The organism is Geoanaerobacter pelophilus, assembly GCF_018476885.1.
Lineage (GTDB): Bacteria > Desulfobacterota > Desulfuromonadia > Geobacterales > DSM-12255 > Geoanaerobacter > Geoanaerobacter pelophilus.
The window spans coordinates 1-57,671 of sequence record NZ_JAHCVJ010000009.1; the positions used below are offsets into that span (position 1 = coordinate 1).

The 57,671-nt window shown below is 55.0% G+C and carries 43 protein-coding genes, 2 pseudogenes and 1 riboswitch (1 of these 46 running past the window's edge); of the genes and pseudogenes, 31 read left to right on the plus strand and 14 right to left on the minus strand.

Translation table 11 applies throughout. From position 1 onward, the window contains the following. The 14 genes and pseudogenes from KI809_RS20565 to KI809_RS17555 all read left to right on the plus strand — a co-directional run. Positions 1-381 (plus strand): annotated as a pseudogene (locus tag KI809_RS20565) (methyl-accepting chemotaxis protein); the annotation flags it as partial. Positions 382-429: 48 nt separating this feature from the next. After that, entirely contained in the window at positions 430-927 is a 498-nt protein-coding gene (locus KI809_RS17495; protein ID WP_214172893.1) for a chemotaxis protein CheW, read from the plus strand. 330 nt (positions 928-1,257) lie between these two features. Continuing rightward, positions 1,258-1,446, plus strand: a complete 189-nt coding sequence (locus tag KI809_RS17500; RefSeq protein ID WP_214172894.1) for a hypothetical protein — start codon at positions 1,258-1,260, stop codon at positions 1,444-1,446. A gap of 286 nt (positions 1,447-1,732) precedes the next feature. After that, positions 1,733-3,241, plus strand: coding sequence for a phosphotransferase (locus KI809_RS17505; protein ID WP_214172895.1), 1,509 nt, complete (start codon positions 1,733-1,735; stop codon positions 3,239-3,241). 23 nt (positions 3,242-3,264) lie between these two features. Then, positions 3,265-4,014: a hypothetical protein gene (locus KI809_RS17510; protein ID WP_214172896.1), complete on the plus strand. Its 750-nt coding sequence runs from the start codon at positions 3,265-3,267 to the stop codon at positions 4,012-4,014. 223 nt (positions 4,015-4,237) lie between these two features. After that, the gene (locus KI809_RS17515; protein WP_214172897.1) at positions 4,238-5,008 is read left to right on the plus strand and encodes a SagB/ThcOx family dehydrogenase; all 771 of its coding nucleotides are present in this window, start codon (positions 4,238-4,240) and stop codon (positions 5,006-5,008) included. Between the two features lie 28 nt (positions 5,009-5,036). Next, positions 5,037-5,477 carry a PPC domain-containing DNA-binding protein gene (locus KI809_RS17520; protein WP_214172898.1) on the plus strand — a complete coding sequence of 147 codons (441 nt, stop codon included), beginning with the start codon at positions 5,037-5,039 and terminating at the stop codon, positions 5,475-5,477. After that, positions 5,474-6,229, plus strand: a complete 756-nt coding sequence (locus KI809_RS17525) for an alpha/beta hydrolase (RefSeq protein ID WP_214172899.1) — start codon at positions 5,474-5,476, stop codon at positions 6,227-6,229. Before KI809_RS17520 ends, KI809_RS17525 begins: the two co-directional genes overlap by 4 nt. Then, positions 6,230-6,508, plus strand: a pseudogene (locus KI809_RS20880) (ATP-binding cassette domain-containing protein); the annotation flags it as partial. 19 nt (positions 6,509-6,527) lie between these two features. Further along, entirely contained in the window at positions 6,528-7,118 is a 591-nt protein-coding gene (locus KI809_RS17535) for a class I SAM-dependent methyltransferase (protein ID WP_214172900.1), read from the plus strand. Continuing rightward, on the plus strand, positions 7,115-7,405 hold the full coding sequence (locus tag KI809_RS17540) for a J domain-containing protein (protein WP_214172901.1): 291 nt from the start codon (positions 7,115-7,117) through the stop codon (positions 7,403-7,405). The genes KI809_RS17535 and KI809_RS17540 overlap by 4 nt, the downstream gene beginning before the upstream one ends. A gap of 497 nt (positions 7,406-7,902) precedes the next feature. Beyond that, positions 7,903-9,123, plus strand: coding sequence for a type IV toxin-antitoxin system AbiEi family antitoxin (locus KI809_RS17545; RefSeq protein WP_214172902.1), 1,221 nt, complete (start codon positions 7,903-7,905; stop codon positions 9,121-9,123). 39 nt (positions 9,124-9,162) lie between these two features. Further along, the gene (locus KI809_RS17550) at positions 9,163-11,670 is read left to right on the plus strand and encodes a site-specific integrase (RefSeq protein WP_214172903.1); all 2,508 of its coding nucleotides are present in this window, start codon (positions 9,163-9,165) and stop codon (positions 11,668-11,670) included. Beyond that, complete coding sequence (locus tag KI809_RS17555) at positions 11,663-15,010, plus strand: site-specific integrase (protein ID WP_214172904.1); 3,348 nt, start codon at positions 11,663-11,665, stop codon at positions 15,008-15,010. The genes KI809_RS17550 and KI809_RS17555 overlap by 8 nt, the downstream gene beginning before the upstream one ends. A gap of 139 nt (positions 15,011-15,149) precedes the next feature. Here the strand turns inward: KI809_RS17555 and KI809_RS17560 are convergent, their stop codons facing one another. From KI809_RS17560 to KI809_RS17585, 6 genes are all read right to left on the minus strand, one after another. Then, a complete protein-coding gene (locus KI809_RS17560; RefSeq protein WP_214172905.1) occupies positions 15,150-15,638 on the minus strand; it encodes a hypothetical protein in 489 nt (162 codons plus the stop codon). A 13-nt stretch (positions 15,639-15,651) separates the two neighbouring features. Next, positions 15,652-16,062 (minus strand): hypothetical protein, encoded by a 411-nt coding sequence (locus KI809_RS17565; protein ID WP_214172906.1) that lies wholly within the window; start codon positions 16,060-16,062, stop codon positions 15,652-15,654. Between the two features lie 81 nt (positions 16,063-16,143). Beyond that, entirely contained in the window at positions 16,144-17,472 is a 1,329-nt protein-coding gene (locus KI809_RS17570) for a type 2 periplasmic-binding domain-containing protein (RefSeq protein ID WP_214172907.1), read from the minus strand. A gap of 75 nt (positions 17,473-17,547) precedes the next feature. Next, complete coding sequence (locus KI809_RS17575; RefSeq protein ID WP_214172908.1) at positions 17,548-18,321, minus strand: VPLPA-CTERM sorting domain-containing protein; 774 nt, start codon at positions 18,319-18,321, stop codon at positions 17,548-17,550. A gap of 75 nt (positions 18,322-18,396) precedes the next feature. After that, a riboswitch (cyclic di-GMP riboswitch) is annotated at positions 18,397-18,475 on the minus strand. Positions 18,476-18,707: 232 nt separating this feature from the next. Continuing rightward, positions 18,708-18,911 carry a hypothetical protein gene (locus KI809_RS17580; protein WP_214173011.1) on the minus strand — a complete coding sequence of 68 codons (204 nt, stop codon included), beginning with the start codon at positions 18,909-18,911 and terminating at the stop codon, positions 18,708-18,710. A gap of 110 nt (positions 18,912-19,021) precedes the next feature. Then, positions 19,022-19,174: a hypothetical protein gene (locus tag KI809_RS17585; protein ID WP_214172909.1), complete on the minus strand. Its 153-nt coding sequence runs from the start codon at positions 19,172-19,174 to the stop codon at positions 19,022-19,024. A 64-nt stretch (positions 19,175-19,238) separates the two neighbouring features. Here KI809_RS17585 and KI809_RS17590 point away from each other — a divergent pair, with 64 nt between their 5' ends. The 12 genes from KI809_RS17590 (at position 19,239) to KI809_RS17645 (ending at position 41,311) form a co-directional block, all read left to right on the plus strand. Continuing rightward, positions 19,239-20,072: a hypothetical protein gene (locus KI809_RS17590; protein ID WP_214172910.1), complete on the plus strand. Its 834-nt coding sequence runs from the start codon at positions 19,239-19,241 to the stop codon at positions 20,070-20,072. Beyond that, positions 20,069-21,730 carry a ShlB/FhaC/HecB family hemolysin secretion/activation protein gene (locus KI809_RS17595; RefSeq protein WP_214172911.1) on the plus strand — a complete coding sequence of 554 codons (1,662 nt, stop codon included), beginning with the start codon at positions 20,069-20,071 and terminating at the stop codon, positions 21,728-21,730. The genes KI809_RS17590 and KI809_RS17595 overlap by 4 nt, the downstream gene beginning before the upstream one ends. A 39-nt stretch (positions 21,731-21,769) precedes the next feature. Further along, positions 21,770-31,453 carry a filamentous hemagglutinin family protein gene (locus KI809_RS17600; protein WP_214172912.1) on the plus strand — a complete coding sequence of 3,228 codons (9,684 nt, stop codon included), beginning with the start codon at positions 21,770-21,772 and terminating at the stop codon, positions 31,451-31,453. A gap of 3 nt (positions 31,454-31,456) precedes the next feature. Beyond that, a complete protein-coding gene (locus KI809_RS17605; RefSeq protein ID WP_214172913.1) occupies positions 31,457-33,241 on the plus strand; it encodes a MotA/TolQ/ExbB proton channel family protein in 1,785 nt (594 codons plus the stop codon). Further along, positions 33,238-33,645 (plus strand): ExbD/TolR family protein, encoded by a 408-nt coding sequence (locus KI809_RS17610; protein ID WP_214172914.1) that lies wholly within the window; start codon positions 33,238-33,240, stop codon positions 33,643-33,645. The genes KI809_RS17605 and KI809_RS17610 overlap by 4 nt, the downstream gene beginning before the upstream one ends. Positions 33,646-33,654: 9 nt before the next feature. After that, positions 33,655-34,386, plus strand: a complete 732-nt coding sequence (locus KI809_RS17615) for a TonB C-terminal domain-containing protein (protein ID WP_214172915.1) — start codon at positions 33,655-33,657, stop codon at positions 34,384-34,386. Between the two features lie 2 nt (positions 34,387-34,388). Then, positions 34,389-34,583 (plus strand): hypothetical protein, encoded by a 195-nt coding sequence (locus tag KI809_RS17620; RefSeq protein ID WP_214172916.1) that lies wholly within the window; start codon positions 34,389-34,391, stop codon positions 34,581-34,583. 42 nt (positions 34,584-34,625) lie between these two features. Beyond that, positions 34,626-36,575, plus strand: a complete 1,950-nt coding sequence (locus tag KI809_RS17625) for a putative porin (protein ID WP_214172917.1) — start codon at positions 34,626-34,628, stop codon at positions 36,573-36,575. Continuing rightward, positions 36,575-37,576 (plus strand): peptidylprolyl isomerase, encoded by a 1,002-nt coding sequence (locus tag KI809_RS17630; protein WP_214172918.1) that lies wholly within the window; start codon positions 36,575-36,577, stop codon positions 37,574-37,576. Before KI809_RS17625 ends, KI809_RS17630 begins: the two co-directional genes overlap by 1 nt. Then, complete coding sequence (locus tag KI809_RS17635; protein ID WP_214172919.1) at positions 37,573-38,787, plus strand: sensor histidine kinase; 1,215 nt, start codon at positions 37,573-37,575, stop codon at positions 38,785-38,787. The genes KI809_RS17630 and KI809_RS17635 overlap by 4 nt, the downstream gene beginning before the upstream one ends. A gap of 13 nt (positions 38,788-38,800) precedes the next feature. Next, entirely contained in the window at positions 38,801-39,736 is a 936-nt protein-coding gene (locus KI809_RS17640; RefSeq protein ID WP_214172920.1) for a hypothetical protein, read from the plus strand. A 66-nt stretch (positions 39,737-39,802) separates the two neighbouring features. Next, positions 39,803-41,311 (plus strand): phosphotransferase, encoded by a 1,509-nt coding sequence (locus KI809_RS17645; RefSeq protein ID WP_214172921.1) that lies wholly within the window; start codon positions 39,803-39,805, stop codon positions 41,309-41,311. Positions 41,312-41,494: 183 nt separating this feature from the next. On the opposite strand, the gene KI809_RS17650 is transcribed toward KI809_RS17645, so the two are convergent. Together KI809_RS17650 and KI809_RS17655 are read right to left on the minus strand one after the other, a co-directional pair. Then, complete coding sequence (locus KI809_RS17650; RefSeq protein WP_214172922.1) at positions 41,495-42,313, minus strand: DsbC family protein; 819 nt, start codon at positions 42,311-42,313, stop codon at positions 41,495-41,497. 112 nt (positions 42,314-42,425) lie between these two features. Next, a complete protein-coding gene (locus KI809_RS17655) occupies positions 42,426-44,828 on the minus strand; it encodes a glycosyltransferase (protein WP_214172923.1) in 2,403 nt (800 codons plus the stop codon). Positions 44,829-44,991: 163 nt separating this feature from the next. On the opposite strand from KI809_RS17655, the gene KI809_RS17660 reads away from it, so the two are divergent. The 4 genes from KI809_RS17660 to KI809_RS17675 are packed head-to-tail and all read left to right on the plus strand — an operon-like array spanning position 44,992 to position 49,960. Then, positions 44,992-47,430 (plus strand): hypothetical protein, encoded by a 2,439-nt coding sequence (locus KI809_RS17660; protein WP_214172924.1) that lies wholly within the window; start codon positions 44,992-44,994, stop codon positions 47,428-47,430. Continuing rightward, positions 47,399-48,415 (plus strand): phosphatidylserine decarboxylase, encoded by a 1,017-nt coding sequence (locus KI809_RS17665; protein WP_281416932.1) that lies wholly within the window; start codon positions 47,399-47,401, stop codon positions 48,413-48,415. Before KI809_RS17660 ends, KI809_RS17665 begins: the two co-directional genes overlap by 32 nt. Next, a complete protein-coding gene (locus tag KI809_RS17670; protein ID WP_214172925.1) occupies positions 48,412-49,464 on the plus strand; it encodes a prolipoprotein diacylglyceryl transferase family protein in 1,053 nt (350 codons plus the stop codon). Before KI809_RS17665 ends, KI809_RS17670 begins: the two co-directional genes overlap by 4 nt. A 28-nt stretch (positions 49,465-49,492) precedes the next feature. Further along, the gene (locus tag KI809_RS17675; protein WP_214172926.1) at positions 49,493-49,960 is read left to right on the plus strand and encodes a DUF2062 domain-containing protein; all 468 of its coding nucleotides are present in this window, start codon (positions 49,493-49,495) and stop codon (positions 49,958-49,960) included. 16 nt (positions 49,961-49,976) lie between these two features. On the opposite strand, the gene KI809_RS17680 is transcribed toward KI809_RS17675, so the two are convergent. The 5 genes from KI809_RS17680 to KI809_RS17700 form a co-directional block, all read right to left on the minus strand. Next, positions 49,977-52,187, minus strand: a complete 2,211-nt coding sequence (locus KI809_RS17680; RefSeq protein ID WP_246559492.1) for a hypothetical protein — start codon at positions 52,185-52,187, stop codon at positions 49,977-49,979. Positions 52,188-52,289: 102 nt separating this feature from the next. Next, a complete protein-coding gene (locus tag KI809_RS17685) occupies positions 52,290-54,107 on the minus strand; it encodes a SulP family inorganic anion transporter (protein ID WP_214172927.1) in 1,818 nt (605 codons plus the stop codon). Positions 54,108-54,138: 31 nt separating this feature from the next. After that, entirely contained in the window at positions 54,139-55,632 is a 1,494-nt protein-coding gene (gene pap, locus KI809_RS17690; RefSeq protein WP_214172928.1) for a polyphosphate:AMP phosphotransferase, read from the minus strand. 436 nt (positions 55,633-56,068) lie between these two features. Next, entirely contained in the window at positions 56,069-56,593 is a 525-nt protein-coding gene (locus KI809_RS17695; protein ID WP_214172929.1) for an OmpH/Skp family outer membrane protein, read from the minus strand. A 27-nt stretch (positions 56,594-56,620) separates the two neighbouring features. After that, positions 56,621-56,824, minus strand: coding sequence for a hypothetical protein (locus tag KI809_RS17700; protein ID WP_214172930.1), 204 nt, complete (start codon positions 56,822-56,824; stop codon positions 56,621-56,623). A 307-nt stretch (positions 56,825-57,131) separates the two neighbouring features. On the opposite strand from KI809_RS17700, the gene KI809_RS17705 reads away from it, so the two are divergent. Next, positions 57,132-57,299 (plus strand): hypothetical protein, encoded by a 168-nt coding sequence (locus KI809_RS17705; protein ID WP_214172931.1) that lies wholly within the window; start codon positions 57,132-57,134, stop codon positions 57,297-57,299. Between the two features lie 123 nt (positions 57,300-57,422). On the opposite strand, the gene KI809_RS17710 is transcribed toward KI809_RS17705, so the two are convergent. Continuing rightward, a protein-coding gene (locus tag KI809_RS17710; protein ID WP_214172932.1) for a response regulator crosses the window boundary here: on the minus strand, positions 57,423-57,671 show its 3' portion. Its footprint extends 156 nt past the window's final position; 249 of the gene's 405 nt are visible here — the last part of the coding sequence; its start codon lies beyond the right edge, outside the window — the gene reads right to left on this strand; it ends in the stop codon at positions 57,423-57,425.

A 57,671-nucleotide genomic window follows, 5' to 3' on the forward strand; every position in this document is an offset into this window, starting at 1 on the left:
ACCGCCGAACTGGTTCAGGAGATCTCGGCCGCCAGCAAAGAACAGGACACCGGCGCCGAACAGATCAACAAAGCCATCCAGCAGCTCGACCAGGTCATCCAGCAGAATGCTGCCGTAGCCGAAGAGATGGCCTCCACTGCCACCGGTCTCTCCAGCCAGGCCGACCAGCTGATCAACTCCATAGGGTTCTTCAAACTCGACATGGCCGATGTCAAGATTCAACGGCCGCAACTCAGCTCTTCCCAAGTCAAACCACTCGAGAAAGCCAAGCCTAAGCAACTGTTAGCCAACCCCGCCCAGCATAAAATGGCGGTCAACGACAGCGGTTTTGGGCTGAATCTAGGTAAAGACAACCTGGACAAGGAATTTGAGAAATTCTAGCAATTAACGGAGACTTTACTCAGAACAGAGTAGATGGGAGGCAGTTCAATGAGCATAGCCGGGATAACAGAAACCATGCAGTGTCTCACCTTCAAACTGGGCGAAGAAGTATTTGCAGTCAACGTCGCCAAAGTAAGAGAGATCCTGGATTTTACCACTGTCACCAAAGTACCGCAGACGCCCGACTTCATGCGGGGTGTTATCAATCTCCGGGGTAGCGTTGTGCCGGTAGTCGACATGCGGTTGAAATTCGGGATGAGCGCCACGGAAAAGACCGTGAACACCTGCATCATCGTCATGGAGATCGTTCTTGACGGCGACACCTCCATAGTCGGAGCCCTGGCAGATTCAGTGCAGGAAGTGCTGGAGCTGGAGCAGGAGCAGATCGAGCCGGCGCCGCGGATCGGGACCAAGCTCAACACCGAGTTTCTGGTAGGGATGGGCAAGCACAACGAGACCTTCATCATGATCCTCAATATCGACAAGGTCTTCACCTTTGACGAGATCGAATCGATGCAGGGCGGAGGCAACCAGGCTGCTGCCTAGAAGAATAATACACCGCACAAACAAAAACCCCGCTCAGGCGGGGTTTTTGTTTGTGAGACTTAGCTTTACACTATTCACTTTTACCGAAATCTCAACATTTGTTGCTTTTGCAATATGTGTTGATTCTCTTTAACTCCCCAATTAGACGTTATTGCCTTCTTTTACGATCCAGATTAGCAAGATAAAGTTGCTCTAAATTTATTGCAGCTATTGGGTAACAGCTTGATATGAGAGATTAATTGAGAGTGTGCTCGATGGCACGGTAACTGCTTTTTATAAGTTTCCGAATGATCGGGTCATAACGAGTCAAAACTTTAAAAGGAGTAGATTATGGATCCTAACAAATTTATAATTAAATATAAGCGTAAAAAGCCAAAGTTGCTCAACCCGATTACTGATGAGCAACAATCTAGAATCAACGACAGCATTGATCAGGCAGAAATAGCACACTTGAATCTCAATCCAACTGACCCTCGTGCCATACCTTACGTACGCCAGGCATTGTGGCTTTGGAAATAAACAACTGGAAGTTTGTATTCAGCTGTCTGCCGCTGGACAGACCTTTCTCTCCGATTTGCTGGTGGGGTGGTGTAGCAGGATTTTTCACATTGTCACCACCCCCTTGTCGAATGTTGTAGTCTGCAATTCCCTTCAAGCCTGATCATAGACAGTTACTCTCCGCCATTTACCTTTTGTATCCCCTGGTTCGGTGGGGTTCTCGGATAGATGTGGCTTTAGAAGTGACGGTTTTGGATTGTCTGATATAGTAGATTTAAATAGTGAATTTAGTAACCTAGGACATACCATGCTGATCGAGATGCATTGCCATACTGCCGAGCATTCACCTTGCAGTTCGGTACCTGCAGTTGAGCTGGTCCGTCAGGTCTTTGCTAAGGGATTGCAGGGGATCGTGCTAACCGATCACCATTATCTTTGGACCGAGTCTGACTTGCGACAGCTTCGGCGCAGTTCGGAGGTGCCGGATCATTTCCTGATCCTGGCGGGACAGGAGCTGCGCAGCGCCGAAATGGGGGATGTTCTGGTGTACGGAGCAACTGAGTCTTTGGACCGCGGCACATCGCTGGCAGAAGTACGCAGGCTGTTTCCCGAGGCGGCTTTGGTTTGGGCCCACCCCTACCGGGGAACCAGGACGCCGTCGCCGGATGATCTCATCGACCCGCTCATCGACGGGATCGAAATATTCAACACCAATCACACGGCGCGCGGCAACAGTCGGGCGCTGCAGGACTGGCACCGTTACCGCTTCACTGCCATTGCCGGCACCGATACCCATGGCAGCGGTTATGCCGGGGTCTATCCGACGATCTTCGATCACCCGGTGACTACGGTGGTGGAACTGGCCAGGGAGATCCGGCTGGGCCGCTGCCGGCCGTTCCTGAAGGAGATCCCGCGCTCCGGCGCCCACGCACTGGTGACCGAGGTGACCATCGGCACCAAGGGCCAGGACGAACAGCGGGAACGGATCATCATCCGGGCCATTGACAGTGATCTGCGCTGGCGGAGCGCAGAACGGGCTTTTCGGATCACGCAGGTGCTGGCGGATCATGGCTTTGCCGCAGGGCGTTACCGAGTGCCGCAACCGATTGATGCCGACCCTGCCTCACGGACGCTTATCGAGCAGGGGCTACGGGGAAAATCCCTGTTTGACAAGCTTGTTTCCTCTCCTGCCGATGATTGGCAAGAATACTATGAGCTTGCCGCGCGCTGGCTGGCACGGCTCCACTCCTTGCAGGCCCGGCTGACCCCGGCGGACGAGTTTTTGCCGCGCGAGGAGCAGCGGCTGGCGCGCTACCTGGGGCGCTTCACCGATACCGGCCACAAGCATGCCCGCAAGGTCAGCGACCTAGTGGAACGGGTGTTGGCCGAAGAACGGCTGCTTCTGGCCAGCGGCAGTGGTATCCTGCTGCAGGGGCATGGCGATTACCACCCGAAAAACGTCTTTATCGGCCAGGATAGCCAGGAGAACCGGTCAACCCTGTTTGTTGCCGCCATTGACTTCGAGAGCTCGCTGCTGCTGCCCCCAGCCTTTGATGTGGGATGCTTCCTGGCACAGTTTCGCAACCAGCTGTTCCATCATCCGGATATCCTGGCCGCGCTGTCCGATGAGCTTTTTTTGCAGATTTACGAGGAGGAACGTGGCGGGTTAGCGGCAGGTTTTCTCCGTCAGGTGGAACTGTTCCGGGCACGCACCAACCTGTCGATAGCCGCTTATCTGATCAAGGTGGGGATGGGGGAGAGCGAGGATCTGTGGCGGGTCCTGGTGGAAGCAGAGCAGGCACTGACCAATCTGTGACCGCCCAAGCAAATACTGGCCCAATGAGGCGTATTCAGACAAGCGGAAATCCTATCTGGAGAGGGACGGGGGCCAATCCAAGACACAACAGTCAGACAATAATCTATATTCCTAAGTCAAAAAAACTGGCCAAGGACCTTAAAGGGGAAAACGACGAACCGCTCTCAGTCATCGGACCAGAAGGTCGGGATCATCAGATACCAGAGGAAAAGGCTCAGCTTCCCAAGAGAAGGCCAAGCAATTCCAAATACCGGAACCGAAGGAGTGGCGATAACGCCGTTCATAAGGACCGGTTTCCACATATCCCAATGCATGATGACGATGTTGCTTTAGCCGATAGCATACTTGCTGCTTTCCTGAGGCTTGATAATGACATACAACGTGAAATATTGGACCAGGTAGATTATTTTCTGTACACATTTGCGAGGACAGGCAGAATGCTGCATTTTTGGGAGGCGTCAAAGGCTCTTAAGTACATCGATGTCCTACAAAATCTTGGCGTGAGTCCTGAGACAATTCAATTGGGATATTTCCCGTACGAGAAAGAAGACCCAGCAATTACCGAGCAGCGGAAATCAGAATGGGAGGAAATACTCGGCCTCAAGAATTGTTGGTGGGTGACAGGGAATCAAAAATACGGGCGGAGGTCTGGTATCGGCACCATAGGGATTCAGGTAATCAGAAATCGCAAAGATAAGAGCAACGGTACTATGGCCTCGTATGGACTCCGATATGCATTTTATCTCATTGCGATCATGCATAATGTCGGTTGAACTGAATTCCTTTAAAATTTATCTGCAATCGAAGATTGCTGGGGTTCTTAAAATATGACTGTAATAGGCTGTAATTGAAATGTATGATATCTGCTAATTTTATTGCTGAATCCTGTTGGCGGAGCCAAGAAAAAGTTCTCAATATCGTCCAATAAATTGAGATTACGCATAAACAGATTTACTGGATCGTTGAGCTTAACGACCTAAACGTGGATAAAGAGTCATGAAGAAGCCATCCATAACGACTGAAACCGGTCGATACTTTTTGACCGACAGGATACGGGAAGAGGTGAACTTCTATCTGACAGAGCAAAGTCAGGGATATGCGCCTCCGGCGATACAGAAACCAGCGCCAGAAAACGCCACTATAATCAGGCTCCCTGAACTGGATTTCTTGAATATTCCATCCTGTGATTTACTAACCGCGATTGCCAACCGTCAGAGTCACCGTAAATTCACCAAAGATTCTCTCTCGCTCGAAGAGTTGTCATTTCTGCTCTGGTCAGTTCAAGGGGTCAGGGAAAAACTCCACGAAGCCGCTGTTCTCCGTACCGTTCCTTCAGCCGGGTGCCGTCATCCCTTCGAGACTTATCTGGCAGTGCAAAGGGTTGAAGGCCTTGAATCAGGGATTTACCGCTACCTTCCGCTAGACAACTCAATTGCATTAGTGAAACAGTTAGAAAACCTTACCTCACATCTCACCGCAGCAACTCACGGGCAGAGCTTTGCCGGGCAGTCAGCTATATGCTTCATCTGGAGCGTCATTCCGGAACGTACCGAATGGCGATATGCCGAAGCTTCCTACAAAGTGATAGCTCTTGACGCAGGACACGCCTGTCAGAATCTTTACCTTGCCTGTGAAGCGATTGGTGCCGGTACCTGTGCCATTGCCGCTTATAATCAGACAATTGCCGACGACCTTATCGGTGTTGATGGGAAAGATGAGTTTGTTATCTACATTGCCCCTGTTGGCAAGGTTGCACTGAATCAGTAGCCTGCCAAATTGAATAATGGGAGGGAACATGCAGTATCAAGTAGGGAAATCGGGAAGAATTGTTGTCGCCCGCTTTACTGACGGTGAAGATATAATCGGTGGAGTATCCGACATCTGCCGCAAAGAAAACATTCGGGCGGCTTACTTCAGTATCGTTGGCGGCATCAGGCGGGGACGGTACGTTGTCGGGCCGGAGTCTGAAGATATGCCGCCGGTGCCGGTATGGCGTGAGTTGTCTGAAAGTCACGAAGCGACGGGGTTCGGCACCATTTTCTGGTACGAGGATCAGCCGAAATTACACTTTCATGGCTCATACGCAAAAGGCGACAGCGTCAAGGGAGGTTGCCTCCGTGAAGATAGTGAAACTTTCCTGGTGCTGGAAGTAGTCATCACTGAAATCCTAGATGTCAATGCTGTTCGGGAGCTTGATCCAGATTCCGGCATGGTTCTCCTCACGTTACGCTCATGACCGATCCGTTTCTCGATCATCCCGTGCTCTCAGCCAGATACTTTTACCCCTGGCCCAACCACTTTGACGACCCATTCTATGTCGATGGCACTGATTACAGGCTTGGCTGCCGGTATCGTAAAATATCGGACGATTATCCGACGATAATCCATTTTCACGGCAACGGCGAGACAGTTGCCGATTATCTGGGTGATTTCGAGGAGCGGATTGCCGAAATGGGCGCCAACCTGTTTCTGGCAGAGTTTCGGGGTTACGGCATGTCGAGCGGTGAACCTGGACTTGTCGCCATGCTTGCAGATGTAAAACTGATAGTTGAAGCAAGCGGTGTTCCGCCTGATCAAATTATCTTATTCGGACGGTCACTCGGATCGCTGTATGCTGTTCATGGTGCATCCCTTTACCCCTATGCCGCCGGACTGATCGTTGAGAGCGGTTTGGCTGATCCATTGGAAAGAATACTGGTAAGAGTAGAACCGTATCAGCTAGGCGCAACAATGGAATCGCTGAGAACCGCAGTAGATACTCACTTGAATCAGAAACAGAAGATACAGTCCTTCAGAGGCAGGACGCTGATCATGCATACCTGGAATGATGATCTTGTAAATGTTTCCCACGCTGAACGCCTCTATGAATGGGCTAACGAGCCGAAGGAACAGCTGATATTCGACAGGGGCGATCACAACTCCATAATGGTTGCAAACACAGATTCATATTTTAAAGCGGTTGAGAAGTTTATAAAGGAGCTGTATTGATATCCCACGGCTCTCTCCGGTGGCGAAGCGCAGCGGGTAGCCATCGCCCGGGCTTTGGCCAACAAGCCTAAGGTAATTCTGGCCGATGAACCGACTGCAGCGCTGGACACCGAGAACGGGAAAAACGTTATGTCACTGTTGAAATCGCTCGCAGTTGAGAACCATTCGGCGATTCTGGTCGTAACGCATGACCATAGAATGGTGGAAGGATTCGACCGGATTTTTCAGGTAAGCGATGGTCGTATCACTGGCGAAGAGAACAGCGATTACAATAACTGATAGTTAAAGGATGCGATTCATGAATTGGAATGAACGCTACAGCGAGCCGGGTTTTTCATACGGCACTGCACCGAATGAGTTTCTGGTATCGGTAGTAGACCGAATTCCGAACGGAAGAATTCTTTCACTGGCAGAGGGTGAAGGGCGAAACGCCGTCTATTTGGCATCGCTTGGGTATCAGGTGACCGGAGTTGACGGATCGGAAGTCGGTCTGCGTAAGGCCGCGAAACTGGCTTTAGAGCGTGGTGTTACCATAACCACGATACATGCTGATTTGAGTGCCTTTGAAATAGAACCGGAGGTGTGGGACGGAATCGTCGCCATCTATTGCCACCTGCCTTCAGCGATCCGCATTCCTTTACATCAGGCAGCTGTCAGGGGGCTGAAACCTGGCGGTGCCTTTGTATTGGAGGCGTTCAGCAAGGACCAACTCCCCTACGACACCGGAGGCCCCAAATCCCTCGACATGCTCATGTCGCTGGATGACCTGAAACAGGAACTTGCCGGTCTGGAGTTTGTGCATGCTGTTCAAATGGAACGGGAAGTGCTGGAGGGACGGGGACATACTGGCCTGGCATCCGTAGTTCAGGTATTGGGAATCAAGCCATGACCTATGCCGACCTGAAAGAAGCGCGCCGGGTGATGGGCTTGGGTGAGCGGGCAACCTTGAAGGAGATAAAGGCCCGACACAAGGAATTGGTGAAACAACATCACCCGGATACCGGCAATACGAATGAGTCGGAGATGATTAGACAGGTGAATGCCGCCTACCGGGTTATACTCGACTATGTTACTGAATACCGCTTCTTCTTTGCCGAGAATGAGTTTTACGAACAGAATCCGGAAGAGCGAATCTGGCAGCAATTCGCTGATGATCCGCTGTGGGGGAAAAAATAAAGGATGGCTGGGTAGGGTTCGCTCGAATCTGAGCCTGACGACCTCAACAAAAGCCCTTGCTAGCGACCAACTCCGGCAAGGGCTTTTCTATACCACCTCAACATAAAGTATATATTTTTTAATTCCCTGACAAAACTACTGGCTAGATGGGCAAGGAATGGGCACGAAAGAAAATGGGGCTAGCGACTTTCGCTAACCCCTTGTTTTTTATGGTGGGCGATACTGGGATTGAACCAGTGACTTCTACCGTGTGAAGGTAAATTTTAAAAAATTTATAGTAATGCATTAACCGGTTTAAAATTATTCAACTTGCTTATATTATTAAGTAAAAACTATTTGAATAATCATCTGAGTTCCCCATTTAAAACCATATAGTATCCCACCAGTCCAAAATAATGGGCTCAATAATAAGAAAAAAATATTCAAAATAATGAACATTGCCTTGGTCTATTGTATACTTTTTTGCGAGAAACTTTTGTAAAGGAGGGGAGATATTCTTGGGGAAGTTAGAGTATGCCAGACGAGATGTGCATCTGAATGAATTAAGTAATTCAGGGGGGCTCGAAAATCGGCCATTGGAATTTGAAGATGGCATCTACACCCTCAAAAATCTCGACCAACTTTCAATAGAGGCAATTGAGCTATTGCTTGAAATCCACCCAATTTATGTTGTGGCGAAGCAAAGACGACGCTATTACATTGTTGCAGGTTTTCGGACTTTCCAGGCTGCTTCCTTAGTTTATAAGAGTCCTCACCAAGAGATCCCGGTAAGGGTTCTTGATCGGCACACACCGAAAGAAACCCTTGAGCTTTTGTGTTACTTGAATCTGTCAGTTACCCCGATCCTGTTTCGAATTGGTGGTTCGCTTGCAGACAGTTACCAGTTGCTTACGAACAGTCTACAGGATAAGGCTTGGAGGAAGGTTAAATCAATACAAGACTTTGCTAATGTGCTTGATGTTGCACCTTCGACCCTCTGTAAGCCCAAGAAACGGTTAATCTCTCAGATACCGAAGCAAACTCCCAAGGACATAGCTTTTTCCAATGCCGGTAAACTCAAGTTGATATATAGTTTTTTATTATTTCCAGACTATGTTGAACACGCTTATGAGGCACTTGCCGAAATTACAGGGACTACTCTTGAAGAAGTACTGATAGCAATTGAGGAGTTGGAGCGCGATGGATACATTGAGAACACGAATGATAAGCGGCAACTTTTGGTTAACAGAACGGAACTATTGGAAAGCTGGGTAAGTGCGTATAATAAACATCTCCGTCCGAAATTGTTGCTGGGGCGGTTCAAGGCTGATAATGACTGGATGCTCAATGCGGAGTTGAAGCCTTCTAGCGCCCAATGGAGCGGAGAAGCAGCACTCTGTAAGCTTGGTAAAATAATTTCGAAATATACGAGTAGTAGTATGACTACTGCTCAATCTCTAGCACTTTTAGCCTATACAGCCAAACCGACCGAATCCGTAGTTATCTATGCGACCCGACATGAACTCAAATCAATGATTCAAGAGAACAGACTTAAGCAAGACTCGCACGGGAACATTGAAATCTTCGAACGGTTTTGGCATGGCGAAGAACTTGAGACAGACGGGATTACGGTTCCGTGGTTACTCATCTATGCGGATCTCTTACAAACTAAAGACATTGAAAAAATAAAAATGGCTTCTGAATACTACCATCAGTTTATCGAAAATGCGTTGAAGTAATTTAACTACGAGAATTTGTAATATTGTGGAGAAGGCAGTTTGCAATCAAAAGTCTCCTATCAAGATTTTTCTGCCACACTTTATGATGCCCTTAAGCACTGTGGGGTAAAACAAGGCGATTTTGAAAGCTTAATGCGTTTTATCGACCCTCCGCCGAAGTATGCTGCGTTTGCTACGATAGCCGAGAATCTAGTTAAAATCTTTCAGCACCTAGAATATATCAGTTTAAAGTTTGCAGGGGGATTTAGCAGTCAGACAAGAAGTACTCTCCATGCGAATCTGTCGGCTTGGCTTCACTGTTGTGAAATGATCACTGCCAATTGCAGAGAGATTGAAACAGTCCTCCAAGATTTTTGTGCGCCAGGTAAATCCTCCTACGAGCCCCCTTATCGTGATTTTTTCGGTACTCACCCCCTGTTTGTAGCCCTCTGGTGCCGTAAGCCCGATGAGGCACTTTCCAGAAGGTATGAACTAGTGCAGGCATATCTCTGCCTACTTTATCTGGAGCTTCAGACCTTGGGCCTTGGGAAACGGCAAAAGGCTGAAAGCGCCAAGGAGAAAGCATGTCTGGCAGTGAGAAAGCTGGCTCGACCAGAGTTTGAAGAGACACTCATGGCTTTTCCGGATAGAGCAATGTCGTTAGCAGACTTTCGGAACATCGTTGATTCATTCTCAATCGACAAACACATTAGCCCCATACCACACCTCATCAAACTTGCTCTCCGGGAAATATCTGTTCGAGACAGGGGAAAGGGCATTTCCGTAATCCGTCGTTCTCGTGGATCGTTCAGTAACAGCAAGCAGGTGATTTCGTTTGCTGCTGATGACGACTCGGGCTCAATGGATTCAATAACACTGCTGAGTGTCGAACAAGGAAACAAAACAGATATAGCTGAGCGAAAGCATAATCTGACTTGCACAGAAGAGTTTGCTTCCTCCCGCCAGTTTGCGGTCTTCGATCGCTCAGGGCCAGATCCATCCGGAGGGTTGAGTGAAAAACAGCGTCGAAGGATGTCGGTAGGGGCGGCTTCTGCCATTGCTATGAGCAACCAGCGACTGCCGACTGACTGGGACAGATTGACGGCATATGAAGTGGCAACTTTCCTTGAAGGGCTAAATGATCTTTCTCAAATGAAGATAAAAAGGGAATACGGCGAGGTCGGAAGCCGTGAACTTGCCGCGTTCCTTACGATAGCTTTCTGGCTGTCGGCTACGGCTGAAGATGTACGAAATGTTGTCATCGTCCCGAGTAAAGAACGCTGTAAAACTGATATCGGCATCTTGCTTGCCGGAAATGACTCTGGCCATCGATGGATTGTCAAACCACGTGTATCTGAGTTAAAGGTTATTCCAGATAAAATTTTGGCGCCACTTACTCTGCCTATCGCAAAGCGTTATGAGTTGCCAATCCCAGTGTCGGCACTTAACACAATGATTGCGCACCTCATGCAATTTCCCGAGCCATTCTTTCCCGCGAGGATATTCAGTAGAGAGTCGGCTGAGTATGACCTGGCTGCAAAAGAATTTTTGAAGGATATTCGTCGACGGAAAGGTGGGCGTCTGTCCCTGGAACGGGTCTCAATGCATCTGCATGGGCTCATTGCCCAACTGCCCGGTTCCGATATCACGGCGGCGATCTCGATTTCAAGAAGGAATGACCCCTTAGGGTGGGTGCCATTGCATTATACATCCAACTCAATCGAACGATTGCAGGGGATTTACGCCCAAGCCTGCAACTCGGTTCTTGCCGATGCAGGACTAAGGAAAGACCTATTCAGTGACAGAAAAACAAGTAATCGTTATGTAGGTAGCAGATTTGTGCCCAAGACCGATACAGTTAAAGATCTTGTTTGCAAACTGCACACCCGTTTGCACGATGCGAGAAACGTAGAAAAAGACCGACAGATTCAGCTGCACAACGCGATGACAGTTTATACGGTCATGCTGATTGGCTATGCTACTGGATTCAGAGCAGTTCATGACCCGTTACTCCAAGAAGCAGAAATTGACCGAGAATCCGGATTCGCGGTAATTTCCGACAAAGACGATGACTCATTTTACAACGCCAGGATAGTTTGGTTGCCCGAAATCTGCATGCAGCAGATTGATTTGTACAATTCGCACCTTGCAGCATTGCAACGCTGGCTTTTCGGCCACAATCTGCAACTATTCTTCAATTCTCGGGAAAAGGCGTATACGGGGCGTCAGACCAATAGGGTGAACCCAGCGCTCTTTCTCCTGCAAAAGAACAAAAACAATCTTCCCGTCCAGCCATCCTACCTCAAGGAACTTCTTGGAAGAATTAAGTACCCGTTACCCATAAACAGCAACCGCCATTTTTTGCGAACAAACCTTTTGCAGAGCGGCTGTCCTGTGGAAGTGATCCAGGCCTTTCTCGGCCACTGGGAAAGAGGTGTCGAGCCCTGGGGGCGTTACTCCGGACTTTCTCCGTTGGTCTACCGTGATGAACTGTCTAAACATCTTGTGCCGCTGCTTGAAGAGGCTGGCTGGACAAAAGAAAGCGGACTCGGGAGAAGTAATGGCTGATGTCGAAATCGCCAGTTTATGGCTGAGATTAATCGGCAAACCTCCTGAGGAAAATGTGGGGAGGAATATCATTTATGCTGATAAGAAAAAGTTGGTACAAGCGCTCCCTGCTGACATAATCGCAGGTTCAAAATACGCAGCAATAACTAAAGAACAAGTAAATACGGTCCTTGCCCCGTTCCGAGAAACGCTAACAGCTGGCAAATACATAATGCTGGTCCGTTTTCTAGCCACTGGCCTTGAAAAGGGCAGAGAATGCCTTTCGTGGGATGTAGCAATTCCCCAGATACCGGTAGGAATGCCGCGTGAGCCCGCAAGGTTCACCCCGGACAAATTCAAAGAGTTACATTGCCTCAGGCGCATTGAGAAGGCGTTTATTCAGTCACTATCATCATCACAACCGCTGACCGGCAGGCAACGAATAGGTCAATTGGTCCTGTCAGCTATTTTGAATGGGGGACTTCTTGATGGCGCCTGGGTTGAACCATGGATAGCCTCGATATCTGATCGTATTAGAACTCATGGTGACTTTTGCTGGTTCGAGATGCAGAAAGCCTGGCAATATCCGCGTGATGAGAGATTAGATAAAAAGAACTACAAGAAGAAGAGCGCCGAACAGCAGATATTAATGACAAGGCGCTGGTTTGCCGACCCCTTGACCAGGGTACTGGTCGTCCGCTGGAAATCGTCTCTTGACCCCGACCTTAAGAACTTACATCTACTCCCCAATGCCTATGATCTGATCGTTGAATTTCTTAAGTATGCAGGTGTAACCAGAGACGGTATTCCAAACAGTCTTAGCGGGTTACTTAATATGGCTGAAACCGGTCTCAGTCTTAAGGTCCCGCCGTTCCTCGCATCATACGCCAGAGGGGGTATCAAATCTGTATCCCTTCAGCCAGAGACTTGGGCACGTCTCTGCACCGGGAAAGCGATACCCCGATCAAGATTGCAAGATGATGAGTCAGATCAGGTTGAAGAAGATGCCCAAAAGGCGGATATTGAACTTGCCGATCCAGGGCCGCTTTACGAACAGGAGCAAATTCTGAGAAAGATGCGGCGCATTTTTGCCGACAACTACGGTTATAAAAAAAGGAACAAGGAATTAAGAGCTGAGCTTGCAGACGTTGCCAGGATGCATGAAGGCCGGTTTGGTCCGGTTCTCTTTTTGCTAATGAAATGGACTGACCTGCTGTTGGCGCAAGAATCCAGATACAAGCCGGGAACAGCGAAGCGGTATCTGGGGTCTATTGGACAGGTGCTGTTGCTGGTATTTGAAAACGATGATCTTTTGAAAATGGAAGTTGGAGATTTTATTGAGCGGTATAACCGTGCCATCGAGCTGATTAGATCCAAGACGGAGAAAAACTATGCTAAGCCCAGGATCGGCCATTTCCATAATTATCTTGTCAGAGGTTATGGTGTCCCGCAGATACCACCGGGATATTTCCAGGGCAGATCCGGCCCTCCCGAGACCACTGTTGATGCAAATCTCGTTACTCCGGCAGAATTTGACCTCCTGAAAAATATGCTGGGATGGGAGAATCCCAAAAGACCGCCAGTTGCCACCGCTGCCCTCATTGCGGCAATACTCGGGTTCCGTTGCGGATTGCGCCGAGACGAAGTTTACTATATCCGGGTTCAGGATCTTCAGAAGGGACAGAAACCGGAACTGGTGCTGCGAGCTACAGCGAGACGAAGCCTTAAGACTCCGAGTTCAACCCGTCGGCTGCCACTCCATGTATTGGTGATGGACGATGAGATGTCATTGATATATTCATGGTTGGATGGCATTGAAAATCCGAGCAATGAAACCCTTCTTTTCACCGATCCGACTAATTCTCAAAAGCTGTTGAGAGAGACTGCCATATTTGACCCAATTACTTACGGACTGGCTGCGGTGACTGGTGATGCCACGCTCAGGTTTCACCATCTTCGGCATTCATTTGCCAATTGGCTTTTGGTAAGGCTTGTCGGAAATAGCGCTGGCCTGCGTGGATCTGCCCCATTCCTTGATCATCCGTTGTTTAGCGATCATCGTATTATCGAACTCCGGAATGCATTGCTCGGTAACGAAAACCTAGGCAGAAAAGCGATCTATGCCGTGTCTCTGCTCTTGGGACACGGTGAAATCAGTTCAACTCTTACCAGCTACCTTCACCTTTGCGACTGGCTTCTGTCACGAGAGCTGTTTCAGTCTGTTGCCACTCAAACTTATGAGATTGAGACCATCATGGGGATAACCGGGCTGTCACAACCCTCCATTTACCGTTTATCAAGGAAAGCAGGAACGGGTGGTTTCATTTGGGATTGGGAGGCTCATTTTAAGGGATTGACCAAAAAATCAAGTGGGCTGACGGATCCACTGCAAGCTTTTGCCCGTGAACCTATAGCCGTGGAGATTAAATTTGCTGATAAACCCAAGGCGGTGCCAGTCTGGGAGACTATTGAGCAGGTGCTTAAGTTGCATCGGAGCAATAAATTATCAGTTGAAGAAATTGCTAACAAGCTAGAATTGGAAGATAAAACTGTCTTGCAGTGGATTCTGTCATCAGAACGGGTTTTGCATTTAACAACTCGCGAAGCCAAACCAAAAACATTTGATTTCAACGGAAATCTAGTTTGGAGAGGGACGGGGGCCAATCCAAGACACACCGGTCAGACAAAAATCTATATTCCTAAGTCAAAAAAACTGGCCAAGAACCCCAAAGAGGAAAACGACGAGCTGCTATCAGTCACCGCAACCGGTAGCCCGGACGATAAGATTCCAGAAGAAGCAAAGGCTCAGCCAAAGAGAAGGCCAAGCAATCCAAAATACCGGAATCGGAGGAGTGGCGATAACACAGTTCATAAGGACCGTTTTCCACATATCCCTATGCATGATGACGAACTCGCCTTAGCTGACAGCATACTTACCACGTTCCAGAAGCTTGATGATGACAAGAAACGTGAAATATTGGACCAGGTTGATTATTTTCTTTACTCATTTGCGAGGACAGGCAGAATGCTGCATTTTTGGGAGGCGTCAAAGGCTCTTAAGTACATCGATGTCCTACAAAATCTTGGCGTGAGTCCTGAGACAATTCAATTGGTATATTTCCCCTACGAGAAAGAAGACCCAGCAATTACCGAGCAGCGGAAATCAGAATGGGAGGAAATACTCGGCCTCAAAAATTGTTGGTGGGTGACAGGGAATCAAAAATACGGGCGGAGGTCTGGTATCGGCACCATAGGAATTCAGGTAATCAGAAATCGCAAAGTTAAGAGCAAAGGTACTATGGCCTCGTATGGACTCAGATATGCATTTTATCTCATCGCGATCATGCATAATGTTGGTTGAACTATCCAACACACCTCATAAAGGTCAATAACAGGCTTCACTTTTAAATCAAGGTACCTGTTGATCTAATCCATCTATATCCATGTAAATTCTTATGCTTCAATCATTTCAGTCAATCCAGAGCATATGGTTAGTTGTCTCAAGCAGTTTTGCGGAACCCGATCATTCCCAGCAGTCCTGAACCTAGCAGCAACACGGCCGGGGGCAGGGGAACCGGGCTTGGCGAGGCCGGGGAGGCCGAGAGATAAACGACAGCCGGTGAAGAGGCGCCGATGCTGCTTACACCGAGACCGCCGCTGGTGCCGTCGCCTGAGTCGAGAAAGAAGTACCGATCCGACCCTGCACTGGTAATGATCGGGATAATGCTGATGCCGCCGGATACCTCGGAGGTCGGGGTGATCGTGATATTGCCGCCGATTGAACCAGTGCTGCTGACCGGTGCTGTGGCGGACGCCACGCCAGTTGTGGCAATTTCGGAAAATGTCCGCAGCTGCGGCATCTCCTGCAGCACATTTGCAGTTAATGCATCAAGGGCACCGGTTGCCGGAGCGGCGTAATCGGCATGGGCGGCGGAGGCGGCCGCCACAACGAAGAGGGCGCAAAGGGAAAGCATAGTTGATCGTTTCATAATGACTCCTGGGTTATGGATACTTGTTCGTCTGTTTTGCTGACTGGGTGAGTATGGCGGAAAGGTCGCTCATGCGGCGTTGCAATTCCTTCTGCTTCTCGCTCACCCGTTGCAGCCTCTGGCGCCGGTCGTCTGCAGATTCTCCAGCCGGTGCGATCCTCAGCTGCTTAAGCTCATCCTGAAGTTGGCTGCTTTGCTCCCGCAGGTAGTCGGCGCTACCTGGATCGACAAAGGCTCGGTTTGCAGGCTGTTGTGTTTTTGCCGGGGAGAATGGCGAAACTTCCGTATCGGTCTTTTCGAGCTGGCTTGACGATTCTCCGACGATCTCCACGACAATCCGGTCCGGATATTCAATGATCCTGGTTTCTGCGTGACCTGCGACCGGCAGTAAGGATAAGAGGACAAGCAGGATAGGGATTCTCATGGCAGCTCCGTGTGATCGGAAGTATGAAAAGAAGGGCCTCAAACGAGGCCCTTCGGTGTAACACAGAAAATATCGGCAGGACTACGGAAGCACTTCGGTGGCAGCGCCGTAGAAGCCGATGAATTCACCGTCGGTGAACTTGTTGAACTTCATCTCTGCGGCAGATGCCCACATACCGGCCTTGTCGGCAGGAATGTTGGCCGGGTCGGAGGCAAAGGTGATCATGTCGTTAACAATCGGCTTCTCGCTTCCGGCTACCTGGTAGATCCACTGGGTTGTCCAGTAATCGTAGATGCCGTTGCGGATGTTGATGCGGCTCGGCGCAACGCCGTTGTAGTTGATGCGAACCACGTTCTGGCTGGTGTTTGCAACGCCGAGAGGCTGGTCAGCGTCGGCAAAGCCGATTGCTGCAACAGTAGCGTTACCGTTAGGGCTGGCAACCGAGTTGCCGTTTACGCACTTGATCAGGTCGCCGGAAGACTTGCCGAAATAGGTCCTGCCTGCTACCTGGTCAACAGGAATATTTCCTCCCCATGCATTGCCGCCGGACATGACGGTCTTCTCGAATGCTGCCTGGGTGCCGGAACCGGCGTGGCGCATACATGTAACAACCGGCTTGCTGGCGTAGTTGGCGCCGAAGTCGGCCCAGTTGTTCACAGTGCCGTTGAAGAGGTTGACTGCCTGGACGCGGGTGATGTTGTCGATGGTCTTCTGGGTAGAGCCGTCACAGTAGGTGGTAGTGCCGATGGTGCCGCCGCAGTCGGTTTCGACCTGGCAGTAGTTGCCAGCATTGACAGGTGAACCGGCATTACATACGCTCTTGGTAACCGCCTTGTTCACGAAAAACGCGAACGGCACTACCAGCGGATTGGCAGGGGTAAGAGCTGAGGTATCTTCGGCATTGGCGGTAAAGGTCACGTAGTCGGTGCCCATGGGGCCAAGTGTGGCTCCTTTGGTTGTCTGGCCGAAGGAATCGCCAGCAACGTCGGAGGCGCCGAAGTCGATGGTCTTGCAGACCTTGGTATTGGGTGCTGCAACAGAACCGGCTACCTTCCGCTGATAGGCGGTGGGGCAGCTGTCAGGGTTGGTCGTTCCCATCAGCGAACGGACCGATTCTGCAGATGCAATGCCAGAGTAGCGGATGGTGATGTTGTCATTACCGTAGGCAGTGCAGGACTTGCCTTCTGCGATGAAATGCTTGTCATCGCTGGTAACAGCGGTCTTGACGTCATTGGGGGCAATCTTGGAGCAGCCGGCAACGTCTTCGAGGAACTTCTTGGTCATGGCCTTCCAGTAAGGGTACTGTGCCGAGGCGCCGTAGCCGTTGATTTCAACGGTAGCGGCATTGGCAACACCTGCCAGTGCGAGGACTGCAGCAGCAGTAGCCAGTGTCTTAACGGTGATCTTCATGTTCTTCTCCTTTGAATGTAGTTGTCTGGTGTGCCTCCCGGTTTGCCGGGAGGCCAATAGTTCCTAAGTATGAGATTAAGCCTTGTTCGATTTGCGGCGGATACCGACCATGCCGAGGAGGCCGGAGCCCAGCAGCCATGCAGCAGCAGGGATCGGGGTTGCAACAGGGGCAGTACCGCCAGAGAGAACGGTGCTGCCGTTAGCAAGGGTGGTGATCACGGCTACTTTGTTACCGGTGGTGTTGGCGGTGCCTGTCAAGCCGGGGTTGTCCCAGAAGTAGAGGTTTGTTTGCACAAGACCACCTGTTGCCAGTGCGGTAAGTTGCATCTCACCCGCGCTGGCTGGGGTTGTGCCGAATGCGCCGGCATAACGGCCGATCATGGTGGTTCCCTTGTTGAGCTTAGAGACGTAGCCGTTCGAATTGCTTGTAGCCAAAACAGAGGTCTGCGTTCCTGCTTTTGCGTACTCTATGTAAGTAGGGACGATGCCCGCCTTTACGTTTGACCACTGGGTGCCGAGCAGAGATGCTGCGGTGGGTGTGGTGGATTTGTTGCTGAGCCAGAGGTCGGTGTTTGCCGAATTCACGGCATAGTAGGCAACAAACAGCTTGCTGAAGTCGGCGCTGGCAAAGTTGGTGAAGGCGTTGGCGCCGTTACCGACGGTGAGAGAAACAGGAGCGGTTGCCAGGGTTTTGACGTCGAATGCGCCGAGGTCGGTGGCGATCTCAGAGTTGCTGCCGGTGTCCCTGATTACACGGATAAGATGGCCGTCTTCGAAGTAAGCCATTGCGTTGCCTGCTGCCAGGGTCATCATCGCGCCGGCGATGAGTGCTACGATCTGCTTTTTCATTTGTTACTTCCTCCTGATTGAGTTTGGGGTTGTACTGCCAATTGTTTGCTGCAAATTTTTTTGTCCCAGTGCTCATCAGGCAACCCGGCCACCCGCTGTTGCGGGTCCGTCGGCTTTCCGTCATCCGGTTACCCGGATTTTGGCTTTATCTGAAGTCTGGTGAAGGCGTGCGGCCTTCATCATGGTGTTTCCGAGTAGTGCTCACTGCTTCAGTATGTTGTCCGTTATTCCCCCTTTCGTAAAAATGAGCCGGGCCATAACAAAAAAAGCCCATATCAGAGACAGCTTCAGCGGCTCTTGATATGGGCTTTCTGTTACCGGACGGCCGGTCAGCAAAGTACCCGTTTCTTAAACGAGATTAAGTTTTAAATACGTGGCGCCGGCGGTTAAGAGCGGGATTCGCTTCCTTTATTAAGGTGCAGCTCCTCAAACTTTTCGATCCTGCCGATGCCACCCTGACTGAAGTTCACTTTGATGTAGCCGGTGAACTCGGAGCGGGTCAGGCCGGTAAGGAGTTCCTGCAGCTTGTGCTGCTTGTCGCTGCGCGAGATCCTGATGATCTGTGCTTCGTTTTTATTGTCGCTGCCCACTGGTTGTCCTCTCTGGCCCGTCTTGTTCCCAGGCGCCGCAAATCGTAGCAGCTCTTTGTTACAGCCAAACGACTGTTTCCTGAAATTTGTGTAGAAATGAAATTTCCGCTTCAGGGCTCGTTGATTCTGCTGATTTCAATGCTGGTGAGTGTATAGCAGTCCATTGTTGCAGTGATATGGCAGTAAATAAATAGTTCGGTGAAGATTCGGCGGGTCGCGCCATTAGCCACCAGGGCGTCTTTCACTTGTTTAGCAACTTTCATTGTTCTGTCGTACCGCTGTAACAAACCGCTGCTATAGTCCCGTCGCTTGCAAAGGAGGGTATGGATGATTCACTCAGAAATACGCAATGTTATGCTTGCTGGACTGCTCCTGGTGACGATCAGCGGGTGCGCTTCGTCAACTCCTTTGCGGACGGTTGCGTCTGGTGACCGGGTAAAATTGAACTATACCTGCAGCTTGGTTGACGACAGCATTGCGGCAACTACTCAACAGGAAATTGCTAATGATGAGGGCAGGAAGAAGTCTGGTCTGTACCTGCCGCAAAATCCGGTGCAGGCCTACGAGCTGACTATTGGTGAACAGGAGAAGCCCGGTCCTGAAGGGGTTCTCAGTTTTGAACAGGAGATAGTCATGCGTCTGGCAACATCTATTATCGGTAGCCCCTACAGTGAACCGAGAAAGGTGAAGCTTGTCGCGGAGACACCGACCAATCTGTCTGACAGGGATCGTTATCTTGATATGTCCCGTACCCGGAAGCGGCCCAAAGAGATGAACATCTCCATCGACGAGTTTCGGACCTTGACCGGCACGACCCCTGAGATTGGCCAGAGTGTGATTTTTGATCCATTGCTGCCCGGGAGTATCGCCAGTATGGCTGACGGAAAGGTTACGCTCAAATTCGCACCGCACTCCATGCAGGACCTTGTGACCCCTTTCGGCTTGGCGAACATCCACGATGCGGGCGATCACTATACGATCGAACTGCAGGTTAAAAAAGACGGGCTACTCCGCTCAGGACCGCTTGCCGGGGTCATCTCAGCGGTGAAAGACGACTCTTTTACCATTGATTATGGCAACCCTTTTGCCGGTGAACGACTGTTCTGTGAAGTTATTGCCGGCCCGGCGCCGGTTGCTGTCAAAGAGGCTGGTAATAAATGAGACGAGTGAAAGAGTTTTCATCCCTGCTGTTGTCCGTCTGCATATATGTTTTGTCGCTGGCGATCTGCCAAGCTGCCGAGCAGCCGACAAACCAACCGCTTGAAGGAGAGATCGCAGCTGAAGCAGCCGAACAGCCGGTGCCTCCGGTTGAAGCTGCTCCGGCTGCGGAAGACAGTTTTGAAATCCGCAGCTTCATCATCAGCGGCGCCACTATCTTCCCGGAACCGGTCTTGATCAAGCTGCTGGATGATCTGACCGGCCAGGGCAAGACCGCTGCAGATGTGGAAGGCGCCAGGGACCGGTTGGAGCGGTTTTTTCACGAGGGCGGCTACCCGGCGGTGCTGGTCAATATCCCGGAGCAGTCTACCGAGGGTGGGGCGATCCTGCTGCAGGTTATCGAAGGCAAGGTCGGCAAGGTTACTGTTACCGGCAATAGCTGGTTCTCCAATGAAATGATCCTGGAGCGGCTTCCTGCCTTTACAACCGGTGACCAGGTCTTTGTCCCACGCATTGCCAAAGAGATCAGCAGGGTCAACGCCAATCCCGACCTGAAGGTGACGCCGGGGATGTCGCCGTCAAAGGAACCGGGGATGGTCGATTTCGAGTTGAAGACTGTTGACCGGATGCCGATACACGGCAGCGTTGAGGTTAACAACCGCAACAGCCTGAACACTTCGGAGCTTAGGCTTAATGCTGCGTTGCGTCATGACAACCTCTGGCAGAGTGAGCACTCCCTGTCGGTCCAGTATCAGACCTCACCGCAAGAGCCGGAAGAAGTGGAGGTGTTTTCAGGCTCTTACACCGCTCCGCTTCCATGGAATCCCGATCAGAAACTGGTGCTGTACGGCGTACTGTCAGACAGCGCCACCGGCGGTTTCGGCACCGGGTTCAAGACCCTGGGCAAGGGGAATATCATTGGTCTTCGCTATCTGCGACCATTGATCCCGGTAGGCTGTTATAGCCACAACCTCACCCTGGGCATCGACTACAAGCGCTTTGAGGAGAGCAGCGGTTTTACCACCAAGATCACTTATCTGCCGTTTTCCATTGCCTATGGCGGAGCGCTTCCTGACGCCGTCGGCGTGACCTCCTTCAATGTCGGCATCAACCTGGCCTTCCGCGGCATGGTCACCGACAGCGGTGAGTTTGACGCCAAGCGTTCCAGGGCCAGGGGGAACTACATAATGTTCATTGCCGGGATCGAGCGGTTGCAGAAGCTCGGGAGCCTGGTTCAGCTCAAGCTGAAGGTGGACGGCCAACTGAGCGATCAGCCGCTGATCTCCAATGAACAGTATTCCGCCGGAGGGATGGAAAGTGTCAGGGGCTACTACGAGAATGAGGCGTCCGGTGATATCGGCCTGAGGAGCGGGCTTGAGCTGATGGTGTCCGACCTGGTAGCGACAGATAAGGCCAAATGGTTCCAGATCACTCCCTATCTGTTTTTTGATCATGCCAGTTTGTGGGTCAAGGAGCCGTTGCCGGGCCAGACCTCCAGCTTCACATTGATGGGGACCGGCGCCGGTCTGCGCGGTTCCATGTTCCGGGACCTGGAATACCAGGTTGAAGGCGCCTTTGCCCTCCGGGACATCCCGGGGACGGCAGCCAACACCCAAAAAGGTGACGCCAGAACCCTGTTCAAGGTCAAGTATTCCTTTTAATCATCATTTGCAACCTGCTAAACAGCAAGGGATTTTGCCATGTTAAGAAAGACAATAGCCCTGATTCTGATCATCGACAGTATCGCCATGCCGGTTCTCGGGGCCTCGACCCCTCGCATTCCCGGCGTATACCGCGCCACCGCAAATGCACCGATACTGACGCCACCGGCATCGTCGACCCTGCCGTCGCTTAAAAACATTTTGCAGGGGGCAACTGTCGATTCGGAGGCCAATAACCAACTGACGATACGGCAGTTGGGGGAAAAGGCCATCATTGAATGGAACTCCTTTGACATTGGCAGTGGTGCGACCGTGGTCTTTGACCAGAAACTTAACGGCGTGGCCCAGAAAAACTGGGCTGCACTCAATCGCATATATGACCGGAATCCATCACAGATCTTCGGCAGCCTCAAGGCAGATGGCAAGGTCTACCTGATCAACCAGAACGGCATCCTGTTCGGTGAAGGCGCCCAAGTGAACGTCTCATCGCTCATTGCCTCGTCTCTCAATCTTAAGGATGCCGACTTTCTCAGCGGCGGCACTTTCAAATTTAACCTGGATAACTATCAATTCCCTGATCAGCCGCTAACCGCCGGGGCTGTCAGCAATCACGGGACTATCAGTTCAGGTGATCTTGGGTCGGTGTTTCTCATGGGGCCCCAGGTTGAGAACAGCGGCAGTATTTCTTCACCCGTGGGCCAGATAGGCCTTGTTGCCGGAGATTCTGTTGACCTTTCACCGGATAAAAGCGGCAAGCGCCAGGTTCTGGTCCAGGTACTGAACAACCCTGGTGAAGCGGTCAATTATGGGTCCATGCTGTCCGATGCAGGTGTTATCGGCATGTACGGCAAGAGCCTCAGCCAGGACGGCCTCGTCAGGGCTGTGACCGCAATAAAGAAAAACGGGGTCATTGAGCTCCAGGCTACCGACAAGATCTTGCTGGGCGCCGGCAGCCGTACAGAAAGCCCGGTTTCTGATTCAGATGAGACAGCGCATCAGTCGTTCGAATTCAAAGGTGGCAATATCCAGCTGACCGGACTTATTCCTGTGGCAGCAACTGTACCAGATGGTGAAAAAATCCCGGTGAGCCGTATAGAACTGTACGGTGCCATAGCCGCTCCTTCGGGCAGTGTGACGCTCTCGGCTGATAAAAGGGTCTATCTGGACAAGAACAGTATGATCGGCGTAAGCGGTGTCTGGCTATCCAAACCTGCCGAGGCCAACCTTGTCGAGGCAACTTTTACCTCAGATAACCTGCGCGACGAGATGATCCAGAAAGCGGGTATTCTCAAGGGCAAAAAAATAAAATTCGATGCCCACCTCGGTTCCGGCATCGGCGATCTTTCTGGATACCTTACCGGCCGGGAAATGTCGGCAGAGGAAAGGGCCGTCCGGGGCGGGAGCATCTCGCTGACTGCCAGGAGCGGCGAGGTGGTTGCCCGCAACGGTTCAGCCATACTGTTTGCAGGGGGCGGGGTCGATTACCAGGGTGGGGTGTACGGCACAACGGTGCTCTATTCAGGCAGTAAGGGTTACGACATTGCCAATGCCCCCCATGAACTGATCTATGACCGGGTAGGAGAGCGGACCAGCTATCATCCTGCCCATAAGGAAGGCAGCGACGCCGGTTCCCTGTCTATCATAGCCCGGCAGGCGGCTCTTGAGGGGAGTTTGGACGGGTCGGTAACGCGTGGCCTTTATCAGACCAAGAGCGCGGAACTGCTAAACAGTGTGACCTCTACGCAAAGCAGCAGGGGGGTGAAAGAACCATCGGCAGGTGTTCTGACTATCGGTTCGCCGCCGAGCGACCAGATTGCGTCTTCCGAAGACGCATTACTGGGGAGCGTAGTTGTAAAGGAGCATATTGTGCCGCTCCCATCCGACTTCGGAGCCGAGAGCATCCTCTATTCACCCTATGCTTCCTTTTCGGACACGACCACCTTTCTCGACAGCGGGATACTGAATGCCGCCAAACTGGGTACACTCTCCATCCATTCAAATTCGGGTTTCACGACTGAGGCCGGATCAAGTATCGACCTGGCACCCGCAGGTTCCCTGAAAGTGACCGCCCGAAGCATCGATCATGCCGGCGCCATAACCGTACCTGCAGGCAAGGTCAGTCTTGTTGCCCAGGACAATATCACCAGTTACCCGGAGTTGGATAATAAGCCCAACGGACGCTATGAGGGTATGACGTCCGGGATTGTCCTTCAGCGCGGCAGTTTAGTCAGTGTGGCCGGCGAAAGGGTAGACAAGAGCCCAGGCACAAGATCGCCGGCAGATCTTGCCCGGGTTGCGCACACGACAGGTGGGGAGCTGACTGTAACCGACCGGACTGTCGATGGGTCCGGGGTAAAGGTTGAGGCCGCTTCGACCCTGGATGTGAGCGGTGGTTTCCTGATCAATGATGCTGGCGCGGTAACCGGCGCCAAGGCAGGCACCCTTACTATCGGTGGATCGGTCCTGACCCTGGACGGCAACCTGAAAGGACATTCCCTGCTTGGCAGTAACGGTGGGAAAATAATTCTCAATGCCGGCGAAATTGTGGTAACCCCGGACCCTTCGAAATATGAGGGGGACCGTGGCTCAAAACTGATACTGGACGACGATCGCCTGGCTGGCACCGGCTTTAGCCAGCTTGAACTGAACAGTGAGCATGACCTGACCATTGCCGCCGGTGTCTCCCTTGCCCCCTCACGGACAAAACTTGAAATGCCTGTTCCCGGAAGAGCGGTGAACGTCGGCTTGTGGGAGACCACCGACGACCTTCTGGGGAGCTCTTCCGTGAAGCTTGGCGCCGGGGTGCTCCTCTCCCGCAACGACAAGACTAAAGATCCCAATGTGGATGATTCGAAACTGACAATAGCTGCCGGCGCCGGGGTGACGGTGGCGCCTGGCGGCGAGATAGCGGTGACTGCCCCGGAAATCGCCATGGCCGGGACACTGAAGGCCTTGGCCGGTAAAGTCTCCCTGACAGCAAGACTGCGGGAACTCGCCATGCGTAGCGGGGCCAGAATCCTTGCGAGCGGCTATAACCGTCCGGATACCAAACCGATCATAACCGGCAATCCGCTGGGCTATACCCCCTTGAACGGCGGCAGCGTGAAGCTGGACGGTTATTCGCTGACCCTGGAGTCCGGAGCGTTGATCGACGTTTCCGGTTCCACGCCGGTCACCGGGTATATGAAGAATTCGCAGGGCCGGATCTTGTCGTACACCCTGGCCGGGGCGCCCGGTGAGGTCTCGCTAGGTTTTTATGAGAGCGCGGTTCGAGATGCCGATTTCCTGGCAACCAAGACCCAATCGATCCTTTCCGGCGGGACCTTTTCCATGGCGTCGCGGAGCCTGATGAACGGTTTTTCCCTCACGGGCGATGAATTGGGCCGTTTGACCGCCAATGGCTTCGATGCCTTCACTTTCACCTCCCCGCATTCAATATCGTTCTCAGGTGATCTGGATTTTACTGCCGGCCGCTCTCTGGTGCTCAACGCCCCTGAGATTATCGGCTCAACCGGCGCCAAGGTATCTCTGCAGTCGCCGTGGGTCAGGCTGATAAACGGCAAAACTGCGGCAGACCATGATGCTGTTGCCGGGACCGGGACTTTTGCCATAAAAGCCGACTGGCTTGATGCTGAAGGGGATGTGAGGCTCTCCGGTTTTTCCGATGTCAGCGCCAACATCAAATACGACCTGCGGCTTTTCGACAGCTACAACCTCCTGCCTGACGGCGCCAGCAGGGAGTGGGGCGGAGCGTTGGCAACCTCTGGCAATCTGCTTCTTTCGGCTGCCCGCATCTATCCAGGGATGCACCTGTCTGATCCCCTTAACCAGAACAGCGGCCTAGTGCCATCCGATTTTACCATTTCAGCCGGAGGCGATATCAAGGTGCTTCCCTCCGGATACCAGGTAGGAGGGAGTATCTTTTCCGCCGGGGGGAGCCTGACCCTCAATGCGGTCGGAAATATTGAGCAGCGGGGATATCTGGCTGCGCCCAACGGCAGCATAACCCTGAAGAACAGGAGCGATTCGGCTGCCGGGCGGATATATCTCGCCGATGGGAGCGTGACCACGACTGCCGGCGAGGCCGATGTTGCATTTGGTGAGGTGAACAGCCTGTTCTGGCAGATCGTAAATAAAAAGGATTCCAAGCAGAAGAGCGTGGAGATAACTGCTGCGCCGGATAAGGCCGTGACCCTCTCCGCTGACGAGGTAGTTGTCCGTGAAGGCGCTCAACTGGATGTTTCCGGTGGCGGCAATCTTTATGGCTATCTGTTTCAGAAAGGTCTGGAGGGCAGTAACGATCCGCTCAAGAAGAGCGGTCGCTTTGTGATCATGCCGGACAATTCAGTAAAGCTCCCCGGCAGCGCGGTGTATCTCTCGGGGAGCAAATTCTTCGGCGAGGGGGTCTATTCGGTTCTTCCCGAGCAGTATGCGTTTCTGCCGGGTGCGGTTATGGTAACAGCGCTCGGCACCACCGTTGCCAGCGGAGAGATCGGCAAAACAAAGGAAGGTTATGATGTCATTGCCGGTTACTCCACCTACCAGGGAACTGCCGTCTCCTCTCCAAAGCTGAGCGGTTACGAGGTGCGACGGGCCGAAGATGTCCTCAAAGAAGGTAACTTCACTGTTGCCAGCCTGAGAACCGGGGACGCCGGAACAATTACCCTCAAAGGGAGCTCAACCATTGTTGACGGGACCCTGAAGGCAACCCCTGTTGATGGTTTCAGGGGTGGGGTGCTGTCCATGAGCGGCATCAACGTCAGTGTCCAGTCAACCAGGGTTCCCCTTCCGGAGGGATTTGATTTCTCTGCGGATCTCCCCCAGGAAATGCAGGGCCATCTTTATGTAACCGCTGAATCTCTCGACAAAGGGTTCAGAGAGATCACCCTGGGCGATATCGGCATTACCGAGCAATTGTCCATCGAGCAGGGGAGCAGCATTGCTGCCGGGGCCATCAACCTGAATGCAAAAACATCCATGACTATCGGCGACAATGTCAGCCTCATTGCTTCAAAAGCCGCGGGTCAAGGGGAGATCTCGCTCTATACTCAGGGAAATTTGTCGATCAATGCCGGAGCAGTGGTAAAGGGAGAGAATGCCGTGTCGCTGGATGCCGGGAGCCTCTCTCTGCTAGGCAAGCTGGATGCGGCAAACGGTTCATTACTCCTTGCCTCCAACAGGATCCAGTTTGCGGCAGCCGATAAGGTGCCGGTCTTACCAGGTTTCATCCTTACCGAGAGCCTCTGGAAAGGTTTCGGCACTCCCTCTTCAATTACCCTGCGAAGTCGTTCCGACCTGGCATTCCTGGGGAGTGTCTCCATTGATTCCGCCGGTTTGACCCTGGATGCGAAGAGTATAACCGGGGACGGTGGGATCGTTACGGTGGCCGCCAAACAGCTTCAGCTCGCGAACAGCTCGGCCAACGAGACTGCCGCTCCGGTTGCCGGCACCGGGAGCATCACCCTCTCGGCCGACACGATTACCGTCAGGGGCGGAGTCAACAGCAAGGACACCAATTATGCCAACAACGGCAAGATCAACTTTGTTGGCGGCGACACACGCTTATCCGGATTCGCCGCAGTCAATCTCAACAGTAAAAACGACCTGGTACTCCAGGGCAAGGGATCTCTGAACAGCGGTGGCAACCTCAGCCTGACCGCCGCTCGGCTGACAACCACCTTCAGTAAGGACGATGCGATTCCCTATTCTGCTGCGGATTTCAAGGTCAATGCTCTCGGCGAAGTAGCCATACTTGCCGGTAGCGGTACGGCAGGCACTGACAGCACTCCCGGTGGTTCGCTGGCTGTCAGCGGAAAATCGATCCGCCAGACTGGGGTCATCGAGGTAGCGGCAGGCAAGGTGACTCTTGCGGCAACAGGGACTGGCGAAACAGATGGCGTTGCTCTCGAAACCGGGGCAAAGATCCTTGCCAAAGGGACGGTTGACGCGCCCGGGGGAATGGTTGCGATCAGTGCTGCGAACGGCCCGGTGAAGATCAATACCGGTGCAGTCCTCGACGTCAGCGCCGGGACCCAGGGTGATGCCGGAACGATAGCCTTGCTGGCAGGCAAGGGTGGCGTGACCATTCAGGGCGACCTGCACGGCGAGGCTGGCGCCGGCAATGGCGGCTCATTGACTATTGATAGCAACCGCATTGACGATATGGCGACTCTCAACACGAAGATTGTCGCCGGAGGGTTTAACAATTCGCTCAACCTCAGGGCTCGCGCCGGTAACGTGACCATAGCTGCCGGCCAGGAAGTGACTGCCCGCGAGGTCAGGATAGCTGCCGACTCCGGCAGCCTCAACCTGGCAGGTTCTGTCACGGCAGACGGAACAGCCAAGGGGGGAACCGTAGAGCTGTTTGCCGGTACCGATCTGAACCTGACCGGGAAAGTAAGCGCAAAGGGCACTGGCATTGCTGCTGACGGTGGGGATGTCCTGCTCTCAAGCCGTGACGGGAGGCTGACTCTTGCTGCAGACAGCAGTATCGATGTTTCAGGTACAGGGAACCAGGGGGGAACGCTGCATCTCAGGGCAAAAAGGGATACCGTTACCAATGCCGATCTGAACATGTCGCTGAACGGGACGGTCACCGGCGCCAGCGAAGTGGTTGCTGAGGGGGTGAAGGTCGATTCTAAAACCGGCAATGCAACACTTACCTCCGCCGACTACAGTGCTTGGCAGAATTCGTCCGCAGATTTCATTGCCAAGGCAACGACTCTTAAGGATGCGGCTGGCAAGACTGCCCTGGATCGTCTGACTGCCGGACTCAAAGGGGTCGAAGCCGGTGCATTCCATCTCCGCCCCGGAGTCGAGGTGCGTTCCACCGGCGACCTGACCATTAATACCGCCCTCGACCTCAATACCTGGCGGTTCAACAACGAACCGGGATACCTGACCCTGCGGGCTGCCAATAACCTCAATATTTACAAAAATATTACGAATAATCCCACGGGATCCGACTATCTGCAGAGCAAGAGCGGCAACATCGCTTCGTCATGGGGATACCGGCTTGTGGCCGGAGCTGATGCCGCAGCGGCCGATGTCATGGCAACCGTTAACGGCACCGGCAACCTCAACATCGGCAAATCCGGGGCAGGTGCCCTGGTGTATACCGAGAGCGGCCCGATCCTATTTGCCGCCGGCAATGACGTGACCATCGCTGCGGGCCTGACAACAGCCCCGCAGCAGATGGTCAACTCCTATTTCAAGTACAACCTTGCAACTTATGCCGGGACGATCACCGGGAATGCCGGTAACAATCTCACCATCAGCAGCGGCGCCGCCATACAGTCGGCTGTGGGTGATATCTCGCTCAGAACTGGCCGCAACTTGGCCAACAGCGGCGCAATTCGCACCACCGGCGAATTCCAGGGTGATATGACCATGGATTTTGCGACCCGGATGGGGCTCTTCAGCCGCTACTGGGAGTATGCCGGCGGCGGCAGCATCGATCTGAAGATAGTTGGAGCCGCCGAGACGAGCAAAAGCCTAATTACCGAGAAATGGGACGGTGTCTACACCGACAGCAGCAGTAACATCAAATATCTTGCCGCCAGCTATGGTGGGTCCGGACTGACACCGCTCACCGGTATTGCCGCAATGGGGGGCGGAGACGTAACGGTCCTGAGTGGCGGCAACTTTTTCGACCAAGTTGGCACTTTCGGCAAGGGAGATCTGAAGATCTTCAGTAACGGTGACCTGCGCGGCCGTTTCCTCCTGAAGGAGGGCACGTCAGACCTTGTTGCTGCAGGTAACATCGGCAAGGAACCGAACAATAAGCTGAAGTTATCCGATGTGGCACCGGAACTTGTACTGGAGCTGCGCGACGGTCAGTTCAACCTGCGCTCCCAGGGCAACATCGAACTGGGCGCTCTGGTCAACCCGACCATCACCAAATCCGGCATGGCTTCCTGGAACCTCACCTATGGCCTGGACTCCGGGGCAGACCTGGTTTCCCGTCACGGAGATGTCTCGCTGTATGGATCAGGGGCCTATACCTCCAAAGTCACCGGCAGACCTGCGCTGGAAAAGATTCTGCCCGGTACTCTGAGCGTTAATGCAGCCGGAGATATCAAAATTTACAGCGATCTGGTTCTGGCTCCTTCTCCCTCAGGAAATCTGACCATGATAGCCGGTGGCAGCATTGATGGCCTTCCTCAGGACGGACCGCAGACTGCCACGGCAAAACTCCAGGTGTCTGATCTGAATCCGGCCGACGTATACGGCTACTTAAGCACCGCCACCACAACCAAGGTCAAGGAGCTGACCAGCACCATCCTGCATGCTGCAACTCCTGTCCATCAGAACGATGCGACATCGATACTGCTCCGGGCAGGAACGGAAGGGGTCGTCGGGTCAGGCGATATCAGCAACCTGAAACTCATTTTCTCCAAGCAGGCCCAGGTGATTGCCCAGCGCGATCTGCTCAATATTTTCTACGAGGGCCAGAATAACCGGGAAACAGATCTGACAACCTTCAGCGCCGGGAGAAAGCTGGTGCTCACTTCGCGCATCGCGGCGAATGCCGATGATGACATCAAATACGGCACCGGGATGCAGATATCCGGTCCCGGTACTTTCCTGGTAAGGGCCGGAGAATCGATAAACCTGGGGACCTCCAAGGGGATCCAGAGCGTCGGGAACAGCATGAATCCCGCACTTCCCGATGGAGGGGTATCAGTCATCGTTGCTGCCGGTCTTGACCCGAGCCTGCCGCTGGCAAACGGTACGGGAGATTTCTTTACCCAGCTGCTTGATGCAGGCAGATCTTACAGAAACTTCATTGCGAATGGCCAGACAGCTGAGGCTGAAACGGAACTTGAGCGCACACGCGACACGATCATCGGACCGTTTATCGGGCAGATGGACAAGGACAAGTCTGACATCACGCTAAATCCGAAAGGTTCGATCAACATGACCTTTTCGGAGATCAGCAGCAGTAGCGGGAGCAACCTGTATCTTCTTGCCGCCGGTGACCTGAATGTCGGCAAGTCTGCAGGTTCCGGTGCCCAGGGTAATACCGGGATCTACACTTCAGCCGGGGGCGGCATAAATATCTATGCCACCGGCGATGTCAATGTCAACGAGTCGCGGGTGATGACCTTCCGGGGCGGGGATATCATGGTCTGGAGCGACCAGGGGGACATCAATGCCGGCCGCGGGTCGCGTACCGCCATCAGCACTTCTCCTCCCACGCTGGTTGCGGTCAAGGACTCTACCGGCGCGATAGTCAGTTATACATTGTACTTCTCTCCACCTGCCATCGGCAGCGGCGCCCGGGCTGTTACTTATGACCCGGACGGGGTTCAGGGGCCGTTGCTGGCTCCAGAGGCGGGTGATATCGACTTCTTTGCCCCTGAAGGAAAAATTGACGCCGGTGAAGCGGGAATTCTCGGTAAAAACGTCAATTTGGTTGCCCCGATCAAGGTAAATATGCAGAACGTTGCCGCCAGTGGGACGATTACCGGAGGCACCACCGGCGACGCTTCGGTCAGCCTCGGTTCCCTGTCAGGGGTGAGCAATGTCTCTGATAGCAGCAAGATGATCGAGCAGTCGGCATCGCTGGGACAGGCGAAAGACAGCGACGGCATGGCCAAGAAGGTGGACGATTTCATCGCTGCCTGGCTCGACGTGAAGGTTATCAACTTCGATGCGGCGCCTGCCGCTGACAATGACGAGAAGAAGAACAGAAAATCAACTGGCAGTACGGAGGGATAAACAATGATTGGTTGCGTAGTGAAGCGGATGATGAAAGGTGCGGCGTTAGCGTTGTTGCTGACAGTGGCGCTGGGGGCGACCCGCGCCGATGCCTGGTGGGACGCCAAGTGGGAGATGCGCCGCAAGGTAGCTTTCGACACCACCGACAAAGGGGCGAACATCACGGACAACCTGGCGGAACTGCCGGTGCTGGTACGGCTGCACAGCGGCAATTTCACCTTCGAGGCGGCCAAGAATGACGGCTCGGATATCCGTTTTGTGGGGAGCGATGACAAGACGCCGCTCAAATATCATCTCGAACGGTTCGACGCCAAGCAAGGGATTGCCCTATGCTGGGTCAAGGTGCCGCAGATTGCTGGCAAGGCGGCCCAGGATTCAGTCTGGCTTTATTACGGCAACAGCAGCGCCGCTTCCGGTGCCGACAGCGGCGGCACCTATGACACGGCCCAGGCAGCGCTGTTTCATTTCAACGAAAAAGAGGGTGTACCCAAGGATGCTACTGCCTATGCCAACCACGGCGCAGAGTTCAACGGCAAGCTGGGTGCGGTTGCGGCAATCGGCAACGGCGCTCTGTTCAGCGGCGCCGAGCGACTGGTGGTCAAGCGCTCGCCTTCCCTCAACCTGAGCAAGGGGTTCAGTTTTTCGGCTTGGGTGAAACCAGCCCAGCTGGGAGGCGAGGCGCGGCTCCTGTCCTGGGATGACGGCAAGGAGTCCATTGTCATTGCCGTTGATCAGGGTGGCGCTTTTGCCCGCGTCGGCAAAGCTGCCACCGGCCGCACCAAGCCGCTGGCCGCCGGGGCCTGGCAGCACCTGGCAGTGACAGCTGATCCGGGCAAGAAGCTGATTATCTATCTGAACGGCCAGGAGGCAACCACTGCGGCCTTGCCGGCATCAATACCGTCACCTGCGGCCGAACTGGCTATCGGCGCCGGCCTTGACGGCAAGAACGGTTTCAACGGCGAACTGGATGAGGTCGGGATTGCCTCGATCCCGCGGCCTGCTTCCTGGATCACCGCTGCCGTGGCCGGTCAGGGACAGGACGGCAAGCTGGCGACGCTGATGCAGGAAGAGGCGGGCAAGGGTGGCGAGGGTGACCTGACCATCCAGCTGATGAAGATCATTGCCAAGTCGATCACCCTGGACGGCTGGCTGATCATCGGTCTCTGCACCAGCATGCTGTTCCTGTCGGTCTTTGTCTTTGTCAAAAAGTTCCTGCTGCTTAACAAGATCCAGCGGGACAACCAGTCGTTCCTGGAGGCGTTTGCCAGCAATCACGACCCGCTGGCCCTGAGGGAGTCGGAAGAGGATGATTTCGAGCATTCATCGCTCTACCGCATCTACCGGGCCGGTCATGACGAGATCGTCAACTGGCTGAGCAGATTTGAAGACAGCAGCGAGGTGCACCGGCTTTCGCCGTCGGTGATGAACATCTACCGCGCTTCCCTGGACAAGGCGAGCGCCAAGGAGACCCAGAAGCTGAATGCCTGGTTGATCGTCATGACCCTCAGTATCTCGGGCGGTCCTTTCTGGGGGCTGCTCGGCACGGTCTGGGGGGTTATGAACACCTTTGCCGCCCTGGCTGCATCCGGTGAGGCAAACCTGTCGGCCATTGCCCCTGGTGTCGCCTCGGCCCTGGCCTGCACGCTGTTCGGCCTGTTCGTCGCTATCCCGGCCCTCTTTGCCTATAGCTACCTGACCATGAGGATGAAAATCATCAATTCGGATACCAGGATCTTCATCGATGAATTGCATGTGAAGATCGAGGGTGCCTATGGAGAGTCGGCATGAAAGCGCCATCGGATGATCATGATGACATAGTCGAAATCAACGTCGTGCCGATGCTGGACCTGGCCTGGAACCTCCTGGTGGTCTTCATGATCGTGGTGACCGCATCGGTGCAGGGGATCAAGATCGACCTCCCCAAGGCAAGCGCCGCAGCCAGCAAGGTCAAGCCGAGCACCAAGGCGATCACCGTGACTGCTGAGGGGACCATCTTCCTCGACAGCTTTCCGGTGTCCATGACCGAGCTGGAGACGCGGCTCCGGCAGTACAAGGCCGGGGACCCGAACCTGCCGGTGGTGGTGCGGGGCGATGAGAAGGTCTCCTACAAGAACATCATCGAGGTGCTGGACCTGCTGCAGAAGCTGGAGATCACACAGCTTGGTCTGGTAACGCAGAAGCTGGTCAAATAGGGATGATCCATGGCGTCTAAAAAAACCAAGAAAAAACAGACCGATATCAAAGGGATCGCAACGGTCGCCGTTATCTGCGCGGTCATCCTGGTCGCGGTCGGACTGCTGCTCAAGGTGATGCTGAGCGACAGCGGTTCCATAAAGAAGCCGCAGATTGCCACAGTAACCCTGTTGAAGCCGCCGCCACCGCCGGAGGTCAAGGAAAAACCGCCGGAGCCGGAGGTTCTCAAGCAGCAGGAACAGAAAATGGAGACCCCGATGCAGGCGCCGCAGGACGCGCCGCAGAACAACCAGCCTGCTGACAGTGCGCCTCCCGGGGCCGATCTTGGGGTGGATGCTGCCGGAGGAGCCGGTTCCGACGGTTTCGGCCTGGTAGGCCGCAAGGGAGGCCGCTCGATCATCGGCGGCGGCAGCGGCGGCACCGGTGGTGGCGGCATGAGCCGGGTGGCGCTCCTCACCAAGTACGGTTGGTACACCAAGAAGGTGCAGGACGAGATCTGGGGCAATGTCAAGAAGGTGCTCGACAAGGACGGCGGCATCCCCAAGGGGAAGTATAAGACCCTGGTCTGGCTGCAGCTTGATCCAAAGGGCTCGGTCACCCAGTTCCGGATCGTCAATCCGTCGGGTAATGACAAGATCGATCAGGCAATCCGTCAGGCCATGGCCGGTATCCGCATCACCGAACCGCCGCCGGACGGCATGCCCAATGCCATGACCGTGCGGGTAAGCTCACAGGGGTGACAATGGCAGCAGTAGACCCGCAAGTGATCGACAGCCTGGCGTTTGCCGCAGATGCCGGCAACAGGGCCGGTATCTACGATCTTGGCGCCACCATGCTGATTATAGCCGAGGGGAAGACTTCGGCGGCAATACAGAGGTGCGACAACTGGCGTGGTTTCATCGTTCGGCGGTCGTCATGCCCGGATTCAGAGTGGTAACAGCGGTCCGAGGGACCGATCCATCAAACAGGGAGTTCAATTGTGAAATATCGTCTAAGACAATTACTGGCCGCTTCACTGATCTGTACCTTTACCACTGCAGTGCCGCTTATCGCGTGGGCTGGGGAGACCAAGGAAGCAGCGCCGATGGGTAGTCTGGAAACCCTGATCGACCTTTTGCGAGATCGGGGGATCATGACCAAGGAAGAGGCTAACGAGCTGCAGCGGCGCTTGTCTGCCGAGAAGGCTCCTGCTCCGGAAGCCAAGCCTGAGGCCAAAAAGCAGGAGCTCCCTCCGCCTGCCGAACCGTTGCCGGAAGAGGACCTGAAGGCGCTGGTGGAGGTGATGCGGGAGCAGGGGGTGGTGAGTGTCGAAGAGGCCCAGGCCCTTGGGCGCCGCTTTGCCAAAGCCCCGGCGGACGAGCCTGTTGATGATTCAGCCACCCCGAAAGCCGTGGCGGCGCATGTCGCATCGCCGGTGCAGCCTGCGGCGCTGCTTCCGGTAATCATTGCCGACTCAGAGATTCCGTATATCAAGTCATCGATGCCGCCCGATGAGGTCGAGGGTCTGATCAAGACCGCCCGGGAGCAACGGGTGGTGACGCCGGATGAGGCGGATATTCTCATGGAGCGCTTCGCCGCCAAAGCAGTGCTCGATCAGGTTGCCACCAACGTCGGCAACGATATCCGCCAGGAGATCAAGGAGCAGATGAAGCTGGCGGCCAAGGAAGAGATCAAGGCCGAGAGCAAGAACCTGGTGGCGCCGGACTGGACCCGCAAGATCAAGCTTTCCGGGGATATCAGGCTCAGGTATCAGAGCGAGTTCTTCGATAAGGACAACTTCGACTATCTGGCTAACGACCAGATATACGGCGGCGATCCGGCCAGATATGCCAATAACCGCCAGCGGTTCAGACTGCGCGCCCGGCTCGGCGCAACTGCCAAGATCCTTGACGAACTGGAGGCAACGGTCAGGCTGGCAACCGGCACGACCAGCGACCCGGTTTCCACCAACGTGACCATGGGTGACGGTTTCAACAAGAAGAATTTCCTGATCGACCAGGCATATCTGAAGTGGAACACAGGAGTGAGCACGGATACCTTTACCCTCTGGGGCGGGCGCTTCCCGAACCCCTGGTTCTCCACCGATCTGGTCTGGGATAATGACCTCAATTTTGAAGGTTTCGCAGTGAATTATGCCAAGCAGTTCCGGAATGTCGGATTGTTCGGCACTGCCGGGATTTTCCCGTTGCAGGAGGTTGAACTCAAGGCCCGCGACAAGTGGCTGTATGGAGTCCAGGCCGGCATGAGCTACAAAAACGAGGATGAGACCTTCAAGGGGCGGCTTGGTATCGCCCTGTACGAATTCATCAATACCCAGGGGAAACTGAACAGCCTGAACGGCGTGACTGACTCGGCCGATAATGACTACACCCTCCCAGCTTCCCGGCAGAAAGGGAATACCCTGTTCGACATCAATCAGTCGGTTGATGCTTCGCATAAATACAAGTGGGCTTATGCCGCAGAGTTCCAGGAGCTGAACATAACGACATCGCTCGATTTCGGTTTCTGGCATCCGGTGCATTTGGTGCTGATGGGTGACTACGTCAATAACCTCGGCTACAAATCTGCAGATGTTGATGCCCTGGCCGGCACCAGGATCAAGAAAGAGACCGAGGGTTATCAATACGGCATTGCCGTAGGCTATCCCGCATTCCAGGAGTTCGGCGATTGGAAACTGTATCTGATGTATCGTTATCTCGAAGCAGACGCGGTCATGGATGCCTTTACCGACTCCGATTTCCATCTGGGCGGCACCAATACCAAGGGGTGGACCATGGGTGGCGAGGTCGGTCTGGCGAAGAATGTCTGGCTTACCGGAAAATGGATGACCGCCAATGAGATCAGCGGCCAGAGATATCCGGATTTCCCGGAAAAGAAGGAAAAGCTTTCCATTGATGTATTCCAACTCGATCTGAACGCGAGGTTCTGATGACTGCATCGGTCTGTAACAGTCTGAAGCGGTTGGTCCCGTCAGTTGTTGCCTGGGGGGTTCTTACCTCTGTGGCTGTGGCTGACAGCCGGATCCCGCTGCCCGATCCGGTGGCGTTGGTCAACGGTGCGCCGATCAGCCGGGCCGACCTGCGGCGAGAGGTGGGGCGTCTGGAGCGCGCCGAGGGCACGGGCGGGGGGAGCGTCACCAGTAATCGTGAGCAGGAACTGCTGCGGGGCGGCCTTGATAACCTGATCGCCCGTGAGCTGCTCTATCAGGAGGCAAGGAAGAGTGGCGTGAAGATCTCTCCCGAAAAAGTCGAGGCTGAAATCGCCAATCTCAAAGGGAATTCGGATAATGCCGTCGAATTCGCCAAAACCCTTGGCGAGCTGCAGCTCTCGGAAGTTGAGTTGAAACGACAGACGGAACGGGCCATGACGGCACGCGCCTTCATTGATGGACAGATTGCCCCCAGGAGCGAACCGCAGGAAACGGAACTGAAAAACTACTTTGAGCGAAACCCGCAACTGTTCAAGGTGCCGGAACAGTCCCGTTTCCGGCATATCCTGATAAAGTTTGATCCCTCCTGGCAGTTGGAAAAGAAACAGATTGCCCTGGAAAAGGCCCGGAAAATCCGCGAGCGGCTGCAGAGAGGAGAGGCCTTTGCCGTGGTTGCCCGCGAACAGTCCGACTGCCGGAGCCGTGACCAGGGAGGAGATCTGGGATGGTTCAAGCGGGGCCAGCTGGCGCCGTTTCTGGAACGGATAGTTTTCACTGCTCCACTGGACGCCATCTCCGAACCGGTTGATGACCGGTTCGGTTATCACCTGATTCAGGTAACCGGGCGGCGACCGGCTCGAACGGTAGATTACGCCGAGGCGCGGCCGAAAATCCGCGAATATCTGCACCAGGAACAGGCGGTGCGCCAGGCGCGGGAGTTTGCCGACAAGAAACGGGCCGGCTCGAAGATTGAAATTTTCCTGCCGTCCGGAGCACAATGAAGGGGCGTACGGGCATCTACCGTCTGCAGTCATGGCTGGGCGAAGCCGGTCAAGCCCTCTCCCAGACCAGTGGCCGACTGTTTCTGACCAATTTTCTCAGCGGCGCTCTGGTCGCCGGTTCGGTATACCTGCTTGGACAGACCGTTCTCCCTGATCTGCTGCTGGGGTGGGGTATCAAGGTCCTCCTGCTCTGTCGCTATGCCCTGGCCGAGTATCGCACTCTGCAATTCCCCGCCGGTCTGATCATTGCCGTTTACCTGCTGGCCTCCGCCTTTGCCGCCGCAAGCTGCACCTACATCCGCTCCGCTGCTGCCATGGCCGGCCTCAATTCACTGCTTGCCGGCCTGCTTCTCTATAGCGGCTGGCGCGGTCACCTGCCGTTTATTCTCACGTTGGGCCTCGCCCTGGTAATCGTATTGATTACCCTGGCGGCACTGCTGGACAACCTGCTTCGGGGAAGGTCACTGCGCCGTGCCTCGCGCCAGGCCGTCGACAAGCAGCAATCCGAGGCTGCCATCCTGCGCCACATAACCCATAGTGTCTGTCCGACGGTGCAGACCGCCTTGTCGCCGGTGCTAGCGGTAACGGAGCTGGTAAGGCAGGACCCTTTGCTGGACCGGATCGTGGCGCGGCGGCGCGACGGCAGCGATGAGAGGGTCAGCGACGCCCTGGCAACGGCCATAACCAGCCTGGAGCAGATCCGCGACATCCTTGTCTCCACCGAAGACATCTTCAACAACCGTCTGGATGAGCAGGATTTTTCCGAAATCGATCTCCGCGAACTGTTCAACCGCGAGATCCTGCCGCTCTACTCCCATTGCCGCTTTACAGTCCGGGTTTCGTTCGGCGACGTGCGCAGTGTCAGGCTGCATCGTTCCTCGTTCATCCATGCGATCAGGAACCTGCTGCGCAATGCCGAACTGCATGCCTTTCCCGACGGGTTCGAGCAACAGGGGCCGTTATTCGCCAGTTTTGCCATCAGCCGGACCGCACGGCAGCTGGTGATCGCTTATGAAAACAACGGGGTTCCGTTGCCGCCGGATTTTACTGCCAGGGATTTCCTGGCGTTCGGCCGCAAAGGGAAGAACAGCCCTGGTAAAGGTCTGGGCGGGGCCTGGGTGGATAAGTTCCTTGAACTGCACAACGGAAGCTTTACCATTGAAGGGACCAACCCGGTCAGATTCAGGATGGTTTTGCCGATCAGGCGTTAAAGGAGGAGGACGAATGGTGGCAGGCAGCGAACTTACCATGCTGATCATCGATGATGACGTGCGCTATGTCGATTCCCTGTTCCGCGATGCGCAGCGGGTGGGGATTTACATGCTTCATGCCGCGAGTCTCGAAGAGGGGCGCTATCTGTTTGAATCGCCCGCCGGGCGTTCCCTGGCAGGGGTTATTCTCGATGTAGAGTGTTATCGTCGCAAATCCGACGATGTGCCTGACTCAAGCTTCATCATTGCGGCCACCAAATATTTTACGGAGCGGGCGCCGGAACTGCCGCTGGTGGCGATAACCGGGGTGCAGCCGCTGTTCGAGCGCTACCAGCGAGATTTTGAGGGAACCTGGAAGGTCTATCGCAAGGGGCGCGACGAGGCGGCGCTGTTGAGCTGGCTGTGCGAGCAGGCGGAAGGGCTGGCATGGGTCACGATCGTCCGGCGCCATCCGGAAATCTTCCGGATCGTCGATGCCCATCTCGGGGCCGATGCCCGGATCGAGCTGCTGGAGTGCCTCGGCGCCATGACGGAAACCAGCCTGCCCAAGGTGCGGGGGAACCTGGCCAATCTCCGCTCACTCCAGGAAAAGATCTACCTGGCCCTGCACCAGAGCCGGCCTGACATGATTCCACGGCAATGTGTGGTCTTTACCGACCGCAACGGTGCGGTGCAGAGCGTAAACGTGGCCCAGATCCTCGACCACCTGAAGGGGAACTTTGACCCCAAGTCCCAGCAGAACCAGGGGCCGGTGTTCCTGCACTACCGCTCCATCCTGTTCCGCTTTTCCGAGCTGATCTACCGGGTCGCCTCGGACGGCATCCACGCCATCGACCAGGACGCAGCCGTAAAGCCGACCTGCTACACGGTGCAGACGGTGACCTATGCCCTGCTCGACCTGATCCTCTGGTTCGGCGGGGTGGTGGGGCAGACGCGTCCTTCAGAGTGACGGCACTTGATTGTCTGGTATAGTTGATCTGTTGCTCACCGTATTAATTGAAGCGTAGGACATCCCATGCTGCTCGAAATGCATTGCCATACCGCCGAGCATTCCTCTTGCAGCTCTCTCCCTGCGATTGAGCTGGTCCGCCAGGTCTTTGCCAAGGGGTTGCAGGGGATTGTGCTGACCGACCATCATTATCTCTGGACCGAGTCTGAACTGCGGCAACTGCGACGCAGTGCCGGGGTGCCGGATCATTTCCTGATCCTGGCGGGACAGGAGCTGCGCAGCGCCGAAATGGGGGATGTCCTGGTGTACGGGGCAACTGAGTCTCTGGAACGCGGCACATCGCTGGCAGAAGTACGCAGGCTGTTTCCAGAGGCGGCTTTGGTCTGGGCTCATCCCTATCGGGGAACCAGGACGCCGTCGCCGGATGATCTCATCGACCCGCTCATCGACGGGATCGAAATATTCAACACCAATCACACGGCGCGCGGCAACAGTCGGGCGCTGCAGGACTGGCACCGTTACCGCTTCACTGCCATTGCCGGCACAGATACCCATGGCAGCGGTTATGCAGGGGTCTATCCCACGATCTTCGATCACCCGGTGACCACGGTGGCGGAACTGGCCAGGGAGATCCGGCTGGGGCGCTGCCGGCCGTTCCTGAAAGAGATCCCGCGCTCCGGCGCCCATGCGCTGGTGACCGAGGTGACCATTGGCACCAAGGGCCAGGACGAACAGCGGGAACGGATCATCATCCGGGCCATTGACAGTGATCTGCGCTGGCGGAGCGCAGAACGGGCTTTTCGGATCACGCAGGCGCTGGCGGATCATGGCTTTGCCGCAGGGCGTTACCGGGTGCCGCAACCGATTGATGCCGACCCTGCCTCACGGACGCTTATCGAGCAGGGGCTACGGGGAAAATCCCTGTTTGACAAGCTTGTTTCCTCTCCTGCCGATGATTGGCAGGAATACTATGAGCTTGCCGCGCGCTGGCTGGCACGGCTCCACTCCTTGCAGGCCCGGCTGACCCCGGCGGATGAGTTTTTGCCGCGCGAGGAGCAGCGGCTGGCGCGCTACCTGGGGCGATTCACCGATACCGGCCACAAGCATGCCCGCAAGGTCAGCGACCTAGTGGAACGGGTGTTGGCCGAAGAACGGCTGCTTCTGGCCGGCGGCAGTGGTATCCTGCTGCAGGGGCATGGCGATTACCACCCGAAAAACGTCTTTATCGGCCAGGATAGCCAGGAGAACCGGTCAACCCTGTTTGTTGCCGCCATTGACTTTGAGAGCTCGCTGCTGCTGCCACCAGCCTTTGATGTGGGATGCTTCCTGGCACAGTTTCGCAACCAGTTGTTCCATCATCCGGACATCCTGGCCGCGCTGTCCGATGAGCTTTTTTTGCTGCTTTACGAGGAGGAGCGTGGCGGGTTAGCGGCAGGTTTTCTCCGTCAGGTGGAACTGTTCCGGGCACGCACCAACCTGTCGATAGCCGCTTATCTGGTCAAGGTGGGGATGGGGGAGAGCGAGGATCTGTGGCGGGTCCTGGTGGAAGCGGAGCGGGCACTGACCAATCTGTGACCGCCCAAGCAACGGCTGCCCCAATGAGGCAGCCGTGTTCAGTCGATAACCAGCAAAAAAACATCAACGTTTATTCAGCTTACACTTGCCGCAATCCTTGCAGGCACCGTGCTTGCCGTACTGGCGAAAAATGGGGCAGTACATCACATCACCACCTCTCAACGCAGAATTCCAGAACTGAAACTACTTTCGATCAGTTGTTGCTGCTGCTACCCGTTCTCCAAGCAGTTTTTTCAGCTCTTCCGCCTTTTTCATCCCCATGATCAGCCGGCCGTCGGACAGTACAATCGTCGGCGTTACGCTAATGCCGAGTTCATCCGCCTGTTTGCTGCCTGCTGAAGCATACGATGTGCCGCAGCCGGTCGGCTTGATCTCCTGTTTGTCGAAACTCCGGTCAAGCAGGGTGAGTGCCTCAGCCATGCTGGATTTGGATTGACAGACAATACTGTCGATCTTACCGGCTGCTGTTGGGTGGATCTCAAGGGGAAAGAGGATGATGTTGATCCTTAGCTCCGGCTCGTCCTTGACCAGTTGGATCAATTCCTTGTGCAGCTGCGAGCAATAAGGGCAATCAGGGTCGGTGAACACATTCAGCTTTTTGCTGCCTGACGGGTTGCCCATCACCAGGGCATTGTCGAGTTTGATGGCAGCAGGATCGATCCGTTTGCTATTGGCCAGCTCCTCCTGGGTAACGTCGGTCTTGCGGCCGGTATCGAAGATCCGGGCATTGATCAGGAATTTCTTGGCATAATCGATGTAAATGATCCCTTCTTCCTTGCCTTTCCGCACCAGGGCTTGAAACAGGCCGCGCACCGGCGACGGTTTGACCTCGGTAATTTCTGCGTCCGCCACGAGCGGTGCGACCAGTTCCTGGGCCTCTTTTTTCGTGATCGAGTGGCAGGCGGCGCAGTTGCTGCTGCACCCCTCGATGCCGGGACCCATGGCATTGGCCGTGGCAGCGGCTATCAGACTGAAACAGACTGTCAGCAACAGATTTTTCATGTTCGGTTCCTTTCATGCTTGGCTGCCAAGCTGGCCTGAGCATAGCACCGGACTGTAACTGCCGCATGGAGATGGCGGAAATATGGTGCAACCAGATTGCAATCTCTCCAGTTCAGGCTGCCTTGGCGCAAGGGTTAAGAATGGTGCGAAAGGTCTCGGCAGTATCGGGGGTCTTGGCTATGGTAAACTCCCTGGCTCTGGCGCCCATCCCGGTCAAGAGGGCCGGTTCAGCAACAAGCCGCCTGACTGCGGCTACCAAGCGCCCGCAGTCGCCGGCAGGAAAGACCAGCCCGGTTTCTCCGTCGATCATGAGTTCGCGCGGACCTCCGGAATCAGAGACAATAACCGGGATTCCCGATGCCTGGGCCTCAAGAACCACGTTGCCGAAGGTATCGGTGGCGCTGGGGAAAACAAACAGGTCGGCCGCCGCATAGGCCTGCTGCAGTTCTTCGCCCTGCAGGTAGCCGGTGAAAACAACCGGGTAGCCGACAAGCGCCTCCTGCATTTCCTTGCGGTAGGGGCCGTCTCCGACTATGGCCAGTGAGGCTGCCGCCCCTTCGTCGACCAATGTGCGGAAGGCCTCGGTGAGCAGTTCCAGGGATTTTTCTCGGGAAACGCGACCGACATAGATCAAGGTGGTCCCGCCGGTGCTCCCTCTTTGCTGCCAGAAACCGGGCTGCCTTTTGTCCGGCGAGAACTGCTCGGTATCGACCCAACGCGGCAGCGGTTTCATTTTTTCCGCTGCCAGACCGCGCGATTGCAACTGCTCCCGCGTTCCGTTGGATGGGACCATTACCTCTTCCATCTGGCTGTAGAACCAGATCATGTAGCTCCAGGCCGCCTGTTCCAGGAATTCGTCGTTGGTCAGGTCGCGCACATACTGCGGGATATCGGTGTGGTAAGTACCGGCAACCGGAATATCCATCAGCCGGGCGATGAGCAGCCCCAGCAGACCGACAGTGCCCGGGGTGCTGACATGGATATGGGTGAATCCCTGACTCTCGATAAAGTCCATCACATCGAGGATCGGCGGGAAATTGAGTTTCAGTTCCGGATATTCGGGCAGGGTAAAGTCGCCGACTGCCTCAAAGTGTCGTACCCCTTCGAGATTGCTGCTGGGAGAGGTGCCCGAGGTGATGACGGTCAATTCGATCCCCCGGTCCCGTGCCGTGCTGATCAGCCGCCGGATGGTGATGGCCACGCCGTTGATCTCATCCAGGGTGTCGGTGAACAGGGCAATCTTTTCCTGCCGCTCCGGCAGGGCGTTGCCGGTGAACCGTTGGCCGAGTTCGGCAATCAGATCCTTGCTGCGATGCTGGTGATGAAACGACAGGTAGTAGGGGGAGATCAACAGTTGTACCAGGCCGATGGTCCCTGCGGTGTTCAGGTAATCGAAGAAACCGGCGTTCAGGGGGAGCGAGAGCAGTCGGTCGGTATAGCGGTATAGGATACGGTTTGCCAGGCGGCTGGTTACGGCGAAGATCTTGCGGTTATGGTCGGCCCCCCGGATTTCGTCGACAAATGCCGTGTCGTTAAGCAGGGTTCGCGCCTCGCTGTCCAGGATCTCCTCAAAGCTCATCGAGGATGTGGCGCGGGTATCCGGCAGGTTCTTGCGGATAAACATCCGGATTTTGTCGAGCAGCGAGCTTTTGTCGGTTCCCAGGTTGAAGAAACGGTCGAGCAGGGTGCTGACAAAGGGGGTGCTGGTACGGCGGCGGTCGCCAAGGCGCTCCTTGTAGAAGCTGTAGGCTATGCCGTACATGCTGTGGGCCATGGTCAGCGGCCCGCCGTCGTCACCGTCGGCCCAGGTTTCGCCGCGCTGCACAGCAGAGATAAAGTCGTTCAGCGTACTGCCGCAGTAGGCAGTGGTATGAGCCCGAGCGATGAACAGTCCACCATGGTCGTCGGAGCCGCCAACCATTCCCTTGATCCACGGTTTTGAGCCGTAGGGGACAATAGCGTGCTTGTCGGCCAGCTGTTCCATGGTCTCCAGGGTCAGGGAGGTGACCAGCTTTTTGGTGAAGGCGTTGAAACGCCGTGCCCGGCAGCCGTTCTTGATTTCCATCGTGTTGAACAGCAGCAGGCATTTCTCGATGATGTCAACAGTAAGCTTGTCGTTCTGCGCATAGAGTGGATGGGCAAGAAAGTGGGCTATCCCGGCCTTATTGAGGTAGGCCACCAGTTCGTAGATATCCTTGCGCAACGACATGATCTCGGCAAATTGCGCTTCGGTGATGTGCAGCACCACTACATGGGTTTTGCAACCGTTTTCCGGGAAGTGTGCAGTGATCTCGGCACTGATAAAGGTGTTCGGCAGGTGGGCTATTTCCAGTGCGCCGGAGATGGAGTTATGGTCGGTGATCGTGACGAAATCCATTCCCCGTTCGCGTGCCGTCTGGTAAAGCCGCATGGGAGAGGTGTAGCTCTCCGGGCAGTTGAACTTGCGCATGGCCCAGTAGGTGGGCTTGTTGGAGTGACTCGAATGAACGTGCAGGTCTGCTTTGTATGCTTTCATGCCTGATATTTTTAACACGTCAATGTTACGGAGGCGTTATGGATGTGCAAAGGTTTTGTGCTTTCTTTCGCTGCCGGCAATGAAGGTGGTTGGCGCTGAGATGTAACATAACATTCACACAGAGCGAACAAGTTCGTCATAGTTTTTACCTATGCTTGTTTCCATGATAAGTCCTGCCAAGTTGTCGGCCGCTGTACCCGAAATCAATCGTGAGTTATTTGCCCGTCTGGGTGTTTCGTTTGCCTCCAGAGAAGAGCTGGCGGCCTCGCTCCCTTTTTCGCTGCACGATGTGACTGCAGGCTCAGAAAGTGAGCTTCAGGCAGTGGTATGCGGCGCCAAAGATGATGTTGACCTGCCGTTGATTATCGAGCAGTCGAATTACTTTGCCAATATTGTCAAGCGTGCGGCGGCAGGGGAAACACCACAAAGAGTCGTGGCCGATTTGGAACGGTTCCTGGCGGACAATCCCTCCAGGGTATGGGAAAACAGCTGGGTGCGGTTCCCGGCCAGAAACCTCTCCCGTTATGCCCAGGAGGTTCTGGAGACCGATCTGCTGGCCGATAAAAAGAATCCGGCAGCCGGCAAACGTGTTGATGTAACGCGTTTCACCTTCCGGGACGAAGCTGGCGAAGAAATGCTGCGGTTGCCGATCAGCTACCTGATCAAACTGGCCCTGGCCGACCTGATCGGTTCCCAGCAAATACTGCCCGATATCATCCGTCAGGCCGGGATTCGTCTTCTTGAACATTTCCTGAACGATAACACCTCGCCGGAGACCTTTTCCTTTAACGTCGTGGCGCTCACTCCAGGTGGCGGCATGGGGCGGGCGATTGCCAAAGAGACCGCCATCCGGTTCCTGATGACGCAGCTGTTGGTCATGTACGCCAATCAGGCCTTCGGCATCTCCGATCGCGGCCAGCAGGCCATGGTCTATTTTGCTCCCCATCCTCCGATCCGACAGAAGGAGCTGAATGACCATGTCCCGGACAGCTTTTATCGCGAGCTGTTCATGAGTCCCTGTCTTTCCGGCTGGGACAAGGGTGAAGACAAATTTCGTTACATGCAGCTTTGCCACCAGGTCTTGTCGCGCAGCCAACTCAATGCAGTGGCAAAACTGCGCGATGCCGGGATCATCCAGACCAATCTGGTGGTATTGCCCAATCTGTCCAATATCAGCCTGGCCAACAACGGTACCCATATCAGTATCGGCAGCCGGTGCCTGACACAGGCCCTGGCCAGTGGTGGTCCTGGGTTCACTGCGGGCCACGAGAAGCATTTAGGCGATCTGGCCATCAAGATTACCGAGCATTTCCTGCCGCTCTTTGTCGGCACCTATACCGCAGCTCCTTACCGGCAGGCCTTCACCGACTTTCATCCCGAAAAGGCGCTCGGCTTTCTGCCGCACGAACTGGACTACACCCACCTGCGGATGATCTGGCGCCGTTGGAAAAAGAAGGCAGACCTGTCTATTTTCGGCCAACCGATCACCCCTTTCGGGCCGCAGGCGCTGGACCGGCTGGTGAGTTCGGTATTCAGGCTTAAGGGTGATTTCGTCCCAGACTATCGCCTGATCGATTACCTGGTCTGCCTGCTCTCGACCGAGCGCAGTCCTGGGTTGAACGGGCAGCCGGGCAACAGTGACCGCTTGCGGCGGGACCTGGCAGATATGGGGGTCTTTGATGAACAGATGTCGGTCTATCTGCTCTACAAACAGCGCGAATTTGCCAAAATGGGTTTTTCCGGCTTTGAAGGACGATATTACAGCCTCTTTGGCACCTTCGGCGAAGATATGGCGCGGGCCGCTGATCTGCAGACCCTGATCACGGCACTGGCCTATCAGTATATGGCGCTCGGCATGACCCACGCCAATATTCCGGATATCCCCTCGGTGGAAAGCGAACGTCGCCAGATCTTCTTTGGCGCTGCCATCGGCATCCCTACCTTTTATGTGCACCGGCACAGCAGCAATTCCTTCCTGGATTATATCCTCAAGAAAACCGACGGCATCCGGTCGAGTCGCCGCTACCCCGGTTATCTCCGGGTCCAGATTCATGAGTACCGTCGGGCATTGCTGCAGGTAATCCGGGAGGATGCCGGCATTCTGATCGATCTGATGGGACTGCACGACACCCTTGATGACCTGGAAAGACGGCTCAATGAACCTGACTGCTACTCCGCTGCCGGGCGTCTCACCGCCGGGATCCTGGGGGAAGTGAACGCATCGTCACCGATGCGAGTCAATGCCCGGGAATTCAACACCGGCGCCGAGCGCTTCTATCGCACCACGCTGCGCAATCAGCATCTGGCAGAAGCCTTCACCTTTCTGCTCCAGGACTGCAGGCTGCTGGATCGCGAGCAGAGCTCCTTGGATGAGTCGCAGCGCAACGCTCTGCGGGCTATTCTCCATGGGCACGATGCCGGTAGTTTCGTTGAATCGGCCACAGAGGATGTCATGCACGAGCGGGCCGACATCGCCACCTTGCAGCGCCTGATGAACCTGGTGCTTTTCAAGGTTTGCCACGATGAGGCTGCCACACGTGAGGAAACAGGCAAGCAAAGGAGATATGCGGATGATGCGGCACCAGTATATCGAGCGGGATAGCGGCAGCATCGTAACCGAAAGGCTGTTCGGCGACCGGATGGTCCGGCTGCTTTACCACGGCGTTCGGGAAAACAGTACCGCCCTGTTCCGGATGTTGACCAGCAACCGGTCGTCTCATATCCTGGGGCTGGTCAACTTTGACCGCCCGGTGCTGTCCAGGCGCGCTTTCCTGGCAAACTGCGGCATTGAGCTGTCCGAGTGTCTCGACCCGCCCGGGCAGCTTGACACTCCCCGCAAGATCTTTGAACGAAGGATCTGCTATGGCGAATGCCGCCCAATGCCCTCCGATCCGGCGGCAGTAGTGTCACCTGCCGATGCGCGGGTGCTGGTAGGGTCGTTCCGTGAAACCTCCCTGACCTTTCTGAAGGAGAAGTTCTTTACCTTCGAGGAATTGCTCGGCAGCACCAATGCCCTCTGGCATCAGTCATTCAAGGGGGGCGATTTTGCCGTGTTCCGCCTGACTCCGGACAAATATCATTACAACCACACCCCGGTGGCCGGCCAGGTAATCGATTTCTATGCCATCGACGGTGACTACCACTCCTGCAACCCGAGCGCAGTGGTCACTGTGGCCACCCCATATTCCAAGAACAAACGGGTGGTAACGATCATCGATACCGATGTGCCTGGTGGCACCGGGGTTGGCCTGGTGGCGATGATCGAGGTCGTGGCCCTGATGATCGGCGATATTGTTCAGGCTTACAGCTCAAAGAGTTATGATGATCCGCAACCGGTCGAAATAGGGATGTTCCTGGAGAAGGGGCAGCCTAAAAGCCTCTACCGGCCCGGCAGCAGCACCGACATCCTGATTTTCCAGGAGGAGCGCGTCGATTTTGCCCGGGATATCCTGGAAAACATGCGCCGCACGGATGTAGCGAGCCGCTTTACCGAGGGCTTTCATAAGCCGCTGGTAGAGACGGATATCAGGGTCAGATCGCTGCTCGGGATGGCGCGGAACAGTTCTGAATCGGGGAGAACCTTATGATTGCCACCGTATTGCTGCTTGTTGCCGTTATTCTGCTGGCCGCCTATTTATGGTGGGGATTCACGGTGTTGCCCGGCGAGAGATGGCAAATCGTTGCCTCGGTGCCGGCATCCAGGACAGAGCAGGGGGGATGGACCGGCATCAACTTCACCTGGTATGGCCTCCTTACCGCTAACGCCTACCTGGTGGCGGTGGCGGTACTGCTGGTGCTGCTCGGCTCGGTCGGGGTGCCGCAGCTGGGCACAGCCATCCTGGCAACGGCCATGCTCTGCTGCTGCGTGCCGGCTTCCCGGCTGGTGGCCCGGATCGTGGAAAAGAAGGCCCATACCTTCACGGTCGGCGGTGCGGTCTTTGTCGGTATCCTGATTACTCCCTTTGTCATTATCCTGGTCAACCGCACCGTTGGCGAGGCTTTGTCATTTCATATCCCGGTCATGCCGGCCTATGCCGCTATTGCCATTGCCTACGCCTTTGGCGAAGGATTGGGCCGGCTCGCCTGCATCAGCTTCGGTTGCTGCTACGGCAAGCCGCTGGCAACCAGCTCGGGCCTGCTCAGAACCCTGTTCAGCGGCCGCGGTTTCGTGTTTTTCGGCAGCACCAAAAAAATCGCCTATGACGGAGGGCTGGAAGCAACCGAAGTGATACCCATCCAGGCGATTACCGCAGTTTTCTATGCGGTGAGCGGCCTGGTTGCGACCGGGCTGTACCTCTTTTCGCATCACACAGCGGCATTTCTGCTGGCCACCATCGCTACCCAGGGGTGGCGCTCGTTTTCCGAAACCTTGCGGGCTGACTATCGGGGCGCAGGAAAAATTTCCGCCTACCAGATCATGGGGATGATCGGTGTCGCTTATGCCGTTGCCGCTGCCTGTTTCCTTGCTCAGGAACAGGCTGGTTTGCCGGATCTCCCCGCCGGACTCAAAAGCCTCTGGAATCCGGCGCTGATCCTGTTCCTGCAGGGAATCTGGACGACAATCTTCGTTTATACGGGTCGCAGCACGGTCACCGGCGCCACGCTCAGTTTTCATGTGCATCAAGACCGGATTTAAGCCCCACGGTTTTTGGTGGGTGAGCCGGATGCTGCGTCGGATTGCCTCTCCAGTGGCAATTCGTCTGCAATCAGTCATGACTTGCGGACTGACACCCAAGAAACTTGCCCTGACCCTCTGTATCGGCAGCGCCCTTGGCATTATGCCGCTGCTGTGGGGCACAACCCTCATCTGCATGGCGCTGGCCCATCTGCTGAGACTCAATCAGGTAGCCCTGCAGTCGGTCAACTATCTGTTCTATCCCCTGCAACTGGCACTTTTGGTCCCCTTTTTCAAGCTGGGGGGATGGCTGTTCCCCTGGGGACCGAAGATTCCGCCTAACGTGCTGACCACATTGATTAAAAACCCTGGTTTGTCATCATTGAATATTCTTGGCTGGATTACTCTTAAATCGCTCTTCGCCTGGCTGGTAACCGCTCTGCCGGTTGCGCTGCTTGCCTATGTGATCCTGAGGGTCGCCTCAGGCAGGATTGTTGATCAGTCCATCAGTCACTAATACCGATTAACTCATCCTACCTGAACAACAAGCTCCTCAGCCCCAGTGTTCTGCGGATGTCCCACAGGTTCATGAACAGTGGATCAAAGCGCTCCTGTCTGACTTGCTGCTCCTCCCGGTCCCAGAAGTAGAGATTGGTAACCGGATAGAGGTAGCCGAAGGGGTAGGCGGTGAGGCTCTTGCGCCTCTGGGCCAGCTGTGCGACCGGGTAGCGGTAGCGGGCTTCCTGGCGGCGGACGAGAAACAGGGCGTCGCGGCGCACTCCCTGGGCCAGGGCGAGGAAATAATCGGATTCTCTGATTGCTCCCGGTGGCAGAACCGCTTCTTCCCGCTGCGCAAGCAACGCCCTGAGCGTAAGCGCCCGGTGACTGGCCCGCAGGGCGCTCACCCGGAGTCCCGCAGTCAGCTCTGTTGCCAAGGGGAGAAGATCAGCGCCTATTTCTTTGTTGCGCCGCAATTGGGCGAATCTTGCGTCAAGGCGGTCCGTCACCTTCTGCATCCGGTCAGCGTATTGTTCCAGGTCGGTCACCGGGCCTTGTCGCACGGCTTCTGCCTGTTCCGGCGAGGCATCATTCAGCAGCCACGAGTAGCGGAACCCGGGGTCGGGCTGGAAAGGGCGGTTCAAGGGATCGGGAAGCTCGGAGAACGGAGTCAGTGCCGAGAGGTAGCGCAGCAGTTCACGCTCCTTCAGGTAGTAGTTCTGCAGACGCAGGGCCTCCTGCCAGAGCTTGGTCAGCTCCCGGTCCGGAAAGAGGCGGACGAGCCGGGACACAGGAGACGTATCCCATTCCTTCCGGTCGTCGCCATAGCGCCACGACCAGCGGCTGATGCTCCAGTCGACCAGCCAGTAACCCCATTCCCAACCCGAGGTGAAGGTAAGATGGCCATGCACGCCGCTTTTGCGCATCTGGTTGATGTCTTCCCAACGTGAGCTTAAGTAAGGAAGCAGCAACAGCGGCACCGATGAGTCGAAGCCTACCCAGTAGGACGATTCCGGCCAGTACCAGGTCTCGCGGCGTTTGGCTTCGCTTTGGGCTGCCTCAAGCATGAAGCGCTGGTTGTCATTGCCGTAGACCGGTGCCTTCGGCTCAACTGCAGAATAGCACATGACGGTGTGAATCAGGATGCCGCTCCCCGGTAGGTTGGGGCGGCGGACCTTTTCCCCGTTGTCCTGGCAGATGACATGGGTGGCATACATCAGCTTTGCCTGGTAGCGCTGGCTGACCTGCTGCTCGAAGTAGCTTTGCACGCCGGGCAGGAAGCGTCCCAGGAACGGCAGATGCTCTCCCATGGTTGCCTCAAGCGAAATGAAATCCCACTGGGCCTGGAACAGCCAGTCGAGGGTCCGGTCTACCTGACGGCGGTACGACGGGAAAGGGCGTAGCAGGGTTATGGCCTGGAAAGCCTGCTGCTGCAGCATGGCCAGGGAGATCTCCACGCCGCAGCTGATGCCGCGCTGATGGGCGTAGTCTACTATCCGGCGGGCATGGGGGATCCATCGGTCGCGGTCGATGCCGCGCAGCAGAAAAAACTGGAACCGGTTCTGGCCGTTGCGCGCCAGCCAGTCCAGGTACTCCCTGATATCCTCAAAAGAGTTGGGGATGGTCGGATCGTGCAACTGCTCGGTCAGCTCGATCGGGTGCAGGGTGTGCAGATGGAAGCCGCGGGAGGGAAACTCCGGTTGTCCGTAAAAGGTGAAGGATGAGGGTAGGGGCCAGGAGCTATGGACAGGTATGAGAGTCTGCCGGGGATGGATGAAGCTGATCCCCAGTTTTTCCTGCAGTAGCCCGTACAGCCCGTTGGCAACGGCAACAGGTGACGCTGCTGTCAACTGGAGGATAGTTGTTGCTCCTCTTCGGTTGGATGTCCACCTGAATGACTCATCCCTGCCGGCATCATACGCCGCTTGGCCAGGGGCTTTAGCGTTGGCCGGCACAGATGGAACAACCAGTCTGATATCGGCTCCCTGAGCATTGCAATTGACGATTGCTGCGGGGAATGCCTTCCTGAGAAGGTTCACGGTATCCGTTACCGCCAATCGGCAGGCCGGCTGACTGAGGAGTGATGCCGGAGCAGCGACGGAAATGTGTATGGTCTTGGCTGAAGCGGGCGCGGCCTGAATCAGGAGCAGCCAGAAAAGCCAGAAGAAGATGCGGATCGTTATCAGCAGCCTGCCAGGAGATGATTCAGGCAACATCCCGGGATTTATGAACAGATGATGCCCCATAGTTTCCGTCACGAAGATCTTTGTTAGCCTTAACTATCACGGCAGCATGACTGTAGCACTGCAGTTGGCAAACAATCTTGTGACGACATGCAGGGGTGTTTTTTAACTGTTGCCGGAAGGATCGGGCTGTAATTGGCCATTGCGGAGTTGGGCATCTTCCCAGTCGATCCAGGCAACCTGGTGCAGAGCCACATACCGGTCAACGGCCTGGCCGATGGTTGGGAAAAAGTGTTCGGTACCGATTCTGACAAACAGGCCGTAGGTTTTCAACCGGTCTTTAACCGGGCCTTTCATCTGGGCGAAGCAGAGCTGAATTCCGGCCTGCTGCAGCTCGCCGTCCAGTTCGGTCAGCATGTCGGCTGAAGTGATGTCCACATCGGTGACCGGTTCTGCCGCAACCACAATCCATACCGTTTTTGTCGGTGCTGCCGAGACCGCCCGCAAGATATGCTCGCGGAACATCTCGGCATTGGCAAAAAACAGCGGGGCGTCCCACCGGAAAAGGATCAGGCCGGGGATCCGTTTCCCTTCCGGGTGACGGGTGATGTCGTGGTATCCCTTCATGCCGTCAACCCGGCCGAGGATGGCATGGTAAGGACGCCAGGCCCGCCAGATAAAGACCAGCAGGGACAGGCCGATTGCTATGAAGATCCCCTGGATTACCCCCAGCAGGGCAACTCCCAGGAAGCAGACATTCGACAGGATGAATTCACCACGCCGCAATTGATACAGGCGCCTGACTCCGGCAATCTCCATGATCGTCCAGCTGGCGGAAATAACCACCGCCCCGAGGGCGGCAGTCGGCACATGACGCATCAGTTCCGGGGCAACCATCAGGAGCAGGGCGATACAGACCGCGCCGATCATGCAGGTGACCTGGGTTCGGGCACCGGCCGCTTCGGCTACCGGGGTCCGGGAGGCGCTGCTGCTCACGGAGAATCCCTGAAACAAGCCGGTGGCAACATTGGCGAGACCGAGGGCGATCAGTTCCTGATTGTCGTCCACGTAGTAACTGCCGCGCAGGGCATAGATCCTTGACAGAACGCTCATGTCGGCGATGGAGACCATGGCTATGGCCACGGCGCCGGTACCGAGGGTGTAAAATTCATCGAGGGTGAGGCGGGGGATATGCAGCGTCGGCAATCCTTGCGGGAGCGTCCCGACTACGGCGATTTGCGCTTGCCCTAAAAGATCGAACAGGGCGACCGCCAGCGAGGCGCCGGCCACGGCAAAGAGCACCCCCGGCCAGCGTGGCGCCCAGCGCTTGCAGCCCATGATCACCATCAGGCAGGTAAAGCCGATAACAGCCGCGATCAAGTTGGTCTTGCCGTTCCAAATCCCATGAATCAGGCCGGTTACGGTTTGAAGGATGCTGCCGCTGGTCACGGAAAAGCCGAGGACTTTCGGGAGCTGTCCGATCAGCAGGGTGAGGGCGATTCCGTTGAGATAGCCGTGGCGGATCGGCTTGGAGAGCAGGTCGGTAACGAAACCGAAGCGGCCTAGGCCTGCCAGGATGCAGATCGCTCCTGAGAGAATGGCCAGGACCGCAGCCAGTGAGGCGGCACGGATTGCATCGTCTCCGGCGAGCGGCAGGACAGTAGCCGCAATGAGAGCGGTTAGGGCCGAGTCGGGACCGATGACCAGGATGCGGCTTGGGCCGAACAGGGCGTAGACCAGAAGCGGGACGATGGTGGCATAAAGACCGTAAATAGCCGGAAGGCCGGTTGCTTCGGCATACCCCATGCCGACCGGCGCCAGCAGCGCCGTAAGGACCAGTCCGGCAAAAAGATCCTGGGTAAACAGGGAGCGGTTGTAGTGTTTGAGCAGCGCTAGGCCGGGGAGCCAGCGGCGGATGCCGCGGACCCGTTCGTGCCGGGGGAATAGCGGCCCTTCTTGGAGATGGGAGCCGTTCAAAACCATGGCCCTCCAACCTGGTGCTCGGCAGAGGCGGTCACTTCCGCTTCCGGTCCAGCGCCGCTTCTATCCTGGCGCAGAGGGTCTTGAGAACTTTAATCCTGGCATAATTCTTATCGTTAGCCTCGACCAGGGTCCATGGAGCAATCTCGGTGCTGGTGCGGTCGATCATGTCGCAGACCGCCAGTTCGTAGTCGTCCCATTTTTCGCGATTGCGCCAGTCCTCGTCGGTGATCTTGAACCGCTTGAAACTGATCTTCTCCCGTTCCTTGAAGCGCCTCAGCTGCTCTTTCCGGTCTATTGCCAACCAGAACTTAACCACTACGGTATTATGGCGCACCAGCTGTTCCTCGAAGTCATTGATCTCACCGTAGGCCCGCATCCAGTCAGCATGGGAACAGTATCCTTCTACCCGTTCCACCAGCACCCGGCCGTACCATGAACGGTCGAAGAGGGCAAATCTTCCGGCATGGGGGAGATGGCGCCAGAACCGCCAGAGATAAGGTTGCAGCTGCTCTTCTTCGGTGGGTGCCGCGATTGGTATTACTCGAAAGTGACGGGCATCCAGGGCCTGGGTTATGCGGCGGATGGCGCCACCTTTGCCGGCTGCGTCGTAACCTTCAAAAACAACGATCACGGAAAGCTTGTGGAATCTTTTGTGGCGAGACAACAGGTTTAGTTTTCCCTGCCATTGTTCGAGCTCGGTTTCGTACTCTTTTTTTGCCAGCCGCTTCGTGAGATCGACGGTATGCAGGACCCGCACCCCATCAATGGCCAGGGTAATTGGGGGGAACGGCTCTTCCTTGAGCGGTGGTTCGTGGTTGTCGAGCCGTCGGCGCAGAGCTTGGTGGATTGCGGTACCGATGGTGAGATAGCGATAGCGGGGATCATTCCCTTCAACAATTAACCAGGGTGATTCGGCGCTGCTGGTGGCGCGGAGCATCCGTTCCGAGACCTGGTGGAAACGGTCGTAGAGCTTGTAATGCTTCCAGTCGGTGTCTGTTACCCGCCACCGGGTGCCGGGATCCTTTTCCAGGGAGTTGAGCCGTTTTTTCTGCTGGTCTTTGGAAAGGTGCAGCCAGAATTTGAGGATCAGCGCACCTTCGTCACAAAGCATTTTTTCGAAGCGGATTATCCGTTCCAGGCGTTGATCAAGTTCGGCGTTGGAAATGTTGCCATAGACGTTCTCGATCAGCGGGGCCGAATACCAGGTACCGAGAAAAATGCCGATCTTGCCACGCGGGGGGAGTGATCGCCAGTAACGCCACATGGGCGGTCGCTCCAGCTCTTCATCTGTAAGATTCCGTAGCGCATGGGTCTCAATATGCCGGGGGTCCATCCATTCGTTGAGGATGTTGACCGTCTCACCCTTCCCGGCGCAATCGACCCCGCCGATCAGGATGATGACCGGGAATTTCCGCGATTGCAGCAGGTCTGTCTGTGCATCCAGCAGGGCCTCCCGCAGGATCGGCACTTCGCGCTTATAGCGAGTCTTATCGATCTTGTGGCCCAACTCCGCCGACTCGAACATTGGCAGCTCCTGTTAAGACTTCTCACCTGCTTTGATCTGCTGAAAAGTCTATCACAGAAACCTGCCGGGTCTAATCCGGTTGCCTGCAGGGCTGCTATTATCTATGTCTGCGCGAGCGGAACTTTTTCAATAAAACCAGGGCCTCCTGTTCGGGACCGTTCACCCAGAAACCACACATGAAGCAGCAGATACCTTGGGCATTGCCTCGTTCAATAAGTGTCCGTTCATGGTAGTGCAATCCTACCTTGGATTTGCATTTAGGGCATTTCATAACGGTAATTCCTTTCGTATGGCTTTAAGCGTCTGCTTCTCTGGATGCCGCGTATGTTGCACGAAAGCCCGCACGTCAGCAGGCATGATGCTCACAGTGCGGGCTTTCTGGTGCCGGGTTGGCCAGCAAAGTACGCCGCGCGTACCAATATTCAAACAATGACGCTTATTTTTTGTTACTGGAGTGCTCCTCGTTGGCACGTTGCACGACCTGCGCGGTGATATCGGCATCCTTGCCGAAATAGAAGAGTCCAACACTGCGATCGAGGATCGCCGTATAATTACCTTCGTCGCCCACTTTTGCCATTATTGACCCAAGACGGCTGGTAATCCGCTTGAGATGGTCTGCCTCAAGCAGTTTGATCTCTTCCTGGGCCTCACGCTGCCGGTTCTGGAAATCACGGCTCTTCTTCTGAAGCTGTATTTCCCGCTCGGCCCGTTCATCCGCAGTGAGTTTGGCAGCGTCCTTTTCAGCTTCAGCCTTGGTCTTTTCAAAATCAGATAACAGGGCTTTCAATTCAGCATTGTACTTTTCAGTCTTCTTGAGCAGGTCGGCCCTGGCTTCGATCCCGGCAGAACACTCTGAAACGGCTCGCTGCAGGTCAACAACACCGATTTTAGGCGTTGACGCCGCCATGGCAGGAGCCGCACAGGCCAGCATGAGGAGGGTGGCGGTTATGATGCGTTTCATCTATGAATCTCCTTGGCTCTTAGCTGGTTAGATTGCGCAGCAGTATTCTTCCGGATCAAGGTCTGCCATTGCTGATTCCGGCTGCGGGAGTAGATCATGGACTTGCTTGACAGTCACGATGGCAGACAGGATCAGACCTTCAGTCGGATGATCTGAGCAGGCGGAAAATGCCTGTTGCAAGTCGTTTATGATGGTGTGGGTCAGGGTGTGCATGTTTGAATGATTTTGCATGGTTAAGTTCTCCTTCAGGTTGTCCAGCGCTAATCGTATTTTGTACCGGAATGCATAACGTTTTATTATTGTTAATTGATAACAGACAAATATTGCGAAAGTATTGCGGGAGTGAAAAGAGTTTGCAAATTCCCGGCATAATGGCGCCTCCGGAATCTTTAAACAGTGATGCCGCTCAATGGCTACTGTTGACAGTTATCGCAGTTCCCTGATATTTTTGCGTAAATATTGCCCTGCCGTAATACAACGGTAACGTGAGAATGGTAGGTCTTGGCTGTCTGAATACTTATCAAACAGGAGAAGCACTTTGAACGAGCACTACACGACACTCTACTATGACACCGACAAGATCATTCAAACCCTGCAGCGCGCCTATCACGATTGTCCCCACAGCCCCACGGAAGACCTGATCCTTTCGGCCCTGCAGGCAGTCAGAAAGCTGCAGCAGGACATCCAGGACGCCGGCAGCATCTGATCCGTTTCTTGGGAGATTTTGATATAGCGTCCATAACTGAGCGTGATTGTCTGTTGAATAACAGGAAAAACCTACCTGAGATGATTCAAGACGTTGGCTTCTATAATAGTTACGGGGTGATTTTCAGTTGCCTGATACTCTGTCCGCTCCGTTTCGCATAGCAGCAAGATAATCGTGTACTTTATTGCGCAGCGCGGCAATGTCTCCTTTGCAGATATAGCCCTGTACTTCGTTTGTTGCTACCAAAGTCCGCAAGGTATCTTCATCATTGGATGAGTAGAAGAAGATGGCGGTGTTCATTTCCCGGCAGAGCGGTTTTACTATTTCAGCGAGTTTCGCCCCGGAAAGCGCCGGCATGTTCACATCCAGCAA

Coding starts and splice junctions, on each gene's coding strand:
- KI809_RS17555 (WP_214172904.1), top strand. CDS start 11,663: ATGGCTGATGTCGAAATCGCCAGTTTATGGCTGAGATTAATCGGCAAA.
- KI809_RS17605 (WP_214172913.1), top strand. CDS start 31,457: ATGATTGGTTGCGTAGTGAAGCGGATGATGAAAGGTGCGGCGTTAGCG.
- KI809_RS17630 (WP_214172918.1), top strand. CDS start 36,575: ATGACTGCATCGGTCTGTAACAGTCTGAAGCGGTTGGTCCCGTCAGTT.
- KI809_RS17525 (WP_214172899.1), top strand. CDS start 5,474: ATGACCGATCCGTTTCTCGATCATCCCGTGCTCTCAGCCAGATACTTT.
- KI809_RS17585 (WP_214172909.1), bottom strand. CDS start 19,174: ATGAAAGTTGCTAAACAAGTGAAAGACGCCCTGGTGGCTAATGGCGCG.
- KI809_RS17640 (WP_214172920.1), top strand. CDS start 38,801: ATGGTGGCAGGCAGCGAACTTACCATGCTGATCATCGATGATGACGTG.
- KI809_RS17570 (WP_214172907.1), bottom strand. CDS start 17,472: ATGAAGATCACCGTTAAGACACTGGCTACTGCTGCTGCAGTCCTCGCA.
- KI809_RS17495 (WP_214172893.1), top strand. CDS start 430: ATGAGCATAGCCGGGATAACAGAAACCATGCAGTGTCTCACCTTCAAA.
- KI809_RS17505 (WP_214172895.1), top strand. CDS start 1,733: ATGCTGATCGAGATGCATTGCCATACTGCCGAGCATTCACCTTGCAGT.
- KI809_RS17700 (WP_214172930.1), bottom strand. CDS start 56,824: ATGCAAAATCATTCAAACATGCACACCCTGACCCACACCATCATAAAC.
- KI809_RS17685 (WP_214172927.1), bottom strand. CDS start 54,107: ATGGTTTTGAACGGCTCCCATCTCCAAGAAGGGCCGCTATTCCCCCGG.
- KI809_RS17575 (WP_214172908.1), bottom strand. CDS start 18,321: ATGAAAAAGCAGATCGTAGCACTCATCGCCGGCGCGATGATGACCCTG.
- KI809_RS17520 (WP_214172898.1), top strand. CDS start 5,037: ATGCAGTATCAAGTAGGGAAATCGGGAAGAATTGTTGTCGCCCGCTTT.
- KI809_RS17540 (WP_214172901.1), top strand. CDS start 7,115: ATGACCTATGCCGACCTGAAAGAAGCGCGCCGGGTGATGGGCTTGGGT.
- KI809_RS17650 (WP_214172922.1), bottom strand. CDS start 42,313: ATGAAAAATCTGTTGCTGACAGTCTGTTTCAGTCTGATAGCCGCTGCC.
- KI809_RS17615 (WP_214172915.1), top strand. CDS start 33,655: ATGGCGTCTAAAAAAACCAAGAAAAAACAGACCGATATCAAAGGGATC.
- KI809_RS17500 (WP_214172894.1), top strand. CDS start 1,258: ATGGATCCTAACAAATTTATAATTAAATATAAGCGTAAAAAGCCAAAG.
- KI809_RS17560 (WP_214172905.1), bottom strand. CDS start 15,638: ATGAAACGATCAACTATGCTTTCCCTTTGCGCCCTCTTCGTTGTGGCG.
- KI809_RS17670 (WP_214172925.1), top strand. CDS start 48,412: ATGATTGCCACCGTATTGCTGCTTGTTGCCGTTATTCTGCTGGCCGCC.
- KI809_RS17680 (WP_246559492.1), bottom strand. CDS start 52,187: ATGGGGCATCATCTGTTCATAAATCCCGGGATGTTGCCTGAATCATCT.
- KI809_RS17590 (WP_214172910.1), top strand. CDS start 19,239: ATGATTCACTCAGAAATACGCAATGTTATGCTTGCTGGACTGCTCCTG.
- KI809_RS17620 (WP_214172916.1), top strand. CDS start 34,389: ATGGCAGCAGTAGACCCGCAAGTGATCGACAGCCTGGCGTTTGCCGCA.
- KI809_RS17610 (WP_214172914.1), top strand. CDS start 33,238: ATGAAAGCGCCATCGGATGATCATGATGACATAGTCGAAATCAACGTC.
- KI809_RS17515 (WP_214172897.1), top strand. CDS start 4,238: ATGAAGAAGCCATCCATAACGACTGAAACCGGTCGATACTTTTTGACC.
- KI809_RS17675 (WP_214172926.1), top strand. CDS start 49,493: ATGCTGCGTCGGATTGCCTCTCCAGTGGCAATTCGTCTGCAATCAGTC.
- KI809_RS17665 (WP_281416932.1), top strand. CDS start 47,399: ATGATGCGGCACCAGTATATCGAGCGGGATAGCGGCAGCATCGTAACC.
- KI809_RS17600 (WP_214172912.1), top strand. CDS start 21,770: ATGTTAAGAAAGACAATAGCCCTGATTCTGATCATCGACAGTATCGCC.
- KI809_RS17695 (WP_214172929.1), bottom strand. CDS start 56,593: ATGAAACGCATCATAACCGCCACCCTCCTCATGCTGGCCTGTGCGGCT.
- KI809_RS17565 (WP_214172906.1), bottom strand. CDS start 16,062: ATGAGAATCCCTATCCTGCTTGTCCTCTTATCCTTACTGCCGGTCGCA.
- pap (WP_214172928.1), bottom strand. CDS start 55,632: ATGTTCGAGTCGGCGGAGTTGGGCCACAAGATCGATAAGACTCGCTAT.
- KI809_RS17660 (WP_214172924.1), top strand. CDS start 44,992: ATGATAAGTCCTGCCAAGTTGTCGGCCGCTGTACCCGAAATCAATCGT.
- KI809_RS17645 (WP_214172921.1), top strand. CDS start 39,803: ATGCTGCTCGAAATGCATTGCCATACCGCCGAGCATTCCTCTTGCAGC.
- KI809_RS17635 (WP_214172919.1), top strand. CDS start 37,573: ATGAAGGGGCGTACGGGCATCTACCGTCTGCAGTCATGGCTGGGCGAA.
- KI809_RS17655 (WP_214172923.1), bottom strand. CDS start 44,828: ATGAAAGCATACAAAGCAGACCTGCACGTTCATTCGAGTCACTCCAAC.
- KI809_RS17510 (WP_214172896.1), top strand. CDS start 3,265: ATGAGGCGTATTCAGACAAGCGGAAATCCTATCTGGAGAGGGACGGGG.
- KI809_RS17535 (WP_214172900.1), top strand. CDS start 6,528: ATGAATTGGAATGAACGCTACAGCGAGCCGGGTTTTTCATACGGCACT.
- KI809_RS17595 (WP_214172911.1), top strand. CDS start 20,069: ATGAGACGAGTGAAAGAGTTTTCATCCCTGCTGTTGTCCGTCTGCATA.